Origin of the sequence: Virgisporangium ochraceum, assembly GCF_016863655.1 — a bacterium.
Lineage (GTDB): Bacteria > Actinomycetota > Actinomycetes > Mycobacteriales > Micromonosporaceae > Virgisporangium > Virgisporangium ochraceum.
Genome location: NZ_BOPH01000129.1, coordinates 1 through 57671 on the forward strand (window position 1 = coordinate 1; position 57671 = coordinate 57671).

Below are 57671 nucleotides of genomic sequence, written 5' to 3' on the forward strand. Positions count from 1 at the left end.
GGCAAGCCACGCGGACCGTCACAGACAAATGCTGACCAGGGGAGACGTTTGGTGATCGAGCAACTGGTTGGAATAGGACACATGGCTGCGGCGGGCAGTGATCATTGAGCGGGACGATTGCCACGCACTCCTCGATATGTCCGTCAGGGCGCATGGTGGTTGTAAGGGAGCGGCGAGTTCGTGCCGCCTTCGAGCGAGCCGATTGGTTGAATGCAGGGATGGCTGACACGGACCTGGACGCGTTGCTCAGTGAGCGGATGCGGCCGGACATGGCCGATGCACTGGCTGCGGCGAATAAGGAACGGCAGAACGTTGTCGAGCGCTTCCCGCTGGCGAGTTGGCGGGGGCTGCCGCTGGATCGCTATGCCCTGGGTACGGGCGCGACCGAGATGCCGTTCTGTGCACTGCTCGAGTTTCATACCCAGCACCTGGGTGGTATGCGCGGCGGGAGCGCCCGTAAGCACATTATTTACCGGCAGCGCGATGGTGAGTGGTGGTTGTCGGGCACGCTCGCGGGTTTGCCGGTTGACGAGGCGTGGCACCGCCTGCGGGCACAGTTCGTGGAGGCATTCGACGCCGTCGCGGCCGGCGACTTCGACCGACTCGACGAGCTCGACCTGCTCCGTCACGGTCAGGCGCTGGTCACCAAGGCGTTGGCGACCTATTTTCCGGACCGGTTCATGCCGATCTACTCCGCGGACCACCTTCGGCACTACATCCGGTTGTTCGGCGCCGAGCCGGAGGCCGTGCCTGCGTGGCGGTTGAACCGGCAGTTGAGGTCGCTCGTTGCGGGGCATCCCGTTGTGTCGGGCTGGGAACCGCTTGAGGTGATGCGGCTGCTGTACGACAACGTTCGGCCGGGCACATCGGCGGAGTCGGTGTGGAAGATCGCTCCGGGGGAGCGGGGCCGGATGTGGGACGACTGCCGGGCTGGCGGGTTCATCTGTGTGGGCTGGCCGGAGGTCGGTGATCTGGCCGCCTACCCCACGGAGGCGGACCTGGTGGAGCGGCTGCGCATGGAATTCCCGGATTCGGGACGCGCGTACCTGACCCGGCTCGCCCGCGATCTCCTTCGTTTCCGCGACCTGCCGCCAGGCGCTCGGGTGCTGGCCAACCGCGGTCAGTCGCAGGTGCTCGCCGTCGGCACGGTCACGGCCGACGGGTACCGGTACGCCTCGGAGCGGGAGCATCCGAACCTGGTGGGAGTGGATTGGGACGAGTCGTTCGCGCAGTCCCTGCCGGCTCCGCAGGCGGCGTGGACGTCGACCTTCGCGCCGGTCGGTCAGCAGTTGTGGGCGTCGATCAAACGCAATCGAAGCGGCAGCCCGGTGGCCGTCGAGGTGTCCGGTGCGGTGACCCGGGTCCGGGATGTCCTCGACCGCAAGGGTCAGGCGATCCTCGTCGGTCCTCCCGGTACGGGGAAGACCCGGCTGGCACTGGATGTCGCCCTGGCCATGGCGGGGGAGACGGACGCGCTGACTGCTGTGCCAGCAGTTCGGCAGGACCGAGTCCGCCGGTTGCTGGCAAGCGATACAGCGGCCGGCGGTCAGTCGGTTTGGTTGTTCGTGGCCAACCCGAAACAGTGGAGCTGGGACCGGCTCGAACAGCAGGGGATGGTCACCTTCCGCCGCGGCCGCATCGAGAACAACTACGCCCGGATGCGCCCTGGGGATCTGGTTCTCGGATATGAGGCGACGCCGGTCAAGAAGGTGATTGCCGTGAGCCGGATCGTGGCGGTCGATACCTCGGCTGACGAACCGGTGCGCCTGCAGTGGCTGCGGTCGATCGATGGTCCCACCTACGAGGAGTGGCGTAGCGATCCCATCCTGGCTTCCAGCGAGCCGGCCGTTCACCGGATGCAGGGCACCGCCTTCCGGCTGACCGCCGAGGAGGCTGCGGCGGTCTTGGGAGACGAGGCGCCGGCCGCGATCAACGACGACGTGCCGACCGTGACCATGGTGACCTTCCACCCTTCGTACGGCTACGAGGATTTCGTCGAGGCGTTCAAGCCGATTCCGACGGCAACCAGTGGACTTAGCCTGCGTCTGACGGATGGCCTGTTCACGCGGATCTGTGCCGCGGCCGACGCGCACCGCGACCGCACCTACCTGCTCATCATCGACGAGATCAACCGTGCCGATCTTCCCCGTGTGCTGGGCGAGCTGGTCACTCTCCTGGAGCCCGACAAGCGCGACGTCCCGGTGCTGTTGCCGGTGAGCGGTCGCACGTTCCGAATCCCGCCGAATATCAAGATCATCGGGACCATGAATACGGCCGACCGCAGCGTCGCGCACCTCGACGCGGCGGTGCGCCGCCGGTTCGGGTTCGTACCGGTGCTCCCGGACCCGACCGTGCTGGCCGCCGCGGTCGGCCCGGTCGACCTCGGCCGGCTGCTGGTGGCGATCAACGAGCGGATCGCCGAGCACCTGGACGCCGACCACGTCCTCGGGCACTCCTTCTTCCTCCGCGACGACTCCCCGATCACCGCCGAGACCGATGTGCACGCCGCGTTATACGACGACGTGGTCCCAATGCTGGAGGACTACGCCATCGGCGACCACGAGCTGCTTGCCGCGTTACTTGGCGACGAACTTGTCGACAGCCGCACCGGGACGGTGGCGGTCCTCGACGCCGAGGACCTGCTCGCGGTCCTGGCCAAGGAGTTCCAGGTCGGGCTGGCCGACGATGCCACAAAGGCGTGATCGACGGGCCGCGCCGGTCGACGTGACCCTGGTGGAACACCAGGTCACGGAAGTTGCGGACGGGTTGCTCAGCGATGCCGATCTGCTGCGGATCGACCGACTCGCCGAACGCAGAGTGCTCACCTGCCGTGCCACCCGGACGGGTTACGAACTCGCTGCGGGGTCATTCGTAGGCGTTGTCAGGCTCGACCGAGTGCGGCTGCAACTGCGGCCCAAGCTGTCCATCAGCGGCGAGCAGCTCATCGCCTGGCTGAGCTACGCGATCGGCGTCGATCCGCTCCGTCCGGAGCTGCGGCGCGGCTGGCATACCGCCGACGACGGTCTGGCCGATCTTGTGGTGGCGGCCCTGGTCGACGAATGCCGGGAGTTGATCCGTCGCGGGCTACGGCGTGACTATCAGCGGGAGGACCGGATCGAGCCGGTCCTCCGTGGACGCCTGGACCTGCCCGCGCAGATCTCCCGCCGCTACGGGATGGTCGACCGGCTTCACGTGCGAACGTTCGATCGGCGCAGTGACGTGTGGGAGAACCAGGTCTGCCATGCGGCGTTGACGGCCGGTACCCGGGTCGCGCGCAATGCCGATCTCGTGCGAGCCGCCGCCGCGACCGCGCACGCGTTCCCAGCACACCCAGGTGGGACCTACGCGGCCTTGCGCGATCTTCGCCGGGCCCACTACCACCGCATGAACGCCGCATACCGCGTCGCACACACCTGGGCGGCCCTCCTCCTTGGTGGCGGCGGCCCCACCGATCTGCTTCGGCCATCGGACGCCATCGCCGGCAGCCTGCTGATCGACATGGACAGGCTCTGGGAGTCGCTGGTTCGCCGCATGGTCGGTGACGCGGCCGCTGAGATGGGCGGGACGGTTGTGCCAGCGGGCGGCCAGAACGCGCTCAAGGTCACCGTGGACGACGACTACAGCACGACGTTCCGGCCGGACGTGCTCATTCGATACCTGGAGCCGACGCTGGTGGTGCTGCCGGTCGATGCCAAGTACAAGCACGCTTCCACGCGGGCGATCGACAGCAGTGACCTGCACCAGCTACTCACCTACGCCGCCGCATACCCGATGCCGCCGCCGCCCCGCGCGATTGTCGTCCACCCCGCCGACCTGGGCTGGACCCGCCGGCGGGTGGCCGTGGCCGGACCCCGCGGCCCACTCGGTGAAGTCCTCGTCGTCGGTGTGGACATCCGTCAGCATCCGTGCGATGGCCGGGACCGCATGCGTGCCGAACTCGATCGATTCCGTGACACCGCTCGTCGGGCCGGGTAACTCGGGTCCGCAGCGCCCATGGGTCGTCTATGCGGTGTGAAAGTGTGGCCGGCTCGGACCAACACCCCTGCTCGCCAGGTTTGGGCAAGTTTGGTCGAGCCGGGAGGCGTTGCCCACGCCTCGGCGAGTCCGGCCGTAGTGACGGCCGCGCTGACACTGAGGTCGTGATCGGCGACGCCTCCGCTTTCGTTTGCGAAGGCGAGGGACATTTCGACGTGTGCCTGCTCGACGCTTCGGGCGAACTCGTCGCTCGGAGTTCGATCGACGGCCAGGTGCTGGCGCATGCATGGCGATTCGGCCTGGTGCAGTTCGGCCTTCGGTGACGACTTGATCTTCCAGCAGTCTTCCTGCCAACGCTTCAACGTCCGTTGGCAGGAAGACTGCGGTAGGTCAGAATCTTGTTACTGACAGAATGGGCCCCTACCGGGGGGAGCAGAGTGGTCAAGACATCAGATGAGCGCCCAGCCGTCGTCCTGCTCAGTGGTGGCCTTGACTCCGCCACCGTCCTAGCGATCGCAAAGAATGAGGGTTATACGCCCTATGCGTTGAGTTTCCGGTACGGCCAGCGCCACACGGTGGAACTTGATGCCGCGGGCCGAGTTGCCAGTCAACTTGGCGTTCGCCGGCATGTAGTCGCCGACGTCGACCTGCGGGTCTTCGGCGGTTCCGCGCTTACCGACGACTCCATTGGCGTTCCGCATCACGCGACGGCCGATGACCTCGGTTCGGACATCCCGGTGACGTACGTCCCTGCTCGTAACACGGTTTTCCTGTCATTTGCGCTCGCGTGGGCCGAGACACTTGGGTCGAGTGATCTCTTCATCGGGGTGAACGCGCTGGACTACAGCGGCTATCCGGACTGTCGGCCCGAGTACATCGAGGCGTACGAACGGATGGCGAACCTGGCGACGAAGGCTGGCGTCGAAGGCCAGCAGAAGTTGAAGGTCCATACGCCTCTGATCAATTTGACCAAAGCACAGACGATCGAACGTGGCTTGGCGCTTGGCGTGGACTACGGCCTTACGCACAGCTGCTACGACCCGATCGCGGCAGTGGCCTGCGGCACGTGCGACTCGTGCCTGCTCCGTCGGCGGGGGTTCAGCGACCTTGGGCTCACCGACCCCGCTCCGATAGCGGCCGGTGAACAGGTATGACGTACAAGGTCAAGGAGATCTTCTATACGCTGCAGGGAGAGGGCCATCACGCAGGTCGGCCCGCGGTCTTTTGCCGATTCAGCAGTTGCAACCTGTGGACCGGGCGGGAGGCGGACCGGGCTCGCGCGATCTGCCAGTTCTGCGATACGGATTTCCTCGGTATCGACGGCCCAGGCGGAGGACGTTTTAGAACTGCGGCTGACCTGGCCTCCGCCGTCGCCTGTACCTGGCGGGGAGAACTTCATGCGAGGAGCCGACCGTACGTCGTTTGCACCGGCGGCGAGCCGCTGCTCCAGCTCGACGCTGCGGCCATCGAGGAGTTTCACAATGAGGGCTTCGAGGTCGCAATTGAAACCAATGGCACCAGGCCCGTACCACCCGGAGTCGACTGGATCTGCGTAAGTCCCAAGGTGGGCGCGGAATTCGTGTTAACTCGCGGTGACGAGTTGAAGCTCGTCTTTCCTCAGCGAGGTCTGGACCCTGAACAGTTCTCAGACTTGGATTTCTCCTCCCTTCGGCTCCAGCCCATGGATGGACCCGAGCTACTGGCCAACACCCGGGCCGCGGTCGAGTACTGTCTGGCCCACCCCCAGTGGCTACTAAGCGTGCAAGCTCATAAGCTCATTGGCATCCGGTGATGGAGATATTTTGCGATTTTACTTTTGAAGCTGCCCATCGACTTCCCGAGGTGCCGGACGGCCACAAGTGCGCTCGGCTGCACGGCCACTCGTACCGGGTAGAGGTGCATGTTCGAGGCGAGGTCGACCCGTCAACCGGCTGGATCATGGACTTCGCCGACATGAGGTCAGCCGTCAAGCCCGTCCTGGACCGGCTCGATCACTACTACCTCAACGAGGTTCCGGGACTCGAAAACCCGACGAGCGAGAATCTGGCGGTGTGGATCTGGGATCAGCTAGCGGTGGCCCTGCCGTTGTCGAAGATCGTGGTGCGCGAAACATGTACGTCTGGCTGCACCTATCAGGGGGAATAGGGTGGACGCTCGAAGACGTGCAGCAACGGCTGCGACCATCGTGCAGCCCGTCGACCCGTTGGTGTGTCGGGTGCATGATCAGCAACAGTCTCGTTGCCCGACCGAAGACGTTGGAGCATCTGCCGCAACTCGCCCAGACGCTTCCCGAACCGGTCTTATTCTCCAGAAGCTGGCGGCTGGCGCTTCGTCAGTCGCCGCTTGGTCGACGACCCCGGCCTTCGGCCACCTGGCTCCTCCGGACGCGTTGGGACTTCGGCCACAACGTCGATCGTATGTACTGTGAGTTCGTCGGAGGAACCGATGACCGCGAAGACTAGCAATGTGCTTAGCCGTCGGGCTCTACGGATCATGCAGAGCTCGCGGTCACCGCTGTACTTGTTCGGCCTGACCGCCCGAGAGATTTTGCAGGTCGCCGACATCTCCCGCGTCAGCCCCGACATGGGTGGCAAGCTGATCGGCTACCAGCGCCGCGAGGTTCGGCAGCACGTGCAAGAAATTGTCGACTACCTCGACGGCGATGACGTCCTCTTTCCCAACTCCATCATCATCGCCCTGTCGTCGTCGGTGAGGTTTGTGAGCAGTCGAGGGCCGCACGTCTCAGACGGTGTTGCGACGGCAGGGAATCTTGAGATTCCGCTACCGCGGTCGGACGAACAAAAGCCTGGGTGGATCGTTGACGGTCAGCAACGAGCTCTGGCACTGGCGAAGTGCGTCCGCGGGGATTTGGTCGTACCGGTCAACGCGTTTATCACCGACTCTGTCGACCTGCAGCGAGACCAGTTCATTCGGGTCAACAACAGCAAGCCACTACCCCGCGGTTTGGTTACGGAGTTGCTTCCCACCCTCCAGCCCTCATTGCCGCCGCGGCTATCGCTGCGACAGAGTCCGTCCGCACTGTGTGACCTTCTGAATCAAGCGGAGGACTCGCCGTTCAAGGGCCTGATCAAGCGGCCCGCAACCGGCTCCAAGGAGCGACGGACGTCAGTCATCACCGTCTCCAGCATCATCAACATGCTGGAGGAGAGCCTCGGATCGCCCACCGGCTGCCTCTTTCCGTATCGCAACCTGACCACCGGCGAGACGAACTTCGCCGGTGTGTGGGCATGCCTAGTGCTGTTCTGGGGAGCGGTGCGAGACACCTTCCCAGAGGCTTGGGGCAAGCCGGCCACCCAGAGCAGGCTTATGCATGGAGTCGGTATCCGCGCGATGGGCCGGCTCATGGACCGCATCATGGTTGTCGTCGATATCGACAATCCGGAAGCACAGCAGCAGGTAACGGAAGAATTGGCCCTCGTCGCCTCCCATTGCCGATGGACTAAGGGAAATTGGGAAAAACTCGGCATGCGCTGGAACGATCTCGAGAACTTGTCCCGCCACCTCAACGAGCTCTCGAGTTTTCTCATCCGCACGTACGTCCAAGCCCGCTCGACGTAGAGCAGGTCCCTCATCAATTATGATAAGGTACTACTTTCCCGATAGCCGGGACCGGATCAGTTCGACCTACGACTTGGTCAACGACGAGTATTCCCCGTTTCGAGTGCACGAACGCGACGATCTTTATGCCCACGAGGCGCTGGACCCGCCGCCTTATGACGGAATCCTGGTTAGCAAGGCGATCGTCGACGGATCGGTGCGTAGTGCAGGAAAGTACACCGGCGCCCAACGAGAAGGGCTCTACAAGTTGGGCGTTCGGTCGTTCTTCCGTCTCCCCCGGAACGTCGACACAATGGGTGACTGCGGAGCCTTCAACTATGCGGGCGAGTATGATCCGCCGGACACGGTCGACGAGGTTCTGGACTTCTACGAACGGTGCGGCTTCGACGCCGGAGTCAGTGTCGACCACGTCATTGTCCAATACGACGCGGCGGCGACCGAAGCCCGGGCCAATCCGGACTGGGTCCGACGGCGTCAGATCTCTTTGCAGTACGCGGAAGAGTTCCTCCGCGCTTCAAGGAGCAGGAGGAGCCGTGTCCAGCCCATCGGGGCAGCGCAGGGATGGAGCCCGGCAAGCTACGCCGACAGCGTCTACCACCTGCGTCGGATGGGATACGAGCGGGTTGCCCTCGGGGGGATGGTTCCGCTGAAGAGCCCGGAAATCATTGCCTGCCTGCGGGCGATCGCCGAGATGGACTTCGACCGCCCGGAAATCCACCTGCTGGGCGTCACCCGCGTCAAGGACATGGCCAACTTCGCCGCCCTTGGTGTGACGAGTTTCGACAGCGCCGCTCCCTTTCGACAAGCCTTTATGGATGACCGCGACAACTACCAGACCGCGCGAACCACATATGTCGCGATTCGGGTGCCGCAGGTCGACGGCAACGTCACGCTCAAACGTCGAATCCTTGCTGGCCACGTGACCCAACGAGAGGCACTTGTCGTTGAGCGGCAATGTCTGCAGGTCCTACGTGCGTACGACGGCGGCAGAACGGAATTCGACGCGGCGCTTGCGGTACTGGGTGAGTATGAGCGCATCCTTGACGTTAAGAAATCTCATCTAAGCGACTATGCGCGTACGTTAGCCGATCGACCCTGGGCTGAATGTACGTGTTCGCTCTGTCGCGAGCATGGTATCGAAATTGCGATTTTCCGAGGCACCGAGCGAACCAAGCGCCGCGGATTCCACAACCTTGCTGTCTTCGCCGAACGCGTGCGTCAAGTGGGAATTTGATCGTCACGCTGAGAAGTTGTGGCTGACCCGCACGAACTGGTTTTGCGAGTCGTTATGCGTATGCGGTATCGGCCTGTGGAATTGAGGGTTTGGTGAGTGGTCGCGGTCCTCCAGCTCGCGTGCCGAAGCCCCAGTCCCTGCGGAATACCGTATGAAGAAGTATAGACCCTTCGAGGCAACCGAGCATAAGCTCGGCACGGCCGAGAGGTCAGTTATGGAAGGGGGTCACGTCTGGACGAACGTATGGTGCCGTCTCCCGAGCAAGCTAGCTGAACTAGTCAGGGCGGGATACTTGCTGAAGTTGATTGCTGGATGGTCCGGCTGGCATCCGCTGACCGACCGGGCCGCTCGTCTCGGAACCCCGCGCGGTCCAGGCCTGTACCGGGTGAGAGCCGTTGGTGATACGGGGCTCGCTTACGTCGGTCAGACGAAGAGTCTGTCCAGACGGCTCAACCACCTGACCGTCCTCTACCAAGACGAAATTCCTTACAACGACCCGCACACGGCGGCACCGTGCTTGTGGGTGATGCGCACCGTCCATGGGGCCGAGTTCGAGTTCTCGGTGGTTGAGGTGGCGGGCGACGTCCGTGACCGCATGGCAGCGGAGTCCGTCGTGGTGTCTGAGCACCGGGCCGAGTTCGGGCGGTCGCCGACGGCCAGCTTTGGGCGGATGCCCGACGGATGGGTCAAGTCGTCCGGCAACAACAAGCGGCTAGCGCAAGCGGGCCGCCTGGTCCGCGGTTACCCGGATTCGCGCAAACGCCGCTCTGGCGATCACCCCTCAGTTCTCGACTCTGGCCGTGACCCGACCGCGCCGGACTGGGCAGCAATGCCGTGGAGCCGGTGGAGTTCCAACCTCATCACCCGACCAATCGCTGGGCAGATCCTCGGTGTCTACCGCGTCCGTCGCTCCGGTGACCACACCCTTCTGTACATCGGTCAGGGCCGCGTCAACGCTCGGCTGACCGCCCACGTCCTCAAAGGCCGTCGCGCCAGCCGCGACCATCATGCAGCATTCGCCGGAGACCTTGAAGCTTCCTGGGTAGCCCTGCCCGGCTGCACCCCCGCCCAACGGATGGAGGTCGAGTGCGACCTTATCGCGAGCCACATCCTCAGGACGAAACACGCTCCAGAGCTCCAGTTCCTGGGATGAAGTCTGCCCAGGCAAAGGGGCACGCCGGGACAGGCGGTGACCCAAGCGCCGGTAAACGAACTCGACGAGGCCGCGACGTATGTACGTATGAAGACGGCTGGACAACGGCCAGGCGTGATCGCGGTCTGGCTCTGTTCCCATTTCTCCAGAGGTCCGGACTGCGGGTTCATGAGGCCCTGGAAGTGTTGTACAGCCGCTTTACCTCGGCTAAGTCTTGAACCACAACGCCGACCTCGAGGTTGCGGGGCAGCGCCTTTGTTCGGTGACGTTGGCGCTGCTGGTCAGGGCCAGTGTGATGGTCGACCGTGAGCAGTTTGGCGTGGAGGGCGGCCCGGGAGTTGCCGACAACGGGTCGCCGATGCGCGGGCCAGCGCCAGAACGTGGCGCGGTGCCGCAATCAGCGTCCTACACGAAACCCTCTTCGAGAAGGGTGGTGCCGCCACACGTGATGTCGTGGCGCTGTCTGGATCCCCCAACGACGCGGCATCAGCTATCCGAATTTGGCTTGGCCACGTGACCGTCCCCGTCGAGGCGCAACGAGAAGCCCCCGTACATGCCCGGTACCGGGAACCAGATCGCGGGTGGGTCGAGTTCCAGCGGAGCCTCGAGTTCAGGAAGCCGCAGGGCGCTCTCGTCGACCTGCCGCGCGGCCCGCTCGCGGATCAGCGCATGGAGGTAGGACTGGAGTCGTAGGAGCACACCGGTGGGGACCTGGCATCGGTAGGCCGGCTCCAGTTCTAGCAGCAGCGCATCGTGACCCAGCCGGGCGGCGACGTCGTAAGGCCGTTCGCCCCCTGGCGTCGCGGATCGTGCGCCACGCGCCCCGCTCCACGAGCTCGCGGACCACGGCGATCGGCGCGTTTCCGTGCGCCGCCTGGTGCAGCGGCGTGTATCCGGATCTGCCGCCGGGACGGACCGTGTTGGCCAGCTGCGGATCCTCGTCGAGGGTGGCGAGTACGGCGGGCCAGCGATACTCGCTGGCATCGTCGGCGAGCCGGTTCCGTAGCTCCTTGTGCGAGTCGGTCAACGATTCGGTATTGCCGACGCCGTCCCATGATGGGGTGTCCATGGGCTCCTCGGATGTCAGGTGGCGGAGACGAATCTCGTGGGTTCCTTGAGAATGGCGGCGGCACCATCGAGGTCGGCCAGTCGGGCGGCCAGTGTGGCGATGGCGAGCCGTTCCGGTAGTGCGGCGTTGAATTTTAGTCCTTCCAACGCCTTATGGTCGGGTTCGGGTAGGCAGAGCCGTTGTGCCGCGTCGGCGGTCAGTTGCCGCCATTCCGACGGGGTCAGGTTGTCGCGGAGCCGGATCTGCCGGTCGTCGTAGCGCTGGACGGGGTCGATGACCTCGGTCAGGGTGGCGGCGAGGGTCGCGTTGGCGCGGTATCCCGCCCAGGTCCACCAGCGCAGGTCTTCGCCGCCGTCGCGGAGGATCACCGTTCCTCCGGGGTGGACGGTGCTGCTCAGTTCGTCCCGTTCGGTGGCGAGCCGGTCGGTGGCCCGGCGGGTCATCCGGACCGGCGGGTCGGCGCCGAGGAGCACTTCTCGCACTGCGCGGGTCAGTTCGTGGGAGGTGCCGACGATCGCGCCGGCGGGTGCGGTCCAGCGGGCCCGTCCACCCGAGTCGGCGGGTTCGACGAAGCAGCGGCGGCGTCGCCAGTCGATGTAGGTGACGCGCCAGCTGCGGCCGGCGAGCAGGAGCAGCCGGTCACCGCGGACCTCGTCGGTGAGCAGGCCCGGGTCGACCCTGCCGAGTTCGTCGCGGCCGGTGAGCACGGTGAACTCGGGTGCGCCGGTGAACACGGCAGTCATGTCCATGAAGTGGCGCCGGCCGAACCGCCGTTCGGCCTGTGGGCCGATGAACAGCATGCCCTGGTCGCTGTCGAGGAAGCCTTCGGAGACTAGGTGGCGCACGAGGACGTCGGCGCCGAAGGGCCGCAGCCCGTTCCACCATCCGGCGACGACGCGGTCGCCGATGCGGTGTTCCTGCAGCGCCAACGCCAGGATCTGCTGGGCGACGATGTGCCGCGGCTCCGGCGGCGCCTCGACCGGTTCGACCCAGCCGCGCCGCCACAGCAGCAGCAACGCGGCGGCTTCGGCGAGTGCGTCGCCGCTCAGAGTCAGGAACAGGCAATTGCGGGTGGTGCCTGGACGGCGGCCGGTGCGGCCGAGGCGTTGGAGGAACGACGCCACGGTGGCAGGTGCGTCGATCTGGATGACCCGGTCGAGGTCGCCGACATCGATGCCGAGCTCCAGGGTGCTGGTCGACACGATGACACAGTCCCGTGCTTCGGTAAACGCCTGCTCAGCGCGGCGTCGCTCGTCGGTGGACAGCGACGCGTGCGAGAGGAACGTGGTGACGCCTTCGGCGCGGAGGAGCTGTCCGAGGTGCTCGACGACCTGCCGGGACTCGCAGAAGACCAGCCGCTTCTCGCCGGCGTGCAGGGAGGCGATGACTGTGGCGGCGTTGGTGAGCGACCCGACGAAGTCGAGTTCGACCTCGGCGTCGACCGGGCCGGCGGCGGATGTGTCAGGGGCGACGATCGTCGCGGTTCGCGTTCCCGCGGATGAGCCCTGGAGCCAGTCGAGCAGTTGGGTGGGATTGCCCACCGTCGCCGACAGTCCGACGCGCTGGATCGGCCGCCCGATGAGGTGGGTGAGGCGTTCCAGCACGGCGAGCAGGTGCCAGCCGCGGTCGTCACCGGCGAACGCGTGGACCTCGTCGACGACGACCGCCTGCAGGCCGGCGAAGAACGCGCGATGGTCGACCGTGGTGCTGACGAGCATCGACTCCAGTGACTCAGGCGTGGTGAGCAGGATGTCAGGCCGTTCGAAGAGGATGGCGCGGCGGCGGCTGGTCGGGACGTCGCCGTGCCAGACGGCCGCCCGCCGGCCGAGCCATCCGGCGTAGGTCTCCAGCCGGGGGAGCAGGTTGTTCAGCAGCGCCTTGAGCGGACACACGTACAACACCGACGTCGCGGTCCACCGCTGTGCGGCCATCCGGGTCAACAGCGGGAAGACGGCCGCCTCGGTCTTCCCGCCGGCTGTCGGCGCGAGCAGCAGCGCGTCGTCGCCGGCGAGCACGGGCGTCACCGCGTCGGCCTGCAGGGGACGCAGGTCGGGCCAGCCGAGGCTGTTCACGATGTGGTGCAGCAGCACGGGATCGAGGTCAGCGGCCGGCATCAGCGCATCACAGCGGCAGGTCGATGTCGTCCGCCGACGCGGCCGCGTTGCGCTCCACGTCGGTCAGTTCGTCGGAGCGCAGGGTCAGCGCGTAATGCTGGCGCGGGTCGTAGTCGGGGAACTGGTCGACCCGGTCGAGGACGTCGGCGACGAGCTTCTTCAGGTAGACCCGTGGCGCGACGCCGACCTTGCCGCCCAGCCTGCCGGCGACCGCCGTCGCCAGTTCGGCCAGATAGGCGTCGTCGACCCGCGCGTCGACCGCCGGACTGCCGTAGAGGCCGCGGACCTTGCGGCCGAGTGCGGTGAGCGACTCGACGGTGAAGCCCGGCAGCCGGATCTGCACCGCCCGGGGGTTGTCCCAGCGGGCGTCGGGGCCGAAGTCGGTCGCCAGCCGTTGGGCGAGCGGGGCGAGCCGCTGGGCACCCTGCGGGCCGTCGTAGAACGCGGGCGTGCCGGTGATGACGAGGAACAGCCCCGGAAACCGTCCACTGTGGACCTCGTCGACCAGCTGGCGCAACGCGTTGAGAGCCTTGTCCCGCGCGTCAGACCGCATCCGTTGCAAGGTCTCGACCTCGTCGAGCACCAGCAGCAGCCCGGGATGGCCGCTGTCACGTAGCACGGTCAGCAGCCCTTGGAGGAAGCTCAACGCGCCGAAGTGGTCGAGGTCGCCCTTGACCCCGGCGGTGCGCCGCACCGCCGCTGCCACGTGTGGCTGCCCGCCGAGCCATGCGGCCAACCCGTCGGCGGTGGCAGGGTCCCCTGTGGACACCGCCGACCGGTACGCACGCAGTGCCGCCGCGAACGCCGACGTGTCGCGGGCGACGCCGGCGAGGCGCTTCTCCATCAGGTCCCCGACGGCCCGGTCGAGCGCCTCGGCGTCGTCTTCGGCGACCTGACCGGTGGCGAGGACGTCCTCCTCCAGCGCGAAGGTCCACCCGTCGAGGACGGGACGCAGCGCGCTGGGCGGGAACTGCTCGGTGGACAGGCGTTCCACGAGGCGCCGGTACACCGTCTCCATCCGGTGCAGCGGCGTTTCCGTCTCGGAGATCTGGACCTCGGCCGCCGCGAGACCGCGCCGCTTCGCGCGTTCGGCGAGCCACCGGGTGAGGAACGTCTTGCCGGCGCCGTACTCGCCGCGCACGGCTTTGAAGACGCTGCCGCCGCCGGACACCCGGTCGAGGTCCTCGTCGAAGGCGGTGACGAACCGGTCGAGACCGACGGCCAGCGCGTCGAGGCCGTTCATCGGCACGGCTCCGCGGCGCAGCGCGTCGATGATGTCGCGCCGCCGCCGGGCCGACACGTCAGCGGTCATCGGCCAACCCGAACTGTTCGACCAGTAGATCCCGGTCGAGTTTCACGGTGTGCCCGTCCGGGTCGAGTTCGAGGACCGGGTATCCCTCGACCTGCAGCAGTTTCTGCAAGGCGGTGACGGTGAACCGGATGCGGTGCGCCGGCACCTCCGCTGCGGCGGCGAGGGTTTCCAGCGTCGCCCGTCCACCGCGGGTCAGCAACGCGGCGACGAGCGCGGCCACCCGGGCGTCGGGAAGCGGGGCACGGGTGCCGCGCCGCTGCCGGTACAGGTCGCTCGCGAGCAGACGGTCCACAAGGGACGGTGGCGGTGCCGTCGGTGCGGCGGCCGGTTCGGCGACCAGGTCGAAAAGGGTGTCGCCCGTGGGCTGCGTGGCCTTGTTCGCAGGGCGCCGTCCGGCAGGCGGCGCTGGGGCTGCAGCGGCGGTGACCGGTTCCCGCCACCAGTCCGGGCTCGCCACCGGTGCGCCCGACCAGCCGGGCAGCACCTTCTCGTCGTGGGCGGAGAACACCAGTAGCGGGATGACGGCCTCGGCCGCGGATGCCCCGCCGTGGTAGCCGGACTTGCGGGGTCCGTACCGGATGTCCTCCCGCCACGGCAGGACCACCGTCCCACCTCCGGCCGCGACCCGGCTGCCTGTCACGAGAACCTCGCCGTCACCCGGCGGTGGTGTGGCAGGCCGCCACCGGTTCTCACTCGACGGGCTGGGCAGCGTCACCGCGTCCGGGCCGCGGTCGATGACGTGCCCGTGGTCGGAGACCACGATGACGACCCGGCCGGTCGCCAGCGCGAGCAGGTCACGTACCGCGGTGACCGTCTCGGTGCTCCACACGACGGTGCCGGGCTCGCTGCGGTCGAGGGCGTCGTCGATGGTGTTCACCACTGCGGCGACCAGCGGCGTGGTCTCGTCGGCGAGCGCGGCGACCACGTCGGGCGCGAGGGCAGCGCCGGCGCCGGCGCGCAGGTCACCCTTGTGCAGCAGCACGGCGGACGGGAACCGGGCGGTGAGCGCGGCGATCTCCTGCTTCTGCTGGCCGACCGCGATCCGGCCGCTGAACAGGCTGCACCGGCTCACGTCGGTAACGGTCGGTAGGGCTGCCAGGACGCCGGTGCGTGGGCCGCCGTCAGGCGTGAGTTCCAGCCATGTTCCGCCGGAGGTGACGGACTCGGCCAGTTCGGTCGCCGCCGCCACGCTCATGCCGTCCATGACGAGCAGCAGCACCCGGTGGCCGCGCTTCATCACCGGCCGGACGAGCCGTTCGAGCAGATCCTCCACCCGCAGCAGCGTCCCCGGCGGCTCGTCGGCCTTGGTGGAGGCGGCGAGCAGCGTGGCGAACTGCTCGTCGTGGCGGCAGCGGCGCGTGTCGACGGCACGGTGCAGCAACCGGTACGCCTCAGCCACGGTCGGGTCGGTGTCGCCGGCGAAGATGTCCAGCCGGGCACGGTCGACCCAGCCGTCGACGCGCACCTGGCGGTGCAGCGCGTCGTGCAGGGTCCGCGGCTTCGGATCGTCCTCTGTGGACAGCCACCGCAGCAGCCGCAGCGCCATCCGCGCGGTGCCGATCCGGCCAGTGTCCGACGCCCGGTGACCCTCGACCAGGGCGAGGGCTTCCTGCGCGCGGGCGACCTGGTCCGCGCCGGGCCGGGAACCCGAGACCGCCAACCGCACGGCGGCGGCGAAGTCACGCATGCGGTGCGTGAATCCGCTGGGCAGGATGGAACTGCCGCCGAGCAGGCCGGTCATGTCCAGGTCGGCCGCGAGCGTCTCGGCGCGGGCGTGCAACCGGCTCGCCTCGCCGCGGCTGGCGGGGTCGTCGGCGATGCGGTCGATCCACGCCTCGGCTGCCGTGCGGAACGCCTTCGCCTCCGGATCGGCCAGTCGCCGCCCGCCGAACTTGGCCTCCAGGCGAACCCGGGCCACGGCGATCTCGGTCTGCTGCGCCCGCCGCGGGGCCGGGTCCGGCCAGAGCAGCCCGACGAGCAGGCCGAGCGGGATGACGTCGGTGCCGTGGCCGGCCCGCACCGCGGCCAGGATCGGTACTGCGGCCGGCCCGGCGACGTCTGACAGGTAGCTGCCCAGACCGTCGGCGATCGGGTCCGGCAGGCCGGTGAACCGCAGCAGCGCCGCGGCGCCGGTGGTCCACTGCAGCAGGCCGGCACTGTCGATCTGGTCGGGCCGGATGCCGAGCAGCGCGGTGACCAGGCTACGCAGCGCGTGGTCGCGGGTGATGACGGTCCCGGCCGGTCGCGGCCAGCCGCTGGCCGGGGCCAGGTCGGTCAACGCGTCGCAGACCCAGCGGCCGGTGCGGACCAGGGTCGGGTCCAGCGCCGCGCCACCGAACAGCTGCCGGACGACCTCCCACGGGTCGACGCTGCGCACGGTGCACTGGCTCACGTGCGCGAGGATGCCGTCGCCGAGCTCGGCATCGGACAGATCCGTCAGCAGCACGATCCGCTCGTCCTCGGCGCGGTCATGCAAAGCCGCCCGGGCCGCCAGGGGAGTGGCGCACGGCACGATCCGGACCTTCACCGAGCCGATCGACACGACCGGCTCACCGTCCCACACCGGTGTCGCCCGCAGCGCCAGCGCGACCGACTCGTCGTCGGACCGGTCGAGCCACGCCTCGACCTTGCGCCGGATCGCCGCGGGCTGCGCCACCGCTACTGAGCTCGCCACGTGACCATGATGCGGGCACCGTCGGCCATGAGTTCACGCAGCTTCGCCGACAGCACCTCCAGGTCCTCGGCGGTCGCGACCACCTGCTCGTAGTCCGGCCGGGGCGGTGGTGGAGGAGGCGGGGGAGGAGGCGGTGGCGGCTTGACCAGCAGCTTGGCCGCCTCGGCCGACGCGACCTGCAACGCGTCGACCAGGTCCCCGGCACTCTGCTCGTGCCGGGCGTACTCACGTAGCTTGTCGAGGATGTTCCGGGCGCGGTCGTCGTCCATGGACGCGATCGCATCCAGCAGCGGCCACTGCGCCCCGTCGATCGCGGCCTTCACCCGGGCCGCCTGCTTGAACGACGCCGCGGCCACCTCCGGATCGACGCCGCCGAGATCGGCGCCGGCGACCAGTTGCACCAGCACCACGTCGTCGCGCTCGCTGGCGATGTCGGCTAGCAGCCGCGCCGTTCGCCGCGCGGTCGCGAGCCGGCCGGTGGTCGCCTGCGGTTCGAGTCCTAGCAGGTCGGTCCGTGCCTCCAGCGCTGGCACCAGGTGCGTCGCCGAGCTGACGCATTCACCTGCGACGGTCCGAATCGTGCCGGCGAGTATTGGCAGATTCGCGGGGCTACGCCACTCTGGCAGCGGCTTGCCGAACAGGGGCCGTCCCCGCTTGACAGCGGCGTCCCACTCCTCCGGGGTCGGCATCGGCGGCGGCCGCAGCTCCCAATGCCCCTGCACCGCCTGGACCGAGTTCACCGGGACCTTGACCGATCCGTCGTACCAGGCGAGCTGATGTTCCAACCCAAACACGATCATGATCAGGTTCTGCAGGTCGCGGTCGAAGCCGCGCGGGTCGGGCTGGTCCATCTGCTCGCGCAGGAACGCGACCGGGTACCGGTCGGTCAGACCGCGTTGCGCCGCTCGTTGCGTGAAATGCCGGCTCCACCAGCACGTGCCGGTGGTCAGCACGTACCGGTTGTCGGCCAGTTCCCCGAGCTGGAGGTGGTTGCAGATGCGCTGCACCGTGCGCCGGTCGGCCTGCTCCACCACCACCCCACGGGTCGGGTCGGCTGCGGCCCGCTGGGCGTAGGTGAGGACCTTCGCCATCTCGCCGCGGGTGACCGCCTTCTCATCGTCGGGCAGTGCCGGCTTGCCGGGGTAGGACCAGGCGAGCAGCACGCCGGTCAGGTGCCGCAGCGCGGCATCCAGGGTGCCACCGATCGGGTCGCCTAGGTGGAGTCCGTCGGCGAGGGCGTGGAGCACACCCTTCGTGTCGTCGACCACGTCGGTGGACTCGGCACCGGCCTTCGCCGCGCCGTACGCCTGCTTCAGCGCGGTCAGCAGCGAGTCGCGGAGCTGGTGCTGGCGTTGCTGCAGGTAGACTCGGCCCTGCTTGCGGTCGGCCACCGACCAGTCGGCGGCCAGGGACTGCAGGCGGTCGCCGCCACCGTCGGCGCCGAGCAGGTAGTTCACCTTCGCCAGCAGCCGCACCCGGCCGATCATGTCGGCGCTGAGGAAGTACGGCTGCCAGAACACCGTGCGCGACCCGCGCGGGAACAGTTCGATGCGCGCGAAGTCGCTGCCGCGGTCGTAGGTTCCCACGTCGAACGGGTAGTCGATGTTGATCCGCCAGGTCTCCGCGTCAGCGAGCAGGGTCGACTCGGGCAGGTTGACGTCGTCGCGGACGTTGCCGAACCGCACGTGCACGGTGTGCTTGCGGCCCCGCCACTCCCGCAGGTAGCTGATCTCTCCCAGCGTCCCGTCGACACCGGAGAGCCCCATCTCGCTGCACACCAGGTCGCGCACCAGCTGCTGCAGTACGCCGTCGCCCGTCTCATTGCTCGGCACGAGATCGAGCAGCTTGTCGTAGTCGACGGCAGACAACTTCAACGACACCACCGGGTCCGGATCCCTGGTGATGTGCAGTTCGCCGGCGTCGGCCTGCAACTTCTGCAGCCGCCCGAGCACGATCTGGTTCTCGTAACCCGGAATCGGCGACGCGATCGACCCGAAGTTCAGCGCGTGCAGCTTCGACGCCGTGAGATTGTGCAGCGCCGGCACCTCCGGCACCAACGCACCGAGCAGCAGCGTCTTGACCAGCTTGTCGTCGAGCTGGAACGGCTCGTGCCCGGCCGCCTGCTCGGCGGTGATGCCGTGGTGAGCAAGCAGCAACGGACGCAGCTTGCCCCGATAGGTTTCCCTGGCGGACTGGAACAGCTGCTTCAGCTTCGGCCGGTCGGGCAGCTCACCGGTGAGCACCAGCGGCTCGAACAGCTCGGCGACCCCGATCAGGTCGTTGACCCGCAGCGTGTCGCGTCGGTCGACCAGAAGCTCGGTCATGATGCGCAGCGCCGTCCGCTCGCGCTGCAACGCCTGTGACAGGGCGACGAGCGAGGCGACCAGCGCCGGCGAAAATGGGTACAGGCTGCGGAACGCCGCCGCGTCCGAGCCGATCCCCGCGTCGCCGTACTGCGCGCCAAGCAGGAGGATGTCCCACACCGCCCGGTTGCCGCGCACCGCGGCGAAGGCCCGGTCGATCGTGGCCTTCGCCGCGCCGTCGTTCGGTCGGAGCAGACGCTCGGCGGTGATCTCCGGCAGGTTCGTGTCGGCCAGCACGATGTTGCCGAGCCGGCCCTGAACGCTGGTCATCATGTCGGCCAGCGCCTGCCGCTCGGTGCCGCCGACCTGCGGGCCGAGGAACTCCTCCAGGTTGCGCTGCCGGGCCACGAACGAGGCGATCGGCAGCGGCCGGTACGCGTCGGCTGACTCGACCAGCTTGTTCAGCTTCGCGCCCTCGGTGTTGACGAACGTGTGGTCGGTGATGTGCGTCGACAGCCACAGGATGAACTCGTCGAGGAACAGCACCAGCGCGTCGTAGCCCAGGTCCTTGGCGTGCCGGGTCACCACCGCCAAGCCCGCGTCGAGGTCGAGGTACTCGCCGCTGCGCACCGCCCCGGTGAAGAACGCGGTCGTGAGCGCGCTGACCAGCCCGTCGCGCTCCTTTGTCCCCGGTGGCTGTGCGGCCGCCGCCGCGTACGTCTCTGCCGTCCACCCGGCTCGGCGCGCCATCATCGCCGCCAGGCCCACGGTCGCCGCCGGTGCCGCCCCGGCGTCGTCGCCGGGTGGACCGCCCGCGTCGGTGAGTGCGGCGAAGAACGCCTCGTCACCCATCCGGTCACGCAGCCGCGCCGCGTCACCCAGAAGAGCATCAGACCGGTGGACGGCGGGAAGCGGCGCCTCCGGGTGCAACGCCATGATCTGGTTGAGGTAGCCCTCAAGGACCGCCTGCTCGACCGAGCGCGCGTCGAGCATGTGGAAGGTCAACGTGAGGATCTTCTTGCCGCGTAGCATCGGGTCGATTTTCGTGACCGGGTCGGCGATGTTCTTCAACGCCCGCGCGTCAGGGTTGTGCCGCAGCAGTTCCCGCAGCACCGCCATGAAGTGCGATTTACCGGAGCCGAACGATCCGTGGAGGAACGCCGCCTGCGACCGGCCGGTCTGAACCGCGTGCCCCACCAGCGACAGCGCTTCCTCGAAGTTGGCCCGCAGGGCGTCGGTGACCACGTACCGCTTGAGGTCGGCGCCCTCGGCGGCGCGGACCACGAAATCCCCTTCACCGACCGACGGCGGGATGTCGATGAGGTCCCGCAGCAGCGGCTGTTGCGACAAGGCGATCACACCGTCCCGTGTTGTCCGGTTACGACGACCGAGGTTAGTTCAACGGTCGCAGGTCGGGGTGTATGGACAGGCCGGAACGGTGCTCTCGACGGACAGAAATGGACCATCGGCCAGCGAACCGTGAACGTTCAGGAACAACCGGGGTCGAACGCCGAGGGGATTGATCGTCATCCACCGATAGCTTGCGGGCACCTCGCGACCGAGGTCTTCCTGGGGAGGAACCACATGAGCACGACACAGGAGATCCAGCAGGCGCTCCAGCAGACCGGTGCCGGTGTCAGCCAGGCCCTCGCCGCCGCCAACGCGGCCAAGGCCAAGGCGGAGCAGGCCATCGCCCAGTCCGTCGCATTGGGCGGGCGGGACGTGATCGCCGAGTTCACGGCGTTGAAGAACGCGATCAACGAGTTGATCGCGAGCCTGAACGGCAGTCGGGAGAAGGTGATCCAGGTGGCTGCCCGGGCGCGACCCGCCGGCGGCGGCGGTGGTTGAAGCGCGGAAGGCGGCCCGGCAGGCGACGATCCACCGGGAGGACCGCCGGATGGTTCGTCTCGGCGGTCACGGCGACGAACTGGCCAGCGCGATGAGAATCTCGATGCGGCCCGAGACGAGACCCCTCGCCGACCACCACCGCGTGAGCTGGTGAACGTCGAGTTGGCCGGCCTGGTGCTCGCGGGTGGAAACGTGGTCGCCTTGGCGACACAGTTCATCGTTCCGGTGGCGGTGAACTTCACTGCGAATATGTCTATGGCGGTCATCGGGGGGATGTCGGCACTGGCAGTGTTCTGGCGCAGGCATAGACAGGAGAGGCAACGGGATGAGGATCGACCCGAAGATTGAGCCGCTGGTCCGTCAGGCGTTCACAGCGGCGATCCGTGTCAAGCCTGAGGAGTTCGCCCAGGCACTGGAAGCTTTCGATGCCGCGAATGGCGGGGAGGCGATGGCGCTGACCGGTGCGATCACCCTGGCGGTGCTGCATCACGAGTACGAGGGCGGGCCGACGGACGTCGATCTGGCGGAGGTCGCCTCCGATGTCGTGCGGACGGCACCGTGGTCCGCGCTCGACGAGCAGGACGTTCACGGGACGCTTCGAGGTTTGGTTTTGGGTGGACCTGCGGTCGGTGTGGATCCACGGACGGCCTTCATTTCCCTGCTCGTGACGGCTGCTTATATGTTGGCGTCGAGCACCGAGCCGCCCAAGCGCTGGTGGACCTACCTGGATGAGGTCGAGGCCCTTCTCGAGCGGCAATAGGAGGGCCGCGACGGAATCAACCGCGTCGTGGCCTCACGTGGTGGAGGCTGACAGGAGAGTTGAGCCGCTGGTCCGCGCGGTCCTCAACGGGGCGGTGAAGACAGATCATAAGCAGTTCACTGCGGCGATTCAGCGGTCCCGGGTCGAAAGGCGGCACAGTCCGATCGGCCGGGCATTCAGAATGCATCGACGCCGCGGATGCGGTTCAGCTCCGTGCGGTCGTGGCCGAGCATGGACAGTTCGGTGTCGATCAGGCTGGTGAAGAACTCGGCCGGCGTGCCGGGGAAGCCGGGCTTCGGCTCGTTGTGCCACTGATGCAGCCACGGCTCCAGTTCGACCAGGCCGGCGAGCAACGGCAGCAGCCGGTCGGGCGACCAGCCGGCCTGGGTCTTGCGGTCGATATAGACGGTCGCGAGGGCCTGCGCCTGGCCGAGATGATCCCAACCCGCCCAACCGAGCAGGTCGGTTGGGTCACCGTCGCGCCCGGCGCCCGGGTAGGAGACGAAGCGCTCCTTCGGAACATCGAGCTTGCCACGGTTCCTCCAGTAGCTGTTCTTGACGAAGTCGGCCGAGGCATACTTTGGCGGCACCGGAATGTCGAGCTTCTCGCCTGCGTCCTCCCGACGTTGCAACGCCCAGGTCTGCTCCCACTGCAGGCGCTTGCGGAGCCCGGACGGCTTGTACCGCAGGGCCGGCAAGTACGGGACGTTTTCCTCGGCGATTAGCTTGCCGAGCGTCTTCGTGAGGTCGTGCTGGTCGTGGCCCACCCACAGGTCGAGCACCGAACGGAAGCCGGTGTCGTGACGCACGCGGTCGGCCATCTGCGCGACCGACATCGGCGTAGTCGCCCCGCCCCACAGCGACTCGTCTTCGAGCCGGTCGAGCAGCCAATCTCGAAGTGCCCTGCTCTGCATGGCGTCCCAGCCCTCAGCGGACCAGCGACGCTTGCACTCCGGCCGCTCGATCAGCTCGATGTTGCGGTCCGACTCGATGACGGCGATGCGCCGCTCAACCATGGCGCGGTACTCGTCGGGCCAGTGCGCCGGCAACTCCGTGATCGGCGTGGAGTTGTGCCGGGCGAACCACTGCGTCTCGGTTTCGCCGTTCTTGACCTTGCGCGCGAGCACGATCTCGAAGGCACGCTCGCCGAGTTGAAGTTCCGGCGGGTCGGGGACGGTAAGGTCCTCGTCAAGGAGGCCGTACAGGCGGTAGACCTCCCAGTCGAGTTCCTCCTGGTGCGCGATCATCTGCGTGCGAACCGAGTGCCACCTAGTTTGACTAGCGATCAACCTGGCTCGCGTGGGAACACTCGCTTCGGCAGTCGCAGTTGGGGTCACAGCGGCTGAGGACTGGGCGAGCCGGTCGATAATCGTGCTCCGGCGAAGTGGTAGCTCTGCCGGTACAGGGAATTGTTGTAACCGAGTTCCATTGAATTGGTAAAAGCGTTCCCAGTCGTCGCTTGTGAAGCCTCCGCCTTCCCCGCGAATCCCCTTGTCATGACACACTTGCTTAAGCCAAAAGCATGCAGTCGAGCTATTTAATAAGCCAACTAGCTCAAGGTGGTCATTTTCAGTCGAATCCTTGGGGAGCTTGACCACTGGTGCGGTGCGGTTGAGTGCCTTCCCGCCTCGGTCGAGCACGAAATGGTTGTGAGTTGCGACTTCACCGAATGTGATGGAGTACGGGTTGCGGTAGCGGTCACGAATCCACCTGTACCAACCCCACCACGGTTCACCGCTGCCCGATCGAGTTTCACCGGCGAATCCGACGACTGATCGCAACGTGCGTCGCAGATACCACAGATGGCGCGCCCAGGTCGTTTGTTCGTCCAGTGGCAGTAAGCGGTGCTCGGCGTCGTAAGGCGTGAGGGCATACTCTGACGACGTGATCGCCCAGTCTCGAACGGCGTCACCGGTCACGAGCTCGCGGTACACGGAATCGGAAATGCCGCGGCGAAGAAAGTGGGACCTTGGCGCAAAATACGCATCGTCCTGGCCTGGGAAGCTTGCGAATCCGATTGCTCCTTCGATTCTAGTGTTAAAGCGTTTCGTGGATCGATCGATTGACTCTCGGAGATCGGCGCGGCCGCCGCCGCTCAGGCTCCATGGATGCCGAGCTAATTGATCGCGGGGCCAGTCGATTGAGCTGACCCACGGTGATTCCGACCCAGGCCTGTCGATCTGTCCGACTATAGCGGCCCAAACAAGGCCAAGTGACGGCTCAGCTGGCTGAGTCGGCTCCCCGCGCACGCTAAGCACTGATCGAATCGTGTTGCTGTAGCGTTGGCTAACGACCCGGTTCCGTCCAATAAGCACCACGGTCGGCGTTCCATGGCCGGGAATGAACGCACCTGATGTGTCAACAACCTCCGCTAATTCAACGCTGCCAGCGAAGAATTCGTTGATCAGTTTCTTGCCGAACTCGCGTTTCATGAACGAGTTGGCGGTGATTTGGCCGACCCAGCCGGCGCCGACCCCGTCGGCGTCTCCACGCTTCGCGAGCCCGAAGATCCGCTGGGCGAACGGAACTGTCAGGGCGTACTTGCCAGAACAAGCCGAGTAGAGGCTTCGGTACCTCTCGTTCTGCGCTTTGTCCTTAACGGTGATATATGGCGGATTGCCGACCACCACCGTGTACGTGCTCGGTCGTAGGTACTCCTTGAGTAGGTCGAAATCCTCGGCCGCGTAGGCGAACTCGACCTCGCCGTCGCGGATCGACAGCAAATCGGTCTGCTCAATCCCCTTGCCTTCGTCCTTGCTCCACGGCAGCAGCGAGTCCCCGGTCGCCACTCGGACGTCGAATGCGGGTGCCTTCTCCAACGACGTCAGTCCGCATTCGCGCAGAGCCGCTACCATCAACCGGAACCGCGCGATCGCCACCGCGAACGGGTTGATGTCCACGCCCGTCACCTGGTGCAGCGCTTTCTGTACCAGTTCTCGCACGTCGTCGGCCGGGTGCCGGTCCTTCCACAGCCGTACCAAACGTCGAAACGCGCCCAACAGGAAGTGTCCCGATCCGCAGGTCGGGTCGATGACGCTCATCTGCGCCAGTCCGAATTCCTTCAGCGCCGGCTCGAACGTCCGGTCGAGGATGAACTCCTCGACGAACTCGGGTGTCTGCAGCAGCGCGTAGGTCGACCGGGCGTGGGCGGACAGGTCCTGGTACAGGTCGCCGAGGAACCGGGTCTCCAGCTTCTCCGACACGAGTGACACAAGTCCCGGGCCGCGGCGGAAGAAGTCCGACAGTGCCTCGGCCGCGTCGCCGGAGATGGCGAAGCGCCACACCGGGTTGTGGTGGTCGAACAGTTTGCCGGTGGCCGGCAGCCGGCGCAGGTAGGTGAACGCCTCGCGGAGCCAGTGCATGTCGTTGTTGCGCGCGGTCTCCTCGCGCATCAGATACGCCTGCCGGTTGTGGACGGCGCGCTCGGCGGGTGCGGCGTCGGCGGGGCCGCCGATCCACAGTGGAGAGACGAGCCGGTTGTCCTCGCAGAAGCGCACGAACACGCAGCCGAGCACCCAGGCGACGGCGGCCTGGTCGAGCACGTCCTCCAGCCAGGTTTCGAAGGTGGCGGCGGTGCGTTCGGCGCGGCGGGCTTCGCCCCACTCGGCGCGCAGCTCGCCGTACAACTTCTCGTCCTGCGGCACGGTCTCCCGCAGACTGTCGACGAGCGTGCGGACCTGTGCCTGTAACGGCTTCAGGGGAATCATCGGGCGGTCGTCTCCACGGTGGGCGTGATCCAGGCCGGCGGCAGCCACAGCGACTGGCTGGCCGGGGAGGTGAGCGGAAGTTGGGCGCTGTCGAGCTTGGCCGGATCCGGTTGACGGGCCGGCACGAGCAGGAGGCGGGCGGCTGGGCGGGGTCGGGTCGGGTCGGCGAGCTCCTGCAGGATCCGCAGTTGCCCGTACCGGGCCAGCGGTGCGGCCTCGGTGATGAGCACCGGCGTCTCGACTGCCAGCGCCTCGGCTACGGCCGGCACGACGTGGTGGCGCACCAGGTCGGCTAGGCCGCGGAAATCGGCGCTGGTGGGGTCGCCGCTGTCGGCGGCGACGATGACCTCCCACGGGAAGCCGAGGGCGCGGAGCTGGGTGAGCATGATGGCGGTGGCGTCGACCTCGGTGAGCCGGTGCCGGGTCAGCAGCGCGCGGCGCGCCGGCTGGAGGCGGGTCAACGGTGCGAGCAGGGCGAGGTAGCCGCGTCCGCGCAGGGCCGTCGTCAGCTTGGCGTCCACTTCGGACACGGCCTCGGGACCACCGAGCGGGCCGAGAACGCTGGCCATGCGGGTGCTGGTGGGAGGGCGCAGGCTCGGCGGTGCGTAGACGCCCTGGGTCGGTTCCCACGCGAGCGGGGCGCCGGCGGCCTTCAGGAGGTCGGTGAGGTCGGGGCGCGGCGGAACCGGCTTCGCCCGCGGGAACCGTGCGCGTACCCGCGCCTGGATCTGGTCGGGAGGGAGCCGTTGGCCTGTGATGCTGCCCATGGCCAGCTCCAGGGCACGCTGTGCGGGCATGCCGACGGGGTAGAACTGCCCCTGCGCGTTGACGTCCGCCTTGTCGCCGCTGGCTTCGGCAGCGAGACGGAGCAGGCGCTGATCGTCCACTGTGGGCATGTCATCCGGGGCAGCGATGCCGCGCAGGGTTTCCAGTGCCCGCTGCCGGGTGGGAAGCGGGTCCTGCCGGGCGAGATCGGCGGCGGCGCGGCCGAGTCGTACGGCGTAGGCGAGCCGCTGCGCGGCGGTCGTCTCGGCCTCGGGGTCGTCGGGTTCGCGGCCGACCAGCGCGGCGCCGGAGTCGCGTAGCCGGTACATCGCGACCCGGGCGTCGCCGCCGCGCGCGAGTTCGGCCTCCACTGCGGCGTGGATCAGACCGACGGCTTGCGCGGTGCGCTTCGGTTCTTCGGAGTACGAGCCACGGGCGGCGAGGAACGCTTCCGCGAGTTCGGTCGCCGACATCACCGTGCCGCGGTTGTCGAGCAGGGCGACCAGTTCGTCGCGCACCTGGTGCAGCGCCTCGTTGCCGAGCCACTCCTTGGCCCACTTGCGCAGCAGCGTCGACACCTGCGGCTGGCCGAGCCCGGTCGCCGCGGCGCCCTCGGTCTGCGAGGGCCAGCGGAGGAACCGCCCGTCGTTGCCCGGCTCCTGCCCGAGCAGCACGGCCAACGTGCGGCGCTCGCGCGACCCGCGGCCGGTCGCTGGCGGGAGCAGCGTGGCGCAGACCGCCTCGATGCCGCGTGGAATCGCCCGTTCCGGTGCCGGGCTGGGCGCGGGGACCGGGATCTGGCCACGCAGCGTGCGGATCTGGGCGAGGATCTCCTTGCGGGTCGCGTCGGGCACTCCCTTGGCCCGGGTCAGCGCGGATGGTTCAGATCCGAGCAGTTCACCGACCGTGTGGATGCCGAGGCGGTCCAGCGCCGAGCGTGCACGGGCGGTGAGGCCGGTCGCGGTGAGCGGAGAGTCCCGGTCGAGCGAGGCAGGTGACGGCCCGGTCGGAGGCTGGTCCGGGCCGGGCTTCGGCAGGTCCTTGAACATGGCCCGCCACGCGTCGGCCATGTCGTCGACGGTGCCGAACCGGGCTGTCGCGTCGCGGGCCAGCGCCCGTTCGAAGAACGCAATGAGACGGTCGGCGAGCACCGGGTCGAAGTCAGCCGGGTCGAGGGTGACCTCGTCGCTGATGGCCGCCGGGTTGGCGTCGTTGCCCCAGCGGGGCAGCGTCCCGGTCGCCATCTCGTAGAGGGTGACGGCGGCGGCGAACCGTTCGGCGGCGGCGTCGTAGCGCGTCCGCCGGGGCGGGCCGAGGAACGGGTCGAGGTACGGCACCGTGCCGGCGGTCAACTGGTCGGCGGCGGTGCGGGCCAGCGAGAAGTCGAACACGCACAGGTGCGGCTCGCGGTCCTTCGGCCGCGGACGCGCGGCGAGGTTCGCCGGCTTGATGTCGCGGTGCCACACCCCCTGCCCATCGAGGAAGACGACGATGTCGAGCAGGTCGCGGCCGTAGCGCTCCAGCAGGTCGATGACGAGCCGGCCGCCCTGCAGCTCCTCGGCGAGCGTGTGCGGGCCGGCGCTTTCCAGCAGCAGCGCGGTCCGGTGCCCGACGGTCACCGGACCTTCGACGAGCGACGCCACCTGCCAGTGCCGCTGGAGTTGGCTCAGCGTCTCGGCTTCGGCCTGCAGCCGTGGCGCGTGCTGCTCGTCGCGGGCGACCTTGAGCACCAGCTCCTTGCGGTCGCCTGTCCGGGTGACCAGCAGCGCGGTCGCGGTGGCGCCGGACCCCAACCGGCGCACGACCGTGAGACCGCCCTCGAGCACGTCGCCCTTGCGCGCCTCCAGCGGATCGATCACCGGTTCGGGCTCGGGTGCGGTCAGCTCGTCCCAGACGTTCCCGAGCGCCTCCCGAAACGCCGCGACGCTGTTTAGCCGTCGAGTCGGATCGCCCCGGGTCGCGTCGTAGACCAGATCCACCAACCGGCTCGGCATCCCATCGACGGCGGCGGCCAGGTTGAGACCGCTATCGGCGACCGCCCTCACCAGCTCCTCGGCCGTCGCAGCCGGCGGCGAACCGGTGAAGATCCGGTACGCGATCGCGCCTAAGGAGAATACGTCGAGCTGGCTGCCGGGCAGGTCCGACCGGATCGCCGCCTCGGGCGCCTGGTACTGGCGTACCTCGTCGTCGAAGAACAGTTCCAGACCGGCACCGCTGTCGCCGGACGACGCGAGCCGGGTGAGCTGAGTGCTGCCGGGCAGCCGGCCACCGGTCTGCCAGTCGCTGACCACCAGGCGCGGCGTGGCCGTCTCCGGGGCGGAGACCACCACCGCCCGCGGGTGCAGCGCCCGGTGCGCCAGCCGCCGCGAATGGGCGTAGTCGATGATCTCGGCCAGATCCTGGACCAGGCGGAGCCGCTGGGCGAGGGTCAGCCTGTCCTCGCGCTGGGTGAGCCACTGGTCGAGCCGGACGCCGCCGGTGTCGTGGTCGAACACGACCGCCGGACCCCACGGGTGCTCCACCAGGTCGTGAGCGCGGGCGATGCCCGGGTGGTGGATGCCCTGCAGCAGCCGGAACTCCCGCTCGGCCGCCCGCCGGATGACGGGCAGGTCTTCCGACGAGGCCCGGCTGGTCAGATAGAACCGCACTCGGCGTACCAGCGCCGTGTCCATGGCGTGCCCGGCGAGGAAGTCCTGCCAGCCGATCCCTTCGGCGTACGCGCGCGGGTGCAGCAGGAGCTGGCCGATCTTCCGGTCGGCAACCGACGGGCGGATCTTCGCACCTCGCACCAGGTCGACGATCTGCCGGCCACGGGCCGGGTCGATCAAGTGCGCCGGGTTGTGGGGACGTCCGTTCAGAAACTCCTTCAGACTGTCTAGGCCGGACGGGTGCCGGTCGAGGCCGTAGACGTGCTGGCGCCCGATCGCGTCGAGCCGCGACTGGGTCGTCGTGGCGTGCATGAACACCGCCGCGCCGACGAACGGCGTCAGGTGCTCCTTACCCTGCTGGCGGGCGTAAAAGTTGATCACGCTGGCGAGGCGGCGGGCCTTGCGGTTGGCGAGGACGTAAGGGTTGTCCTCCGGCATCAGCCGCCCGCCCGGCACTCGCCGGACCCACTGGGTGCCGTCACCGCTGATCTCGCCCTGCCAGTGCTTGAGCTCCAGGACGAACAGGCCGCGCGGCGTGAGCACCAGGGCGTCGACCTCGTTGATCGACCCGTCGGTGCCGACGAACTCGACGTTCGCCCAGACGTGGAACGGGTCGGCGTCGTCGAGGTAGCTCGCCAGGATCCGCAGGCCGTCCTGCTCGTGGGCGTACGGGCTGGGATTGATCTGTTCCCAACGCGGCGAATCCGACCGCACCCCGATGCCCCCTGACCTCGTCCCGCCTGCCCGGGTCATTCTGCGCTATGCCGGTCGCTGTACGTTACCCGCCGGCCGCGCGTGATCCGAGGTTCGACTGGACGGAGAGGAATTCGACCGATCGGATGACGCAGTGGGCGCCGCGTGGTCGGCGTTGCCACGCGAGTATGAGATGAACACGTGCACAGGTTCCGTACCCGGGGAATTACCGCGACCGTCCCTAAACTCGCCCACCCCGTCCGGGACTACAGCCGCCGTCATCCGGTTCGGATCGTCACTGTCGACAGTCCTGTCATCGATCTCGGTGAGCCCACGCGATGGTCAGCCGGGAGTATCTCCGGCCACCTGGCGGCATGTCGCACGACGGCAGTGCTTACCCAACTCCGTCCACCGGAATGTCTCTGCCGGGTATGACCGGGAGGCTGCGCTGGAGGGGAACGAGAGCGGCTGCCGCTTCGGCAGCCTGGCGGCCGATGGTGCCGATGAGGTGCACGTACGTGTCGCTAGTGATCTTGATTGAGCTGTGCCGTAGACGTTTGCTCACTACAGCGATGTCGATGCCGGCAGCGATCTGCAGACTCGCGGCCACGTGCCGCAGGCCGTGAAGGGTGATCTTCGGCAGCCCATGGCGGGCTATGAGAGTTTGGAAGTACTTGCTTACATAGTCCGGGTGCAGCCCTCGTCCGTCAGCGGCTGTGAAGACGAGCCCGCTCTCGCGCCAGCCCGGGCCGGTAACCAGCCGCTGCGCTATCTGGGTACGGCGATGGCGATGCAGCACGGCGGCGGTGCGTGCGTCGATGTCGACCCTGCTATCGACGTTATCCGTCTTGGGCACGGCGGCGACCACGGTGTGCGCGGCAGTCGTGCGCTGCGCCGCTACCTCGATGAGCTGTGCGCGGAGGTCGACGTCGCGCCACCGCAAGCCACAGAGCTCGCCGCGGCGCAGCCCGGCGAACGCGGCGAGGTGAAACAGCGCATACAGCGGCTCGTTGACGATCGCGTCGAGGAACCGGCCGAGCTCGTGGGGTTGCCACACCGCCACCTTCGGCCGGCGGGCCTGGGCAACGTCGGCGAGGGCGGCGACGTTCCGCGGAGCAAGTCCCGCCCGATACGCGGCACTCAGAGCACTGCGTAGCGTCGCCCGCACCCGCTGGGCAGTTGCCGGCCCAAACGGCCTCGGCACCGCAACACAGCGACGGGGTGAGCGGATTGGCGGGCCTCCGCCCTTCCGCGCGGGCGTCATCTGGCCCACGACCTTGCAGGCATCGGCGGCGTTAGCGGTGATCGCGTCGGCGCGTCGACGGTCGTGTTCGTCCCGCACGGCGATGAGCATCTGCGTGACGTCCTGCGGCCGCAGGGCGGCGAGCGGCAGGTGGCCCAGGTGCGGAATCAGATAGTTCTCCACATGGCCGCGGTAGGCCACTGCGGTGGTCGGCCGGATCGAGCGGGAGTCGATCTTCCGGCGGAGCCAGTCGGTCAGCCAGTCAGCCACGGTCGCGGCTTTCCCGCGGGTCAACGCGCCGCCTTCGAGGGAGATAACAGTGGCCCGGGCCGCTGCCGCATCTAACGCGGTCGCGAACCCTCCCTTGGTGCACTGCCGTCGTCCGCCAGGACCAGGCGGCAACTCCACCAAATAGGACCACAGATGCGTGTAGCACGGCTCGTCACGCGGCGGACAGGCCGTCGTGCACCGCTGGAAGACTCCGATCCGGTGTTCACTCGATCTGCGATACATCCGAGATCACCAGCCGCTTGTCGATGGCTACGCCTGTACCGACAACCTGAATGGAGCAGGACGCGTCACGGCTCAACGACACGGGAGCCGGACGTCGATCCTTTCGGACTAATCGCCCATGGCTCAAGGTATGACGCCGGACGTGCGAGGCAATCCAGCTGTGCACTACGGCGGTCTCTTGACGTTGGTCGTTCCGGGCCGATTGGGGCCGCCTGACCCCGGTGCGTCAGATCCCGTGTGGGGGACCGAGGGCTTGCAGCGCTGCTACGAGGTCGGGCGGCACGGTGAAATGGGTCGCTCGGACTCCGTAGTCGTAGCCGGTCTGGAGCGGGTACTCCACTTCCTCAGGAAGTCGACCTTCTTCGATGAGGGCGGCCGTGATGCGGTTTGTGGGACGCGTCAGGCCGCGCAGTGTCCGGTCCGGTGTAAAGTCGGCGATCGCGTACACCTGTGCCCGCTCCAATCGACCGTCCTGATGCGCTGCTGTACGGATCAGGGCCGCCCGTATTGGGTAGAGAGCGTCGAGCTCGGTCATCAACTGAGCAGCCGCCCGCGTTGACCAGCCTCGAACGTCGCGTGGAACCCGCTCGACCTGGTCGTCGATCATGGGTCGCGGCTCGGGTTGTCTCCGCGGCCGGGGCTGCGCCGGAAGGTTTCGTCGCAGGAATGAGGTGTCGGCTGCGTCGGTTCCGGCGTCGTATTGAACCTGTTCGTCGTCCTGAGTCTCGTTCTCGTCTGGTGGCGGGGGCGTTTGTACCGGCTGGTACCGCAGTTGGACCAGCCGATCCTCAAGAAAGAGGCTGATGGTTTGCAGGAGGGTGCCTCTGGCATCGGCCGCGCGCCGGCGTTCCTGCTCAGGCACGGACAGCAGCCAGGTCTCGAGTGCGCCGGGAAGACCGAACGATAGTCGGAAGGCGTCAGGGTCCGCCGCGGGGGTGATGGTCCAGTCCCCGCGAGTTCCCTGGCGTCCGAATCGGATGTCCACCGGGATGTCCGAACCGTGTTCGGCGACAAAAGTCTCGAAGTCTTCCAAGCTGTCCGGGTGCATGGCCAGGATGAACGGAGCTGCGGGGAAGCCCAGGATGAGCCCCTCACCGATGGCGGAGTCCTGCAGTTCAGCGGTCACCCGAGCGGCCCAGGACACCAGTACGTCTTCGGACAGACCCCCATTCGTGCTGTCGGTGACTGCGCGGGGTGTAGATACTTCGGCTTCAACACTTCCGAAGGCAGTTCGGAGTGCCAGTCGTGCCTGTCGAACAGGGAAGGAAGGGAGATTGATCGCGGCAGCTTCGGCGAGGATCAGCTGTGCGGCCCTCTCCACGGTGGCGATGAGGGGTTGGAACGCAGGTCCGGACAGGTCGACGAGTGAGATCTGCTGGGCGAGTGCGTAGCTTTGCGCTTCCCTCTTGAATCCGGCCGCCGAGAACAGAGCATAGCGGTATTGGTATCGGCGGAGCGGTTGCCGGTAGGACGCCGACAGCGCGGTCGAGTAGTGCTGGTTGACGTCGTCGATGACACCGTGGGCGTTGCGTACCTCTGCCAGACCGACTTTGGAGCCACGGTTCTTCGCCTCGACGAACAGCCGGACCGGCAGGGAGAACGGTGTAGGCATCAGCAGGTCGCCCAACACGTCAGCTTGGTGATCGGCACCCCTGCCTCGAACGAGCAGACCATGTCCCGCCTGACGCAACGCCTGCTCGTCAGCGTCGGACTGCTGCAGGAGTCGGTATCCGTTCGAGCTGAGCAAGAAGGCGATCGCCTCTTCGAGAAGGAATCCGGCCAGGGCATCGGCGGAGATCAGCGCCATGGCCTGATGCTCGCACGTTAACTCTCACCGTTGCCGGTGCGACCCAATTTGCGCTGCGTGTCACTGCCGCATGCTAGGCCGCGCACGGCCCGACATGAGGCAGGATCAGTCGAAGATCATCGTGACGCTGGATGACGGCCCAGATGTCGCAAAGATTCTAAATGGCCAAAACCGGCTTGATCACCTTTGCAAGATGTTGGGAACCCGCGTCACTGTCGAAGGCGAGCAGTTCGTCGGCGAACCGTTTCGCCAGATCGGGCGCGACACGAGCCATCACGACGAAGCAGCTATCCCAGCCACCCACGATCAACGCCCGACACAACAGCGAACGTTGTGCGTGAGCGGGAGATGCCGCTGCGAGCACGGCGAGCGCAGACGCTTGAAGGCCAGGATCCTCGAGCGACTGAGCGAGCTTCTCTGCGGCCGTGAGATTTCCTGCCTGCGCCGCAGCCTCAGCTAGCCGCTTCTGGATGTGCGGCCGCCACGATCCGATGACACCGTCCAGGACGCGGGTCGCCCGTTCGACATCGTCCTGCTGGATCATCAGCCCGAGAATCTCGGCGATGTCCGATGCGGTGGAACTCAAGGAAATTCGCAGAGTGCCACGTTCGCCGAGTAGCGCCTCCGCAAGATCGAGCCGCCCTGCCTTCGCCGCTGCGACGCCCACGATAACAATAAGCTGGTCCCGCATCAGCGGGTCGACACGTGCTGCAGCAGCCGCTCGCTCGAGGAGCTGCTCGGCCATGCCGGGCAGGCTGCTCGCCGCTGCTGCCGCAGCGAGCCGCCCGAGGGCATTCACCCTCGCGTACCCCGTTTCCAGGGTGGTCGCCAGATCCTCGGCCTCTGCGATGACCTTTCCGACTATGTCGGCGTTTCCGTCCGCCGTCGCGGTCTCCGCGATCTGCACGAGGGTCGCCATCCGAAGGTCGGGGGAGCGGATCATGCCGGCGACGCGGCGGGCGACCTCGAGGTCATCCAGCCGGCACAGCACAGTCGGAAGCCAGGACAGTGCCTGGTCACGGTCGCGCGATTCGATGATCGCGTCCGCGATCGTGTGAGCAAGCACGACCAGTTCGTTTGCCTGCTCGGGCTCGCCCGCGGCAAGGCGTTCGTCTGCGAGTTTGTGTCAGCGCGCGGACTCTGTACGGGACGACGGGGAGCGACAACGCGATTTCGCGAGCGCGGCTGGCGAGACCTGCGCGTCCAGCGGCGAGTGCTACCGCGGTGATCACGCCCGGATCTCCGGAAGGTTGTTCGATAGTGCGGGCGAGCCGCAGCGCTGCCGCCAGGTTGCCTGCGGCAACCAGCGCCTCGATCCCGGCGATCCGCAGCGACGTACCCGGTCCGACCGAGTCAAGCAGGCCGACAATGGATTCAAGGCGTTCAGCCAGCGCAGCCGCCCGGTCATGATCGCCCAGAAACAGCATGGCGTTGATAGCCGCGACCAGCGATGCGGTCCTGGCCTCGGCGGTGTCGATGGACTGGGCGATCTGCTCTGCCTGATCGGCGCACCTGGCTGCCTCGTCGAAGGCACCGTTGCAGGCGAGGCTCACGGCGACTCCAGCCAAAGCCTGCGCCCGCCGGAACGGGTCGTGAATCATGCCAGCGAGCTCGCACAAGCGCTCCGGGCTGGCATCGCCCGATCGGCGAAGAGCATCCTCGAGCACCTGGTCGTGTAAATCAGATTGGTCGAGCTCCTCCAGCAGGCGTCCAAACCACACCGTGTCGATGGTGGCTACCAGCCCGGCGACCCAGGCGAGTTGGGCGGCACCCTCACGCGGCTCAGCAACGGACCGCGCCGCCTGTTCGGCCTCGCTGACCAGGGCAACCGCGTGACCGACTCCGTTTACCGTGATCACTGCTTCCGCGCACCAGCAGAGCACCCGAGCACGCTCCGCGTGTCCGAGTTGCCGTGCGATGGCGACGGCGTGTTCGATCATCTCGGCGGTGCGTCGGGCGTCGCCGAGATCCGCGAACCCTATCGCGACCAGCGCGCACTTGTCGGCGCGATCCTGCGCGTCGTCGACCGTCGAGCCTAGGTCAGCTGCTTGCTGCATCCACGCAGCTGCCCTTTCCCTGTCGCCGTGCCGAGCTGCGGTGTGCGCGAGCACTTGCAGCTGCTGTATCTGGGCGGACGGACCGGATGAGTGGCTGAGTAGCCGCACCGCGCGGTCGGCATCACCGGACTTCACTGCGGCGATGCCTGCCACCTCGAATTCTTGCTGCCGCATCCCGGGGTACAGCATGGCTGCGGCGCATCTCTCGGCCTGGTCGGCGAACCGCGCCGCCGCAGCACGATCGTTGAGCCGAGCCGCCGCGACCGCGAGCTGGCCGTACACCCCGGCCTGCTGCAAGTCGGGACTAGCGACCACCTGGCCGGCCGCCGAGTCAACCAGCCTGCGCGCCCGCGCTAGCTCGCCGGCCGTAACCGCATGCGCTGCGACGGCGAGCAGCGCTTCTACCTGGCGCCGTCCAGCCGGGATCGAGCCGGCCAGGCGTTCGGCCTCGTCGAACTCGGCACGCTCAGCCGCGATGCCCGCCAACGTGGCGAATACCACGGCGCGGTCGTCCATGCCTGTCAGTGAATGAGCAAGTGCTTCAGCCCGCGCGATCTGGCCCAAGCGCGCCCGAGCCTCCACGAGCGACCACGGAACGTGGTTGTTCCGTCGACGGATCCACTCCCGCAGCCAGGCCAGCTGAGCGACGTCGGGTAGGTGATCGTCGCCAGAACGGTGCAACGCGTGCTGGGTATCACGGATCTCGACGAGGGCAATGTCGTCCCCTCCCGTAACGACCCGCAGCCAGCGGTGTCGATCGGTGTCGGCGGCCAACGCGTACATCGCCTGAAGATCCCCGGCGCTCTTCAACATCCGGAAATAGCCGCGAATCAAGTAGCCAGCTGGTGTTTCCAAGGACCATCGCAGCTGTCGGTACCTATCCGCCCACGTGTGGAGGCGGCCCTGAAAGTCCGCGATCGTTGGCGACCCGAGTCGGTCGAGAGCCTGCACGTGCAGGGTCTCGTGGGTGAACAGGTATACCCGGCCGTCGGCACGCCGGTCTGTACGACCGGCCACGGTACGGCCGAACACGCCGCGCAGGAGCCGCTCGATCTCGTACGCCGGCCGACCGGTCAGCGCCTGAAGATCATCGCGGGTAAGCCCGCCGCCACTGGCAGCGACCAGGCCGATCACCTGGAATCCGAGCCCATGATGACGATCGGGGTCGACCGCGAGGATTTCGTCCAGTTCACGGTCGGCAAGCTCGGTGACCTGACGAGCGTGCAGCGAGGCCGACAGAGGGCGTATCCGGGCGGTGCGTAGTGGGTGATCGGGGTCTACATCGGCCGGTATCGGCGGGTCCGGGCGCCCCGCGACAATAATTTTGAGGCCGTTCAGGCGCTTGGGGAGTAGCGAGGCGATGCTTGCCTGACCCGACCCCGGCGATGATCCGCAGTCCTCGTCAAGACCGTCGACGAGCAACACCAGCCGGCACCCGGCCGAGGCGGCCTTTTCCACGGCATCCGCAAGGAGACGCCGGCGTTGCCGGTCTCGTTGGGCAACCGAGGTTAGCGGCGGCTGATCGCCGGTGATCGCCCTCAGCTGGTCCAGCAGACCTTCGGTGAAGGCCGCGCTGTCTGCCTAGCTCGCCAACCGCGCTGTGACGAAGAACGACACCACCCACACATCCGGCGGAGGGTTCAGGACGAACCGAGACATCAGCGCCGACTTGCCTGCCCGGGCCGGCGCCTGCCACCACACGTACGCCTCATCAACGGCGCACCAAGCAGCGAGTTCGTCGAGCTCCTCATCACGGTCGAGGAGTTCAATCGGCGCCAGATCGGCGAGCTGCTCACTGTAGCCCGACCGGTGCCACCAGTCCGGACGTTGCCGTCGGACCGCCGCCCCGTCCCGCTCGACGCGAGCCTTCACGAAGAGCTGTCTTCCTCGTTTCAGTTCCGCGTCGGTCGCGCCGAGTGCACTCAGAAGACGCTCGGCCTGGATGTCGTCCGCGGGCCATCCAATGCCACGCAGGATCTCCCCGATCCGGCTTGGCGATGAGAGCTGCATCCGACCGGCGAGCGTCCGCAAGCTAGGCAGCCCGTTCTCACGATGGATCCGCACGCACAGGTTCAGCCAGTTGCGCCACGGCCCCTGCGCCGGCCACCGCGACTGGTCCACCGGTTGACCCCGCCCGCTGATCGCCATGCCCTCCTGAGCCTTCTGCTGTGCGCTCAGCGTACGGGCGGTGTGCTCCTAATCGTTGCTCCGGTCCTGGCCCGAGGCCCACGACCGAGCACGTTACGGCAGCGGACAGACCGCGACCCGGAATCAGGGCGAACCTGGAGCCGCAACCGATCCTATGCACGAAAGGCCGACCACCATGCAGATCTGGACCACCGTGACCACCGTCCTCGGCGACCTGTTCACGCTCGCCAGCGCCGCCCTCGGCCTGGTCGCGGCGGTAAGAGCAAGCCACCGTTCGTGGCGCCGACGCCGTGCACCTCGCCAGCGACGGAGGGGTGGCGTTGAGTAGATCACCTGGCCCGCCGGGCTGGAACCGAGCTCCCAACCGCGACGGCCGTCCCAGGCTGCGTTGGGCGGTCGTCGGACGGCGACGTGACGATGGTGGCCGGGGTCGGCGGGCCGGCCAGTGGCAGGGTGGGTATTCCAGGGTGATCGACGGTTCTGATGCGGTCCGACACGGTACAACAGGCCGTGGCGCGCGTTTGCGCTGACTACTTCCACGATCGGGCAGGAAACGTCCTGAACTGAAACCAACCAACCCGCACCGATATAGCCTGATTCGTACTTCCAATTCACTGGTTGAATCCTCAAACCGTAACGCGCTCCGCCTCCAGAATTGGGAATCTCAAAAACCGCAACATGCTGTGGGCGACACAAGCGGGTCGACATCAGCGCCAGCCCCGCTGCGACCGACGCGTTCGGCTGATATGCGGCCACTCCAATTCAATGCCGCTGGCGGCCAAGTTTCTGGAGTTGGGAGGCGGCCATGACCTCGCTGCTCGCGGCCACGGATCGTCGAGTTCCGGCTCGGATGGAGATGGAGTCAGCCGCCTCTCTCGGAACCCTGGCAGATCGCGAGGCGGGTGCAAATTGAAAATGGCCGAAACGACGGATCAGAGACCGTACTCGCTGGCTGGGACGCTGAGGGAGTAGACGCGCTCGAAGATGCGTCGATGCTCGGCGAGTTCGTCGGGCCGTTCCAGGTAGCGGGCTCCGGTGTGTGTCTCGACGTATACAAGGTCGGGATCATCCGGGTCGACGAACTCGAGGATCGTGAAGCCGCCGGAGCGCACCGTGGAGTGAATCCCGCTGCTCGACGGTAGGTATCGGATGTCGATGTGGACGTGGTGGGCGAGTTCGACGAGAAGTTCGATCTGCTCGCGAATAGCCTCTGGGGTGCCGAAGGGCCGGGTCAGCGCGTTCTCGGCGAGCACCGCGGTCAGCCGCATCGGTGGGATCCGCTGGGTCAGTGCCGCTTGACGCTCCTGGCGATGCTTCACGAAGTCATGGACGGCCGTCTGGGCGGCGCTGGGGTGGACTGCGAGGTAGTGCGCTCGGGCGCAGTCGGCGGTCTGGAGAAGGTCGGGCACCTGTCCCAGTTCGTAGATGTAGAGATGGTGAGCGGTGGCCTCAAGCCCGGCGTAGAGCCCGGCACGGGTGGACATGGGTTGGTCGAAGTCTTCCCACCAGCCTGGCTCTCGACTGCCGACCGCCCAGCGGGTGAGCATGTCGGTGGTGGCGATGTCGGCCTCGTAGAGCCAGCACAGACCGCGTACGTCGCCGACCTTCACCACCACCTGACCGCTTTCGATGCGCCAGAGCTTGACCGGCGACGCCAGTCCGGCTTCGCGGACATCGGCCAGGGTCTTGCCCGCAGCCTCGCGGAGTTGCCGGAGTTGTCGTCCCAGTTGCCGTCGGAGGACGGTGGTCATGCGGTGGCCTCGGCGACGGCGGCGACCGCGGGCGGGTGGTGGACGACGTGGTCAGCGCGCTCACGTGACGGCCGGACGAAGGCGGCGGCCGCTGTCCGCGAAGCAGCGATGATCGGGACGTACGGCGGTTGCTCGCGGGTCACATGCGCGGCCACGTGGTCATCCCTCGTATGCGGCGCGGAAGAACTCCGTAGCGGACGAACACGCCCTCGGCTCGGTCGCGCTCCTGACAGGGCCGGCCCGAAGCGCAAGGGACGCAACTGATCAAATGGCGATAGATGACCTCATGCGCCTGCTCGAGCTGATCGGCCAGGGCGCCCGCGATGTATAAGGCGCTCATAGCGCCGGTCTCAGCGCCGCTGTGCGGACCAGGGTCGTGCAACCGACCAATGCCCCGTCGTCGGAAGCGATTCCGGCTCGGCCAGCTGGGATCCGGACCCTGCCGCTCTGCAGATGGACGGACGGGCGCTCGGCGATTCGCACAGTTACGTCACCGTGGCAGGGGAAGCGGTCAGCCTCCTTCATGGTGACGGCGCCGCCTACGTTGATCGCAGGGACCATGGCGACCCTCCAGATTTGCTAGGTCGGTCGTAATTGCATCGGCGGTAGATGAGCATCGTCGGCGGGCGCCTTCCCATGCGGGGCGGCACCGCCACTTGCTGTCGACGCGACACGGACAGATCGGTCGGTGTGGTCGATATGCCGGGACTCAGGTGCCGTCGGTGCGCGACGGTCCGCTGCCCGTCCGCGCGTGGCCGTGTCCAAGAGGTGCGGGCGCGAACCTCATGAGGACGAAGTCCTGGGTCCCGTCCCCGCCGAGCGTGTCGACGCCGGTGATGCCGTAGCGCAGCAGCCCGAAGTCGATGTCGTCCTGTGCTGCGTTCCTGGCGACGAGCGAGTCGGGAAAGATGTCGACGTCCCAGTCACCGCCGCCGTTGCGTTCGACGCGTTCGAGCAACTCGCGGAGCTGCGCGACCGTCAGCAACGGCCGCACGCGCTTCGCGGTGCCGGGCAAAGTTGATCCGGCGTTGGACACCGAGATTCCTTTCGTCAGTACGTGATTGGTCCGGCCGTTAGGCCGCGGTACGGGTCAGCGGTCGGAGCCACACGAGTTCCGCGTCGTGGAGTCGAGCGGCCCGCTCCGGATTCGTGCTCAGCGTGACGTCGGACGGCGGTCCGTCTCGCCAGTCGACGGTGACAGCCGACCCGTCGGGCAACGTCATTCCCCACGCGACCAGCGGTCCGTGAGGTGTGGCGTCGGCGTCGCCGATTGCGTGGAGTGCGAACGGACGGGGTGTAAGCCGGCCGATGTCCGTCCGCAGCCCGGGCACCATGCGCTCGCCCGCTTGCCGAGAAGAAACCCGGCGACCACGCCGACGACCGTCATGACCAGGACGACCACGAGCCAGAGCATCGGACCTCCCGCGAGTCCATGAGCACGGAACTCTTGCGGATCAACGATGCGGGAGACACGGGCCCTGGGAGAATCCCGAGTTGCAGTCCGTTCCGATGTACCGACTTCAGGTCCGACCAGGCTCTGACCTGCGGCTATCGAGGTCGTCAACGGCGTCGAGTGCGCGATCCCACCGATACGGCCGGCGTCCCGTGCCCTTCGCGACGGGCTCGTAGATCCCGGGTCCGATAAGGACCACCGCACCCGCGGCCCGGAGTTCGTTGACGCTGCGGGCGAAGGCGGGATGGCCGGCCTGGCTGCTGTTGAGCGCGGGCGCGATCACGAGCGGCGCGCGGGTGCCGACCGCCTCGGTCAGCAGACCGAGGGCGAGGTTGTCCGAGAACCCCGCGGCCAGCTTGTTGATCGTGTTGAAGGTGGCCGGGCAGACGAGGGTCGCGTCCGCCGGCGGCAGGCTGGGTGTGTCAGGGTCGCGGCGGTAGGCGTGGAATACCGGACGTGCGGAGAGCGCCTCGAGCGCCGGCTGGTCGATGAAGTCAAGACCGGCCGGGGTGGCCACCACGACGACGTCCCATCCGCGGGCATGGGCGAGCCGGATGCCGTTGCCCGCTTGTCCCGCCCGGGGCCCGCCGCAGACGATGAGGTGGAGAACCCGCCGGGGCGGCGTCGCACTCATGCGGTGGCGCCGGCGTGGCAGCGCGCGGCCAGTTCCCGAAGCGGCAGGGGAGCGGCTCCGGGACCTGCTGCGAGCAGGTCGGTGACCAGGCCTGCGGCGGCCGGGCGGCAGCGGACCTCGTCAGCGGCGATGCTCTCTGCTTCGAGCAGCACGGTGGTGGCCGTGTGGCGGTCGCGTCTCAGCGCGTGCGCGCGAGCGATGTCGACGAGGAATGCGGCGTGCCGCTCGCGGGGGAGCATCGCCAGCCCGTGCGGCGTCGCGTCGGCGGCGGCGTCGATCGCAGCGTCGCCGTCCTGGAGGTCAACGAGAGCGGCGACGCGGTGGAGGACGACGTTGGTCGGTCCGAACGCAGTCCAGCGTTCGTTGCGGTCCGCGCCGAGGCGGGAGGCGATGCGGGCGCCTTCGCGGTGCCAGTCGGAGGCGAGGGTCGAGTCTTCGGCGCGGGCGGCGATGACGCCGCCGAGGAGGAACAGCATCCCGTACAACGACAGGTAGGCGGGGCCCGCCGTCCCGAGGCCCGGCTCCAGCCGATCGACATCCGCGCGCAGCAGGTCCAGCGCCTGCCGGGGCTGCCCGTTGACCGCTAGGCCCTGCGCGACTCGACGGGCGGCGTCGCTGATCAGCAGCGGATCACCGGTCTGTTCGGCTAGCGCCAGCCCACGTTCGGCCGCCAGCCACGCGAGATCTCCCTCGCGGACCTTCCACAGCGACGACGCCGTGACCTGGTACACCATCGACAGGAGGCCTGCCGCGGTGTGGCGTTGGTCAAGGTCGGTGGACCGGTGCAGGTCCTGAGCCACGCGCAGCAGGTCCGGGAGACGGGCGCCCAGGGCGGTGTAGCTGCCCCGCTGGAAAGAGGTCCAGGCGCTGTCGACCCGTGCGCGGAGGTCGACAGCCGAAGCGGGTTCCTTTAGTGGTTCCCGTGCCAGCACCGTGGAGATCGCGACGTAACGCTGGAGCGAGCCGCGGATCGCAGGAACGTCGACCATGGGAATGACGGTGGAGTCAGCCTTGGGCGCATCGGTCCGCCGGGGAACGAACAGCCCGAGTTGGGAATCGCTGAGGGCCCCCAGAGCGCGTCGAAGTCCGGCACGCCGTTCGGCACTGGGCCACCGGTGTTCGCCGCGTTCGAGCTTCCCGACCCACCGGGCGTCGACGTACTGGGCGGTGAGTGACCGTCCCGGATAGAGGAGGTCGAGCGCCGCGTTGACGGCGTGGGCCAGCTCGGCGCGAGACATGCGTTGCCTCGGCCGCTGCGGTGAAGGGAACCGGAGCCGGGCGTCACGGAGCTTCGTGTTGGCGGTGACCGGGACGTCCCTGCGCCGTGGCATGACGAGCCTCCATTCTCGTCCGACGGTCCTCAGAATGCGCGCGTCGGGTCACGTCTGGCCAGCGGAGGCTACCTGTAGCTTTGCGGCGGCCGATCGAGGGGACGGTGAACCAGGGCACGTCTGCGGTGCGATGCTGAACGTGCATGCCTGAGCCACGAGAACCGCGAGGCCCGGGAGGTGATACATGAAAGATCGGGGAAGCGTGCCGAACCGGCTGCTCGCCGACGCCCGCAGGCGAATGCGGCCCCCACACGGGCGGGGCGGCGCGCCCTTGTCCCGGACCGAGCTCGCCGACGCCGTTAACGCGGCACTCGACCACCTCTACCCGGCCAGGCAGGCGGCGGCCCACTACGTCGACCACAGCTGGGTCGGCAAGCTCGAGCGCGGGGAACACCGGTGGCCGAGCGCGGAACGCCGAGCCGCATTGCGGCGGGTGCTCAACGTCGACAACGACGAGGCGCTGGGCCTGACTCCATCTCGTCGGCGCGACGATCGAGCGGGCGAAGTGTCGGAGGATCCGGTCGCGATCACTGACTCGGAGGTGGACGACGAACTCGCCGGTGAGGTGCCCGACACAGTCGAAGCATGGCTTCATGAACTGGACGACCTCACGTCGTTGAACCGACCTCACACGTCCGATTCCGTCCGCGGCCGGGTCCGCCGACACCTGACGGTTCTTGAGCGCCTGCGCCGTGGCGCTGCCGATCGGTCTCTGGCCGGCGTCGATGCCCGCTGGTCCGAGTTCATGAGCTGGATCTCCGACAACACTGGAGATCCGAACGGCGACGTCTGGCTGAGCCGATCCCATCGCCGGGCTTCCGACGCGGGCGATCAACCGCTCATCGCTTACACGCTCATGCGCCAGAGCCAGCGCGCCCTCGACCACGGCGACGCCCGTAGAGCGATCGAGCTGTCCCGACAATCGCTGACCCTGGCCGCGGTTCCTCCCCGGACGCGCGTCCTCTGCCTGTCGCGCATGGCAGAAGGGCTGGCGTGCGCCGGCGACGACGACGCGTTCCTCGCGATGTCGGCGGCCCGCCGGGAACTCGGCAGCGCGATGATCGACGCGCCCGACACGTTCGCCCAGCACTGCGACCTGCGGTACGTCACCGCCGTCGACGCTCGCTGCCGGCAACTCCTTGGCGATCCGGCCACCGCAGCGGAGATTCTTGAAACCCTTCTCACCGTTGGAGGAGCGACCTCGCCGATCGACACCGGCGTCTGGCACGCATACCTCGGGGAGTGCTACCTGCCGGTCGCCCCGGAGCGAGCGGCACAACACGGCGAACAAGCCCTTCAACTCGCACGGACTGCCGGCTCCTACCGCGTGGTCCGTGCGACCCAACCTCTGGTGCTCGGCCTGCGCCGGCACGGCGCGCTCACCGGCGTTCGACCATTCCTCGATGCGTACCGGGTAGCGCTAACGGGCCGGTGACAAGATGATCCGGTGGACCTGATACCGACCACCACGACGACCGACGTCAGCTCCCGGACCCCGACCGTCGCAGTCCTGCCGATCGGCAGCTACGAGCAGCACGGGTCATTCCTACCGTTGGCGACCGACACCATCGTCGCCGCGGCGATCGCGGCCTCGATCGCCGAGAAGTACAACGTCCTATCGCTGCCCCCGATCACGATCTCGTGCTCGCATGAGCACTCCGCCTGGCCCGGCACCGTCAGCATCAGCCACCAGACCCTTTCGGCGATGATCGACGACATCCGGTCCTCGCTGGCGCGGAGCGGCGTTACGCGGTTGGCACTGGTGAACGGCCACGGAGGCAACTACGTGCTGAGCAACATCGTGCAGACCGCGAACGCCGCGGAGCCGGACTCGATGACCCTGTTCCCGACGCGGACCGACTGGGAGACGGCGAGGGACGCTGCCCAGCTGGAGACCGATGGCCACCACGACATGCACGCCGGCGAGCTGGAAGTGTCAGTCCTCCTCCATGTGTGTCCAGACGCGGTGGGCGAGGACTTCGTGGCAGGCGACCATGGCGCCGACGACCGCCCCATGCTGCTGGTGCACGGAATGGGCGCCTACACGAACACCGGAGTGATCGGCCGACCCTCGGCCGGCACCGCGGACAAAGGCCGAGCGCTCCTGGCAAGCCTGTCGGCCGCGTTCGCTGTGCATCTCTCGGCGTTGTCGGGCGGGCAGCGATCAGGCTAGGGGCCGTCCGTTCCGCTTGAGGGCAGGTGCGTTGCGGACCAGTGCTGAAGATTCGTGGCGAACTCCGTCACCACCTGGGCGAGGCCGACGCCTGCGGCGGTGATCTCGTACCGAGCACCCTCGCCGGCCTCGGGGTGCGCGACGAGTCCCTGCTCCTGAAGCCGTCTCAACGAGTCGCGCAGCGACTTCGCGTGCGGTGTCGGAGTGATCGCCCGCATGAGGTCGTTGAACCGCATGGGCCGCCGTCTGAGCTCCTCGATGATGTCGAAGGCCCACCGGTGCCCGTACCTGCGGGCCGCGTCGTGGAACAGGCGGGCGTCGACGGCCGACGGCGGAGCCAGCGTGGAGCTGTCGTCTGTGCGCATGCGGAGTCCCTCCTCGGTGTGCCCAGCGCGAGGCTCGTGAACAGCGACGGGCGGCCACCCGCGACCGGTCGAGCAGACCCGCCAGCGATTAACACTGGTTGATATCTACTGGTGGTGATCCTAGACTGACGGTAGGTTGCTCTGTCAACCGCTGTTTATCGCTGTGGACAACGGTCGACGTGGGGGGAGGGGCGGATGACCGACGACGGGCCCGCGGTCCCGCCCACGACCCTGGCCAGACGGCTGACCGTCCTGCTCGACACCGTCCGTCCGCCGGGCCGCGACAAGCGTTACAGCGACAAGGAGGTCGCGGCCGCGATCAACGCCCGGGCGGAGGCGCGCGGAGAGGGCGCGACTGTCACGAACGTCTACATCTGGCAGCTGCGGACCGGCCGTCGCGACAACCCGCGGCTCGAGGTCATCCAGGCGCTTGCCGAGGTCTTCGATGTTCAGCCCGCGTACTTCTTCGACACCGCCGAGGCGGCGGAGATCGAACGCGACCTGCTTGCGCTGAAGGGCATGCGCGACCTGCGCGTAAGAGCGGTCGTCGCCCGTCTCGGCGAGATGTCCGACGCGAAACTCAGCGCGATCCGCGACATCGTCGAGCGCGTGTACAACGCCCCCGAGCCCGATGCGGGCCGGCACTCGAACGGGCCGGCTGAACCACCGTCCTGATGATCGTCGCCGTGTGGCGCTCGGTCCGCTCGAACCTGGAAGCCCGCGAAGGAGTGAGAATGAGTTCGGCGGAGGTTCTTCGTCGGTGTCACGAGCGGCTCGCCGAGTTGGAGGCCGCCGGACTGCGGATCCCCGATCCGTTCGACGCCGTTGAGCTGGCCGACCGTGCCGGAGGTTGCCTCGGCCACCGGATCCGGCTCTGCGGTATCGCCATGCCGGCCGGTGCTCCGTTCGGCTTGACTCTCTTCACCACTGACGGCGGGCACATCATCGCCTACGAGCAGAGCACCAACCGGCTGCACCGCGACCACATCATCAGCCACGAGCTCGGCCACATCCTCCTCGGTCACGAGCCAATGCCGATCGACGAACCGGACGCCGCCAGGCTGGTCTTCCCGAGGTTGTCGCCGGAGCTCGTCAACCGGGTCCTGAACCGTAACGGCACCTACGGCGGACGGGAGGAGCAGGAGGCCGAGACGATGGCGACCATCCTCATGGAACGGGTCAGCCAGGTCCCCGACGTGTCCGAGGTGCCCGGGCAGAGCATCGAAGACGCGGCCATCGCCGCCCGGCTGAGCAACCTCTTCGAGCGGCCGCTATGAGCGGACCGAGCTACGCGACATGCGCCGTCATCAGCTTTGTCGGCCTCGCGTTCACGCTCTACCTCAACCGCCGCCGGTGGACACCCGGCCGGGCCGGAACCGCGTTCGCGTTCACGTTCGTCGGGGTCGGAATGACGTTGTCGGTGCCGACCGTCGGCGCTGCCCTCGACCGGGCGACAGGGGTGAACGAGCTGTGGCGGTTGATCGCGCACCTCTGTGTCATGGGCCTCGTCGCGTGCGCGGAGGCGCAGCTCGTCATGCTGGCGTACCCGCCGGAGCTGGCACGCAAGCGGATCGCACTGCGGATCTGGGTGTCGGTCGCGGCCGGGGCAACCCTGGTGGCCTTCCACGCCGTGGCGAACAGCCGTACGGACTCCGTGACGTTCAACGTCGAGGACGCCCGGATGCCGGCGGTCAGCGCGTACCTGCTCGTCTATCTGGCGGCGTTCGTCTGGTACACGGTCGACATCGTGCGCCTTGCGTGGCGGTTCGCCCGCGCCACTCCGCGGCCATGGTCCCGTCGCGGCATGCGGCTCGCGGCCGTGGGGGCCGGGTTCGGCTTCCTATACTGCGTCAACAAGGCCGCCTTCATCGTCGGTTACTGGGCGGGGTTCAGGCCGACGGGAGAGAAGAACATCAGCGCCGTCCTCATCCTGTTCAGCTGTATCTTCTGCGCGGTCGGGTTCACGATGCCGGCATGGGGGCCGGCGATCGACGGGGCGCGGCGTTGGGTCGGCCGCAGGCAGGCCTACCGGCGGCTGTACCCGTTGTGGCGTGATCTCGTCCGGTCCAGTCCGAATCTGGTCCTGGACCACCGGCTCGACCACGGACGGGCTCCGTTGCGCGGGGTGGACTTCGCGTTGACGCGCCGCGTCGTGGAGATCTGCGACGCACGACTCGCCCTGCGGCCGTGGATCAGCTCTGACGCGGTCCCATTGCAGGGAAACCCGGCCGAGGAGGAAGCTGCCCGGATCGCGCGCGGTGTCGACGCTCAGAGGGATGACCGCAGGGCGACCGATCCCGACACGACGCCGATAGCCGATCCGCCCGGCGGCTACGACGGGCAGGTCGCCTGGTTGGTGGCGGTCGCGTCGGCGTACCGACGGATCGGCCGTGATCGTAGGACCGCTGCGACGGCGGTCACGTCCGCCGTGACGCGCGGAGGACCTTGAGCACCATTGCGGGCGTGAGGAGGCGTGACGCGGGCGCGATCAGGTGCTGCACCGACGTGAATACACGGCGTACCTCGGTCGAGCGCAGGGCGGCCTGCTGGACGCGCATCGAGTAGCGGTTGAGGAGGTCGATGCCTGGAGGCTTGGCGCCGGTCGTCTCCGGATACAGGAAGTCCGCACCCGTGGCGAACCGCCACGGCACGGACACGATCTTCGCCGCAGCGGAGAAGTAGCGCTTTGCCATCGCTGGGCTCGCCGCGCCGGAGCGGTCGATCGCGGCGCCGAGTGCCTGGGCCTGCAAAAGCGCGGCGGTCATGCCCTGTCCGTAGATGGGGTTGAAGGTCGCGAACGCGTCACCGACCACGGCGAACCCGGCTGGGACGCGCTTCAGGCGCTCGAAGTGGCGGCGGCGGCTGGACGGGAACCGCTGGATCTCGATGTCGGTCAACGGTTCCGCTTTGGCCAGCAGGTCGGCGACCGGCGGATGCGGCAGCGAGCGGGCGTACTCGGCGAAGTCGTCCGGATCCGCTGAGGGCCCTTCGCCGTGCCATCCGCCGAGTGCCATCAGCCACCGGTCGCCTTCGAGGGGTAGGACCAGGCCGACCCTCTTTTCGTGCGGTGGTGTCGCGACGATGTACAGGGCGCCGCCTTCGGTCAGGTCGCCAGGGTTGCGCCGCAGAGTCCGGCTGGCGTAACTCACGCCAATCTTGACCTCCGACGCGGTCGGCGTGGGGAACCCGAGCGCCTCGAGCCACCGGTCCGATCGGGTGCCGCGTCCGGTGCAGTCGACGACCAGGTCTGACGGCAGCGTCTCACCCGAGGCCAGGACGACGCCGGTGATCCGGCCGCCGCCGCAGGCGAGGCCGCTAACCACCGTCTCGTCGCGGATCTCCACGTTCGGTGCCGCGGCGAGTCGTTGCCGCATGGTCAGTTCCAGCAGGGGACGGCTGACGCACAGCAGCCGCACGCCGGTGGACACGAACGGCCAGCGCTCGCCGAACCGGTAGAACGTCAGGTTCGTTCCGGCTTCGAAAACGGTGGCGCCGTCGGCCTCCAGGCCCTTCTCGAAGCCGGGGAACAGCTCCTCCAACGCATTCAGCCCCGCCACGAGCATGGTGTGGGGATGGGCGCCCTGGGGAACGCCCGGTCTCGCGGTCGCGTCCACGGGAAGCAGGTCACGTTCGAGGACGACGACCTGGTCGAACCGGTCGGCCAGCACACGTGCGGTCGCGAGACCTCCGACGCTCGCGCCGATCACCACGGCCGTCGTTTCCACCATCGACTGCAACCTCCGAAGTTCGTAGAGACGGTCGCCAATCTACTTGCCTTGCGGTAAGTGGGGTTCCGTGGTGTACGCATAGACCACAACCGTTGTTTGTGCGTGCGGGGAGGTCGGTGGATGCGGGCGGAGACGCCGCGGTGGTGGGAGGCCGGCGGCAGGACGACGTCGGCGCTGATCGCCGGCCTTCTCGTGCTTTCGGGTTGCGGTGCACCCCGGCGGGACCGGTCACCGGAACCGCCGGCGGTGTCACTCGCACCCGCCGCGACCCCGACGCCCGACCCGAGCACCAGCGCCGTGACCGCCGCGTTGGCGGCCTACCGGTCGATGTGGACCTCGTACATCGAGGCCGGACGTACCACCGACCCGCAGGACGATGCCGTGATCGGCCGGTACGCCGACGGCGACGCCCTGGCTGCGCTGCAAGCCGGCCTGGACGTCAACAGGCGCGACGGCGTGATCGTCAAGGGCGACGTGACCATGAGCCCGAAGACGACGGCGATGACGCCAGGGAAGGTAGAGGTGCTCGACTGCCTCGACACCTCGGCGTCCACGCGCGTGAAGGCAACGCCCGGCGGAGCACCGTTCACCGACTCTCCCGGTGGCAAGCGGCGGGTGACCGCGTCCGTCAGAGATCTCGCCGGAACCTGGAAGGTCATCAGCTTCGTGCCGTACGAGGTCGGATCATGCTGAGGCGCCTCGTCACCACCGCGGTGCTGGCGGTGGCGTCCGGACTCGTGTGGACCGGGAGCGCCATAGCGGATCCGGTCGCTCCCGCGACCTGCGACGAGAAGCCCGTGCCAGGATGCGTCGTCGAGGCACAGACACCCGGCCGCGATCGGGAAACCAGCAACAACACCCAGGCGGACTGCCACGACCGCAACGGCGCCGTCGTTGCCTGCTTCAAGGAGGGACGCGGCTCCATCGGGTCGGACGGGTGCTACTACGACCGCATCGATGGCGGGCCGCCACCACCGGGAGCCCAGGGTCCAGGAGCCTGGTACCAGCGCAGTTGCTCGGCCGATGATCTCAACGGTCCGCTCGGCGTCCCGCTGGTCGGTTCGCAGGTCTGGCTGCCGGACGGTGCGGTCACCGTCAGCCCGGAGGTACTGGCGCAGGAGGCCGTGTCACGGCTCGACATTCCGCTTCCGGTGATCCGGCTCAGCCCGGCACCGCCGGCTCCACAGATCGTGTTCCTGCCGACGTGGGTATGGCTGGACGAGGGCTCCTGGGGTTCGCGATCGGCGACGGCCAGTGTGCCCGGCCTGTCGGTGACCGCGACCGCGACTCCGAGGCGACTGGTCATCTCGCCTGGCGACGGGGCCACGGTGACGTGCACCGGCCGTGGCGTCGCCTGGACCTCCGGCACCGATCCGGAGAAGGCGTCCGACTGCGGTCACACCTACACCAGTCTGCCGTCCGGCGGTGCGTACACCCTGCGGGCGACGGTGACCTGGACGGTGTCGTGGACCGGCGGGGGCGCAGCCGGCACTGTTCCGGACCTGACGACCACCGCCGCTGTCGACGTAGAGGTCCGCGAGGCAGGAGCACTCAACGCCGGCGGCCTCCGGCCATGACCGCTGCGGAGGTCGACCAGCGGCGCGCGGTCCAGGCTGCACCTGTCGGTTTGCGGCGCGGGCGGAGCCTGCCGCACATCCTGATGGGGAGTGTGCTGGTGCTCGTCTGCGCGCTCGCGTTCGCGGTGACCGGTCTGCGGGTGGACCCGAAGGCGGCCGTGCTGGCGCTGGCCGGTGCGATTCCGGCGGGCCATGTCCTGACCGATGCCGACCTGACGGTCGTCCGGGTCGCCGCGGACGCGTCGGTGTCGACGGTGCCGGAGTCGGAGCGGGCGTCGGTGGTCGGCCGGTCGGTCCGGTTGCCGTTGGCGGCGCGGAGCCTGCTGTCGGCCGAGGCGCTCGGCCCGGCGGCATGGCCGCCGGCGGGGCAGTCGGTGGTTGCGGTTCCGGTCAAGGCCGGACGGTCACCTTTCGGTCTGGTCGCCGGGGTGCAGGTGCTGGTGGTCGTCGTGCCGGCGGTGTCGAACTCGACAGGGCAGGCTGCCGGGCCGGTGTTGCAGGCGCGGGGCGCGGTGGTGGCGGTCGAGGCTCCCGACACGACAGGGACGACGGTGGTGTCGCTGCTGATGGAGTCGGCGGACGCCGTGCGGGTGGTCGGTGCTGTCGGTGATGTCGCGCTCGTGGTTCAGGGGTGACGAGGTGCTGGTCGCCATCGGTTCGGTGAAGGGGGCGCCGTACGTGACGAGTCTGGCGGTGGCACTCGCCGTCCGGTGGCCTACGCCCGGTGCGCTGGTGGTGGAGGCCGATCCGGCCGGTGGTGATCTGGCTTTCCGGTTCGGTGCCCGCCGGGAGCCGGGACTGAGTGAGCTGGCCGCCGACACGCGCGCCGGAAGGCGCGGAGGTGATCTGGCGGCCTATGCGCGGCCGATTCCGTTGGGCATCAGCGTTGTCTTCGCGCCTGCGGACCAGCATCACGGTCCGGCGATCGACGCTGCGGGTCAGGCGACGCAGGCGATCCGCATGGTGGCCCACAACTGTGTGGATCTGTTGCGGGCGGCGGCCGCCCGGCGGGCGGTGATCGTCGACCTGGGCCGGCTGGGATGGGACTCGCCGTCCTGGTCGCTGGCGGCGGCAGCCGATGTGTTCCTGGTGGCGATGCGGTCAGGGGTGGAGGCGGTCGACGCGGTGCAGGTGCGGCGGGACAGGCTGCGGTCGGTGCCGGGTCTCCGGTCGGCTCCGCGGCTGGTGGTGGCCGGCCGTCCACTGTGTACGGAAGGCGAGATCGCGGGGGTGACTGGCATGGCGGTGGTGGGGACCGTTCCCGACGACCGCCGCGCCGCTGACGTTCTGGCGGGTAGGGCGGAGCCGGGGTGGGGCTGGACGAGGCTGCCGTTCCTCCGTGCGGCGCGGGCTCTGGCCGTGTCGTTGCAGGTGCATGCGCCGCACCACGTTCCCGCCGCCGTTCCTTCGTTCGTCGGCCCGGCCGGTCGGCCGTGGCAGGCTCCGGTGTACCGGCCGTGACCGCCGTCGACACCGTGCCGGACCCCGCTCTGGTGTCGGCGCTGCGTGCCGAGATCGACCGCCGGTTGGTTGCCGACGGGGAGGCCGGCCGCCGTGTCCCGGTCGCGCTGGCGGTCACCGACGCGTTGGACGCATACGCGCGGCACGCTCTGAGGGCCGGGCGACAGCCGTTGGACCCAGCGGCGGAGGACGGCGTGCGGCGTGCGCTCCTCAACATCTATCAAGGGGTGGCAGGCCTGCAAGCGCTCCTCGATGACCCGACAATCGAGACGATCAACATCAACGGGTTCGACAACGTATGGGTGCAGCGCCGCGACGGAACCAAGGTCCGCGTGCCCCCGGTCGCGACGTCCGACGCCGAGTTGGAGGCGCTGCTACGGGACCAAGGGGTGGCGGCGGCCCGGCGCGGCGGGCACGAACGCCGGTTCGACCGGGCCGAGCCGGAGTTGTCGGTCCAGCTGGCGAACGGCGCCCGTCTCCATGCCTTGATGGACGTGACCGACCGGGTGTCGGCGTCGATCCGCCTCTTCCCACCCGGTGCGGACCGCTTGGCGGACCTCGTGGGCAAGCGCGAGCTGACGCCGTACATGGCCATGCTGTTCGAGGTGTTGGTCCGGGCACGCCGCAACATCGTCGTGTCCGGCGGCCCGGCGGTCGGCAAGACCACGCTGCTCGGCGCATTGGCGAACGCGATCCCGGTGCAGCGGCGGGTGATCGTCGTCGAGGACGTCTCGGAGCTGCGGTTCGCCCACCGGGAACACCGTGACCTGACGAGGATCCAGACCCGGCTGGCGAACACCGAAGGTGCGGGGGAGTTCGACATGTCGCGGGCGGTGCGGTCGAGCCTGCGAATGAGCCCGGACGTGGTGATCGTCGGGGAGGTCCGCGGAGCCGAGGTCGTGTTCATGGCCAAAGCAATGAGCATCGGGATCGACGGGTCGATGTGTACCGTGCACGCCAGCGACTCGGCGCAGGCACTGTTGCGGATGGTCGCCTACGCGATGGAACCACCTGCCCTGTATCCGCGAGGCGCAGCGGTGGCGTTGCTGGCCTCGGCGGTGCACTTCGTCATTCACCTCGACGTGACTCCGGACGGGGTTCGGGTCGTGTCGTCGGTGCGCGAGGTGACCGGGACCGACGGGGAGCACATCGTCACCAACGAGATCTACCGGCCTGGCCGTGACAACCGGGCCCGGCCGGCGGTTCCGCTGCGGGCAGAGACCGTGGACCGGCTCGCGGCGGTCGGTTTCGACGCGACGACTCTGCTGCAGGACCGGTGGTGACCGTGCCGCTCCTTCTGGGTGCCGGATTCGGCCTCGGGATTGCAATCATCGTCGCAGGGCTGCGCCGAGACTCCCGTCCACTGTGGACAGGCCGTGGCGGACGGTGGCTCGCCGCGATGCGTGGGCTCGGGCCGATTCGGGTTGCTGCCGGTCTTGTCTCCGCCGCGGTGGTGTGGGTCGCCACCGGGTGGCTCGTCGGTGGCGTCCTCACCTGCCTGGCCGAGTGGGCACTGCCGGGCCTGATCATCGGTGCGGAACAGGCCCGGCAGAACCGGCTACGACGGGTGGAGGGCATCGCGACGTGGGTCGAGTCGCTGGTCGCCACCCTCGGCGGCGCCGCCGGCCTCGAGCAGGCGATCATCACGACCGCGCCGACCGCCCCGGCGCCGATCCGGCCGCAGGTCACCGCGATGGCCGACGCGTTGCGCGTCGGTGCCCGCCTACCCGAGGTCCTGCGCGGCTTCTCCAGCGAGGTCGGTGACCCGTTTGCCGACACGGTTGCCGCGTCGCTGCTGCTGGCCTCGACCCAGGGCGCCGGCCGGCTCGCGGATCCGTTGACCCTGTTGGCGTCCGCCGCCCGGGAGGAAGTCGCCGCACAGCGGCGGGTGGAGCGGGGACGAGCGAAGGCCGCCACCGACGCCCGCCTGATCATCGCGACCACGCTGGCGATGGCGGTCGGCCTCGTGGTGTTCAACCGCGGTTACCTCCGCCCGTACGACACCGTCACCGGGCAGATCGTCCTGGCTGTTGTGGGCGTCCTCTTCGCGATCGGGTTCCGGTGGCTGTCACGACTCGCTCGGCCCCAGGAGCTACCGAGGGTTCTCGAGGTGTCGGTCGAAGCGGGTCGGCGATGATGGCGGACCTGGTCGCCGGTGGTGGTGTCGGCGCCGGCCTGGCGCTGATCGTGTACGGGCTCCGGCCACCGCGGCGTCACCTGGCCGAGGTCCTCACCGCGTTGCGCAACCCGCCGGTGCGGCAACCGACGGGACGGCACCGCGCGTACGCGATGGTCGCGCTGCCCGCGCGGAGGTTCGGCCTGCCACGCGCACGCGTCCGGCAGGACCTCGCCGTCGTCGGCAAGGACGCCGTGCAGCACCTGGCCGAACAGACCGCGGCGACACTGTTCGGCGCTCTGGTCATCCCGGCGACCCTGGCGCTGCTCGGCTTCGGCGGCCAGGTTCCTCTGTGGCTCGGCATCGTCGGCGCGGCAGCCGGATTCCGGTGGACCGACGCGGCTCTGCACTCGGCGGCGGAGAAGCGGCGGGAGGAGCTACGGCACTCGTTGGCGATGCTGCTGAGTCTGTTGACCATCAGCCTCGCCCGCGGTGCCGGAGTGGAGCAGGCCGTCGACGAGGCGTCGGGCATCTGTACCGGATGGGCCGCCGACCGGCTCCGGCAGGTGTTGGCGACGGCGCGGCTGCTGCGGCAACCACCGTGGCAGGCCCTCGGGGAGCTCGGTGATCAGACGGGGGTCACCGAACTGTCCGAGCTCGCCGCGGCGATGGCCCTGGCCGGTACCGAAGGCGCGCGGGTCCGTGCGTCCTTGTCAGCGCGGGCGGCGGCCATGCGGCAGGCCGCGACCGCCGCGATGGAAACCCAGGCGGAGCGGGCCTCGTCGCGGATGGCGGTGCCGTTGCTCGTCCTCGGCATCGCCTACCTGATCTTCCTGCTGTACCCACCACTGGTGGGGATCGCCGAGACGTTGTAGGTGTCCTGTAGTCGCCCGAGCGGGGGAGGCAGTTGTGTCGAACCGTATCAGTGCGGTGGTCACGGTCCGGGTCATCGAGATGGTCCGGAAGGTCCGCCGTACGCCGGACGCGGGGATGGAGACCGCTGACAAGATTCTGTGGGCGGCGGTGGTCACCATCGTCGTCGGGGTCGTCGGTGGGATCTTCCGTGACAAGCTCCGTGACTTCGCCAACGGTCTCACCGTCACCCTCAACTGGTGACGGCGGTGCGGACGCTGATCCGGCTCCGCTGGGGCGTGCGCGTCGTTCTCACACTCGGGGTCGCCGCGTCGGTGACGGCCAACGTCCTGCACGCTGAGCAGCACCCGATCAGTCAGGCGATCGCCGCCTGGCCACCGGTCGCGCTGCTGCTGACGGTGGAGCTCATCTCACGAGTTCCGGTGCACCGCCGGGCTCTGGCGGTGGTGCGAATCCTGGCGACGGTGGCGATTGCCGGGATCGCGGCGTGGGTCTCGTACTGGCACATGGCCGGTGTTGCGGCCAGGTACGGCGAGACCGGTGCCTCGCCATACCTGCTGCCGCTGTCCGTCGACGGGCTGATCGTCGTCGCCAGTGTGTGCCTCGTCGAGCTGGCCGGCCGCATCACCGTGATGAGTGCCGCGCCGGCATCAACCGAACGGGATCCATCCAGTGTGGACAGTCGGTCTCAGGCGTCCATGTACCTGCCGGTGAGCGAGGAGGACGCAGCCATGTACGCCGTCTGGCAGCGCGGTCTGGCCGACGGGCGGGAGCCGTCCGGCGCGGAACTGGCCCGAAGCGTCGGCCGGTCCAACGACACCAGCGGCATCGGACGCAAGGCCGCCCGCCGCTACCGGCAGAGCACCGTCTCTCGACACAACGGCTTCCATCCGCAGGAGGTGGCGACATGAGGAGGGTCGGACGCCGCCTCGCGGCAGACCGGGGGTCGACCACCGTCGAGATGGTCGGCTACACCGCCCTCATGTTCGCCGCACTTCTGGTCGGGGTGCAGGCGGTCGTCTGGGGACTGGGGGAGCTTGCCTGCCGGTACGCCGCCAGCCACGCTCTGCAGGTCACGCGGGTTCAGGGAGGGACCGTTGCGGCCGGAGAGGCCGACGCCGCAACGGTTCTGGCCGCGGTGGGCGGAAACCTGGTGTCCGGTCCGCAGATCACCGCCACCCGGAATGCGACGACGGCGACCGTCACCGTCAGCGGCTATGCGGTCCAGGTCGTCCCGTTCCTCAAGATCCCAGTCGGATCGACGGCGAGCGGACCGGTGGAGTCGCTGGGATGACTGTCCACAGACGACGTTGCCGGCCGCGACGCACCGACCGCGGGTCGGTGTCGGTCGAGATGGCGGTGCTCGTCCTGCCGATCGCGGCCGTCATGGCGGTGTTCGTGATCTTCTGTACCCGCGTCGCCGCAGTGCGACTGGACCTCAACTCGGCCGCGTCCGCTGCTGCCCGGGCCGCGTCGCTCGCCCGGACCGAGGCGGCTGCGTACACCGCCGCCTCGGAAGCCGCCCGCGCCAACCTGGCCGGTCATCGACACACCTGCGATCCGCTGGTGGTGACCGTCGATGGCGGGGACTTCCGCCGGGGCGGGCGGGTGGCAGTCACGCTGTCCTGTCGCATGGCTACGGCCGAGCTCACCGGCCTCGGCCTACCAGGCTCCCTCACCTGCACGGCGACCGCCTACGCGGTCATCGACACCCACCGCGTCACCGGGCGCGGAACATGAGTCGGCTGCGAAGCGACCGAGGGTCGGGAACCGCATGGGCTCTCGGTGTGGTGGTCGTGCTGGCGCTGCTGGCCGGCGCCGTCCTCGACGGCGGAAACGCCATGGCCGCCCGGGTGCAGGCTCTCGACGTCGCGCAGCAGGCCGCCCGGGCCGGTGCCAACCAACTCGACCTCGCGGTGCTGCGGACGCAGGGCCTCCTGCGGCTCGATCCGGTCGCCGCGCGAGCTGCGGCTGCCGCGTTCCTCGCAGACGCCAATGTGTCCGGCACCGCGACAGCGACCACCGAACAGGTGACCGTCACCGTGACCCGATCGCATCCCACGCTGATCCTGCAAGCGATCGGCGTCGACGCGATCGCTCTGTCCGCCACAGCGACCGCCGTGCCCGAAACCGGCCCCTGACCGCGATGGAGGAATGGTGAGCACCCTCGTCGCCCTGGTCAGCCGCCTCGCCAGGACCGGTCTGCTGATCGCGCTACTCGTCGGGGTGCCGTACGGGTTGCTGAGTCAAGTCGGGTCGCCCCTGCCAGATCACCTGCCCGACACCGACAGGATCGGCCGGGTCCTCGTCGAACCGGCGTCCGACGAGATGGTGCTTCAGCTGCTGGGTGTGGCGTTGTGGATCGTGTGGGTCGCGTTCGTGGCCAGCGTCGTGGTCGAGGTCGTCGCCGCCCTCCGCGGGGTGCCGTCGCCGCGGCTGCGTCCCATCGCCCCGATGCAGACCTTCGTCGGATGGCTGGTCGCCGGCCTGCTCATCGCCTCGCCCGTCCTGGCAGTGGTTGTCCAGACCGCGTCCATTCCGCGTGTCACCGCGACAGCCGATGACCGCGACGGCCTGACCCGGGTTGCCGTAACAGCGCCAGAGCCG

Annotated in this window: 49 protein-coding genes (1 of these 49 running past the window's edge); 29 read left to right on the forward strand and 20 right to left on the reverse strand. The window is 68.2% G+C overall.

Going from position 1 to position 57671, the window contains the following annotated elements:
* Positions 1-218 precede the first annotated feature (218 nt).
* The 9 genes from Voc01_RS44660 (at position 219) to Voc01_RS44700 (ending at position 9941) form a co-directional block, all read left to right on the forward strand.
* Positions 219-2702 carry an AAA family ATPase gene (locus Voc01_RS44660; RefSeq protein WP_203933839.1) on the forward strand — a complete coding sequence of 828 codons (2484 nt, stop codon included), beginning with the start codon at positions 219-221 and terminating at the stop codon, positions 2700-2702.
* Between the two features lie 31 nt (positions 2703-2733).
* On the forward strand, positions 2734-3975 hold the full coding sequence (locus Voc01_RS44665; protein ID WP_203933840.1) for an McrC family protein: 1242 nt from the start codon (positions 2734-2736) through the stop codon (positions 3973-3975).
* A 164-nt stretch (positions 3976-4139) separates the two neighbouring features.
* Entirely contained in the window at positions 4140-4298 is a 159-nt protein-coding gene (locus tag Voc01_RS44670; protein ID WP_203933841.1) for a hypothetical protein, read from the forward strand.
* 114 nt (positions 4299-4412) lie between these two features.
* A complete protein-coding gene (queC, locus tag Voc01_RS44675) occupies positions 4413-5129 on the forward strand; it encodes a 7-cyano-7-deazaguanine synthase QueC (RefSeq protein WP_203933842.1) in 717 nt (238 codons plus the stop codon).
* On the forward strand, positions 5126-5767 hold the full coding sequence (queE, locus tag Voc01_RS44680; RefSeq protein ID WP_203933843.1) for a 7-carboxy-7-deazaguanine synthase: 642 nt from the start codon (positions 5126-5128) through the stop codon (positions 5765-5767). Before queC ends, queE begins: the two co-directional genes overlap by 4 nt.
* A complete protein-coding gene (queD, locus tag Voc01_RS44685) occupies positions 5767-6120 on the forward strand; it encodes a 6-carboxytetrahydropterin synthase QueD (protein ID WP_203933844.1) in 354 nt (117 codons plus the stop codon). The genes queE and queD overlap by 1 nt, the downstream gene beginning before the upstream one ends.
* A gap of 300 nt (positions 6121-6420) precedes the next feature.
* On the forward strand, positions 6421-7554 hold the full coding sequence (gene dbpB / locus Voc01_RS44690; RefSeq protein ID WP_203933845.1) for a DGQHR domain-containing protein DpdB: 1134 nt from the start codon (positions 6421-6423) through the stop codon (positions 7552-7554).
* 19 nt (positions 7555-7573) lie between these two features.
* Positions 7574-8788 carry a tRNA-guanine transglycosylase DpdA gene (dpdA, locus tag Voc01_RS44695; RefSeq protein ID WP_275423818.1) on the forward strand — a complete coding sequence of 405 codons (1215 nt, stop codon included), beginning with the start codon at positions 7574-7576 and terminating at the stop codon, positions 8786-8788.
* A 292-nt stretch (positions 8789-9080) separates the two neighbouring features.
* Positions 9081-9941 carry a GIY-YIG nuclease family protein gene (locus Voc01_RS44700; RefSeq protein WP_203933846.1) on the forward strand — a complete coding sequence of 287 codons (861 nt, stop codon included), beginning with the start codon at positions 9081-9083 and terminating at the stop codon, positions 9939-9941.
* 486 nt (positions 9942-10427) lie between these two features.
* Here Voc01_RS44700 and Voc01_RS44705 read toward each other — a convergent pair whose 3' ends face one another.
* From Voc01_RS44705 to Voc01_RS44730, 6 genes are read right to left on the reverse strand one after another with little or no spacing between them, the layout of a single operon-like run.
* Complete coding sequence (locus Voc01_RS44705; RefSeq protein WP_203933947.1) at positions 10428-10640, reverse strand: hypothetical protein; 213 nt, start codon at positions 10638-10640, stop codon at positions 10428-10430.
* Entirely contained in the window at positions 10552-11010 is a 459-nt protein-coding gene (locus Voc01_RS54870; protein ID WP_203933847.1) for an ankyrin repeat domain-containing protein, read from the reverse strand. Before Voc01_RS54870 ends, Voc01_RS44705 begins: the two co-directional genes overlap by 89 nt.
* Before the next feature lie 14 nt (positions 11011-11024).
* The gene (locus tag Voc01_RS44715) at positions 11025-13124 is read right to left on the reverse strand and encodes a DEAD/DEAH box helicase (RefSeq protein ID WP_239160935.1); all 2100 of its coding nucleotides are present in this window, start codon (positions 13122-13124) and stop codon (positions 11025-11027) included.
* Positions 13125-13131: 7 nt separating this feature from the next.
* The gene (brxD, locus tag Voc01_RS44720) at positions 13132-14436 is read right to left on the reverse strand and encodes a BREX system ATP-binding protein BrxD (RefSeq protein WP_203933848.1); all 1305 of its coding nucleotides are present in this window, start codon (positions 14434-14436) and stop codon (positions 13132-13134) included.
* Entirely contained in the window at positions 14426-17110 is a 2685-nt protein-coding gene (pglZ, locus tag Voc01_RS44725) for a BREX-2 system phosphatase PglZ (RefSeq protein ID WP_203933849.1), read from the reverse strand. The genes brxD and pglZ overlap by 11 nt, the downstream gene beginning before the upstream one ends.
* The gene (locus Voc01_RS44730) at positions 17095-20763 is read right to left on the reverse strand and encodes a DUF6079 family protein (protein ID WP_239160936.1); all 3669 of its coding nucleotides are present in this window, start codon (positions 20761-20763) and stop codon (positions 17095-17097) included. Before Voc01_RS44730 ends, pglZ begins: the two co-directional genes overlap by 16 nt.
* Before the next feature lie 234 nt (positions 20764-20997).
* Here Voc01_RS44730 and Voc01_RS44735 point away from each other — a divergent pair, with 234 nt between their 5' ends.
* Both Voc01_RS44735 and Voc01_RS44740 read left to right on the forward strand, forming a co-directional pair.
* Complete coding sequence (locus Voc01_RS44735; RefSeq protein ID WP_203933850.1) at positions 20998-21261, forward strand: hypothetical protein; 264 nt, start codon at positions 20998-21000, stop codon at positions 21259-21261.
* A gap of 325 nt (positions 21262-21586) precedes the next feature.
* Entirely contained in the window at positions 21587-22021 is a 435-nt protein-coding gene (locus tag Voc01_RS44740; RefSeq protein ID WP_203933851.1) for a hypothetical protein, read from the forward strand.
* Between the two features lie 176 nt (positions 22022-22197).
* Here Voc01_RS44740 and pglX read toward each other — a convergent pair whose 3' ends face one another.
* From pglX to Voc01_RS44800, 12 genes are all read right to left on the reverse strand, one after another.
* A complete protein-coding gene (pglX, locus tag Voc01_RS44745) occupies positions 22198-25728 on the reverse strand; it encodes a BREX-2 system adenine-specific DNA-methyltransferase PglX (protein ID WP_203933852.1) in 3531 nt (1176 codons plus the stop codon).
* A complete protein-coding gene (pglW, locus tag Voc01_RS44750; protein ID WP_203933853.1) occupies positions 25725-29855 on the reverse strand; it encodes a BREX system serine/threonine kinase PglW in 4131 nt (1376 codons plus the stop codon). The genes pglX and pglW overlap by 4 nt, the downstream gene beginning before the upstream one ends.
* Before the next feature lie 373 nt (positions 29856-30228).
* Positions 30229-31347 (reverse strand): tyrosine-type recombinase/integrase, encoded by a 1119-nt coding sequence (locus Voc01_RS44755; RefSeq protein ID WP_203933854.1) that lies wholly within the window; start codon positions 31345-31347, stop codon positions 30229-30231.
* A gap of 469 nt (positions 31348-31816) precedes the next feature.
* On the reverse strand, positions 31817-33397 hold the full coding sequence (locus tag Voc01_RS44760; protein ID WP_203933855.1) for a PDDEXK family nuclease: 1581 nt from the start codon (positions 33395-33397) through the stop codon (positions 31817-31819).
* 157 nt (positions 33398-33554) lie between these two features.
* Positions 33555-34463 (reverse strand): hypothetical protein, encoded by a 909-nt coding sequence (locus Voc01_RS44765; protein WP_203933856.1) that lies wholly within the window; start codon positions 34461-34463, stop codon positions 33555-33557.
* Complete coding sequence (locus Voc01_RS44770) at positions 34414-36879, reverse strand: hypothetical protein (protein WP_203933857.1); 2466 nt, start codon at positions 36877-36879, stop codon at positions 34414-34416. Before Voc01_RS44770 ends, Voc01_RS44765 begins: the two co-directional genes overlap by 50 nt.
* A gap of 156 nt (positions 36880-37035) precedes the next feature.
* Positions 37036-37575, reverse strand: a complete 540-nt coding sequence (locus tag Voc01_RS44775; RefSeq protein WP_203933858.1) for a hypothetical protein — start codon at positions 37573-37575, stop codon at positions 37036-37038.
* A gap of 959 nt (positions 37576-38534) precedes the next feature.
* Positions 38535-39353 carry a helix-turn-helix domain-containing protein gene (locus tag Voc01_RS44780; protein WP_203933859.1) on the reverse strand — a complete coding sequence of 273 codons (819 nt, stop codon included), beginning with the start codon at positions 39351-39353 and terminating at the stop codon, positions 38535-38537.
* On the reverse strand, positions 39350-39508 hold the full coding sequence (locus Voc01_RS44785) for a hypothetical protein (protein ID WP_203933860.1): 159 nt from the start codon (positions 39506-39508) through the stop codon (positions 39350-39352). Before Voc01_RS44785 ends, Voc01_RS44780 begins: the two co-directional genes overlap by 4 nt.
* Positions 39509-40062: 554 nt before the next feature.
* Complete coding sequence (locus Voc01_RS44790; RefSeq protein WP_203933861.1) at positions 40063-40389, reverse strand: hypothetical protein; 327 nt, start codon at positions 40387-40389, stop codon at positions 40063-40065.
* 484 nt (positions 40390-40873) lie between these two features.
* Positions 40874-41440, reverse strand: a complete 567-nt coding sequence (locus Voc01_RS44795; RefSeq protein ID WP_203933862.1) for a flavoprotein — start codon at positions 41438-41440, stop codon at positions 40874-40876.
* On the reverse strand, positions 41437-42771 hold the full coding sequence (locus tag Voc01_RS44800; RefSeq protein ID WP_203933863.1) for a transcriptional regulator: 1335 nt from the start codon (positions 42769-42771) through the stop codon (positions 41437-41439). The genes Voc01_RS44795 and Voc01_RS44800 overlap by 4 nt, the downstream gene beginning before the upstream one ends.
* 184 nt (positions 42772-42955) lie before the next feature.
* Here Voc01_RS44800 and Voc01_RS44805 point away from each other — a divergent pair, with 184 nt between their 5' ends.
* Both Voc01_RS44805 and Voc01_RS44810 read left to right on the forward strand, forming a co-directional pair.
* Positions 42956-44206, forward strand: coding sequence for an NsdA family TPR-like regulatory protein (locus tag Voc01_RS44805; protein WP_203933864.1), 1251 nt, complete (start codon positions 42956-42958; stop codon positions 44204-44206).
* A gap of 12 nt (positions 44207-44218) precedes the next feature.
* Positions 44219-44944 carry a creatininase family protein gene (locus Voc01_RS44810; RefSeq protein ID WP_203933865.1) on the forward strand — a complete coding sequence of 242 codons (726 nt, stop codon included), beginning with the start codon at positions 44219-44221 and terminating at the stop codon, positions 44942-44944.
* Here the strand turns inward: Voc01_RS44810 and Voc01_RS44815 are convergent.
* Positions 44941-45309, reverse strand: a complete 369-nt coding sequence (locus tag Voc01_RS44815; RefSeq protein WP_203933866.1) for a winged helix-turn-helix transcriptional regulator — start codon at positions 45307-45309, stop codon at positions 44941-44943. The genes Voc01_RS44810 and Voc01_RS44815 overlap by 4 nt on opposite strands.
* A 195-nt stretch (positions 45310-45504) precedes the next feature.
* On the opposite strand from Voc01_RS44815, the gene Voc01_RS44820 reads away from it, so the two are divergent.
* The 3 genes from Voc01_RS44820 to Voc01_RS44830 are packed head-to-tail and all read left to right on the forward strand — an operon-like array spanning position 45505 to position 47758.
* Positions 45505-45984 carry a helix-turn-helix domain-containing protein gene (locus tag Voc01_RS44820; RefSeq protein WP_203933867.1) on the forward strand — a complete coding sequence of 160 codons (480 nt, stop codon included), beginning with the start codon at positions 45505-45507 and terminating at the stop codon, positions 45982-45984.
* A 59-nt stretch (positions 45985-46043) separates the two neighbouring features.
* A complete protein-coding gene (locus tag Voc01_RS44825) occupies positions 46044-46586 on the forward strand; it encodes a hypothetical protein (protein WP_203933868.1) in 543 nt (180 codons plus the stop codon).
* On the forward strand, positions 46583-47758 hold the full coding sequence (locus Voc01_RS44830) for an MAB_1171c family putative transporter (RefSeq protein WP_203933869.1): 1176 nt from the start codon (positions 46583-46585) through the stop codon (positions 47756-47758). Before Voc01_RS44825 ends, Voc01_RS44830 begins: the two co-directional genes overlap by 4 nt.
* On the opposite strand, the gene Voc01_RS44835 is transcribed toward Voc01_RS44830, so the two are convergent.
* The gene (locus Voc01_RS44835) at positions 47727-49037 is read right to left on the reverse strand and encodes an NAD(P)/FAD-dependent oxidoreductase (RefSeq protein ID WP_203933870.1); all 1311 of its coding nucleotides are present in this window, start codon (positions 49035-49037) and stop codon (positions 47727-47729) included. The two genes, Voc01_RS44830 and Voc01_RS44835, sit on opposite strands and share 32 nt — an antisense overlap.
* Before the next feature lie 120 nt (positions 49038-49157).
* Here Voc01_RS44835 and Voc01_RS44840 point away from each other — a divergent pair, with 120 nt between their 5' ends.
* The 13 genes from Voc01_RS44840 to Voc01_RS44900 form a co-directional block, all read left to right on the forward strand.
* A complete protein-coding gene (locus tag Voc01_RS44840) occupies positions 49158-49730 on the forward strand; it encodes a hypothetical protein (RefSeq protein ID WP_203933871.1) in 573 nt (190 codons plus the stop codon).
* Positions 49724-50614 carry a hypothetical protein gene (locus Voc01_RS44845; RefSeq protein ID WP_203933872.1) on the forward strand — a complete coding sequence of 297 codons (891 nt, stop codon included), beginning with the start codon at positions 49724-49726 and terminating at the stop codon, positions 50612-50614. Before Voc01_RS44840 ends, Voc01_RS44845 begins: the two co-directional genes overlap by 7 nt.
* Positions 50611-51249: an SAF domain-containing protein gene (locus tag Voc01_RS44850; protein ID WP_203933873.1), complete on the forward strand. Its 639-nt coding sequence runs from the start codon at positions 50611-50613 to the stop codon at positions 51247-51249. The genes Voc01_RS44845 and Voc01_RS44850 overlap by 4 nt, the downstream gene beginning before the upstream one ends.
* Before the next feature lie 4 nt (positions 51250-51253).
* Positions 51254-52075, forward strand: a complete 822-nt coding sequence (locus tag Voc01_RS44855; protein WP_203933874.1) for a CpaE/TadZ family protein — start codon at positions 51254-51256, stop codon at positions 52073-52075.
* The gene (locus Voc01_RS44860; protein ID WP_203933875.1) at positions 52072-53358 is read left to right on the forward strand and encodes a TadA family conjugal transfer-associated ATPase; all 1287 of its coding nucleotides are present in this window, start codon (positions 52072-52074) and stop codon (positions 53356-53358) included. The genes Voc01_RS44855 and Voc01_RS44860 overlap by 4 nt, the downstream gene beginning before the upstream one ends.
* A gap of 167 nt (positions 53359-53525) precedes the next feature.
* Positions 53526-54212: a type II secretion system F family protein gene (locus Voc01_RS44865; RefSeq protein WP_203933876.1), complete on the forward strand. Its 687-nt coding sequence runs from the start codon at positions 53526-53528 to the stop codon at positions 54210-54212.
* The gene (locus Voc01_RS44870; RefSeq protein ID WP_239160937.1) at positions 54209-55066 is read left to right on the forward strand and encodes a type II secretion system F family protein; all 858 of its coding nucleotides are present in this window, start codon (positions 54209-54211) and stop codon (positions 55064-55066) included. The genes Voc01_RS44865 and Voc01_RS44870 overlap by 4 nt, the downstream gene beginning before the upstream one ends.
* A 34-nt stretch (positions 55067-55100) precedes the next feature.
* On the forward strand, positions 55101-55307 hold the full coding sequence (locus Voc01_RS44875; RefSeq protein WP_203933877.1) for a hypothetical protein: 207 nt from the start codon (positions 55101-55103) through the stop codon (positions 55305-55307).
* On the forward strand, positions 55304-55975 hold the full coding sequence (locus Voc01_RS54875) for a DUF2637 domain-containing protein (RefSeq protein WP_239160938.1): 672 nt from the start codon (positions 55304-55306) through the stop codon (positions 55973-55975). The genes Voc01_RS44875 and Voc01_RS54875 overlap by 4 nt, the downstream gene beginning before the upstream one ends.
* Entirely contained in the window at positions 55972-56358 is a 387-nt protein-coding gene (locus tag Voc01_RS44885) for a TadE family protein (protein ID WP_203933878.1), read from the forward strand. Before Voc01_RS54875 ends, Voc01_RS44885 begins: the two co-directional genes overlap by 4 nt.
* Positions 56359-56405: 47 nt before the next feature.
* The gene (locus Voc01_RS44890) at positions 56406-56804 is read left to right on the forward strand and encodes a TadE family protein (RefSeq protein WP_239160939.1); all 399 of its coding nucleotides are present in this window, start codon (positions 56406-56408) and stop codon (positions 56802-56804) included.
* Positions 56801-57205: a pilus assembly protein TadG-related protein gene (locus Voc01_RS44895; protein WP_203933880.1), complete on the forward strand. Its 405-nt coding sequence runs from the start codon at positions 56801-56803 to the stop codon at positions 57203-57205. The genes Voc01_RS44890 and Voc01_RS44895 overlap by 4 nt, the downstream gene beginning before the upstream one ends.
* A gap of 16 nt (positions 57206-57221) precedes the next feature.
* Positions 57222-57671, forward strand: the start of a protein-coding gene (locus tag Voc01_RS44900) for an AfsR/SARP family transcriptional regulator (protein WP_203933881.1). Its footprint extends 2142 nt past the window's final position; 450 of the gene's 2592 nt are visible here — the first part of the coding sequence; its start codon is at positions 57222-57224; the stop codon falls past the right edge of the window.

Bases quoted from the DNA above. Each gene is read 5' to 3' on its own strand.
- queD (WP_203933844.1), top strand. From the start codon at position 5,767: ATGGAGATATTTTGCGATTTTACTTTTGAAGCTGCCCATCGACTTCCC.
- Voc01_RS44760 (WP_203933855.1), bottom strand. From the start codon at position 33,397: ATGGCGCTGATCTCCGCCGATGCCCTGGCCGGATTCCTTCTCGAAGAG.
- Voc01_RS44780 (WP_203933859.1), bottom strand. From the start codon at position 39,353: ATGACCACCGTCCTCCGACGGCAACTGGGACGACAACTCCGGCAACTC.
- Voc01_RS44715 (WP_239160935.1), bottom strand. From the start codon at position 13,124: ATGCCGGCCGCTGACCTCGATCCCGTGCTGCTGCACCACATCGTGAAC.
- Voc01_RS44895 (WP_203933880.1), top strand. From the start codon at position 56,801: ATGAGTCGGCTGCGAAGCGACCGAGGGTCGGGAACCGCATGGGCTCTC.
- Voc01_RS44800 (WP_203933863.1), bottom strand. From the start codon at position 42,771: ATGCCACGGCGCAGGGACGTCCCGGTCACCGCCAACACGAAGCTCCGT.
- Voc01_RS54870 (WP_203933847.1), bottom strand. From the start codon at position 11,010: ATGGACACCCCATCATGGGACGGCGTCGGCAATACCGAATCGTTGACC.
- dpdA (WP_275423818.1), top strand. From the start codon at position 7,574: ATGATAAGGTACTACTTTCCCGATAGCCGGGACCGGATCAGTTCGACC.
- Voc01_RS44820 (WP_203933867.1), top strand. From the start codon at position 45,505: ATGACCGACGACGGGCCCGCGGTCCCGCCCACGACCCTGGCCAGACGG.
- Voc01_RS44805 (WP_203933864.1), top strand. From the start codon at position 42,956: ATGAAAGATCGGGGAAGCGTGCCGAACCGGCTGCTCGCCGACGCCCGC.
- Voc01_RS44845 (WP_203933872.1), top strand. From the start codon at position 49,724: ATGCTGAGGCGCCTCGTCACCACCGCGGTGCTGGCGGTGGCGTCCGGA.
- Voc01_RS44735 (WP_203933850.1), top strand. From the start codon at position 20,998: ATGAGCACGACACAGGAGATCCAGCAGGCGCTCCAGCAGACCGGTGCC.
- Voc01_RS44850 (WP_203933873.1), top strand. From the start codon at position 50,611: ATGACCGCTGCGGAGGTCGACCAGCGGCGCGCGGTCCAGGCTGCACCT.
- Voc01_RS44885 (WP_203933878.1), top strand. From the start codon at position 55,972: ATGAGGAGGGTCGGACGCCGCCTCGCGGCAGACCGGGGGTCGACCACC.
- Voc01_RS44870 (WP_239160937.1), top strand. From the start codon at position 54,209: ATGATGGCGGACCTGGTCGCCGGTGGTGGTGTCGGCGCCGGCCTGGCG.
- Voc01_RS44740 (WP_203933851.1), top strand. From the start codon at position 21,587: ATGAGGATCGACCCGAAGATTGAGCCGCTGGTCCGTCAGGCGTTCACA.
- Voc01_RS44835 (WP_203933870.1), bottom strand. From the start codon at position 49,037: ATGGTGGAAACGACGGCCGTGGTGATCGGCGCGAGCGTCGGAGGTCTC.
- pglX (WP_203933852.1), bottom strand. From the start codon at position 25,728: ATGATTCCCCTGAAGCCGTTACAGGCACAGGTCCGCACGCTCGTCGAC.
- brxD (WP_203933848.1), bottom strand. From the start codon at position 14,436: ATGACCGCTGACGTGTCGGCCCGGCGGCGGCGCGACATCATCGACGCG.
- dbpB (WP_203933845.1), top strand. From the start codon at position 6,421: ATGACCGCGAAGACTAGCAATGTGCTTAGCCGTCGGGCTCTACGGATC.
- Voc01_RS44815 (WP_203933866.1), bottom strand. From the start codon at position 45,309: ATGCGCACAGACGACAGCTCCACGCTGGCTCCGCCGTCGGCCGTCGAC.
- queE (WP_203933843.1), top strand. From the start codon at position 5,126: ATGACGTACAAGGTCAAGGAGATCTTCTATACGCTGCAGGGAGAGGGC.
- Voc01_RS44795 (WP_203933862.1), bottom strand. From the start codon at position 41,440: ATGAGTGCGACGCCGCCCCGGCGGGTTCTCCACCTCATCGTCTGCGGC.
- Voc01_RS44840 (WP_203933871.1), top strand. From the start codon at position 49,158: ATGCGGGCGGAGACGCCGCGGTGGTGGGAGGCCGGCGGCAGGACGACG.
- Voc01_RS44830 (WP_203933869.1), top strand. From the start codon at position 46,583: ATGAGCGGACCGAGCTACGCGACATGCGCCGTCATCAGCTTTGTCGGC.
- Voc01_RS44660 (WP_203933839.1), top strand. From the start codon at position 219: ATGGCTGACACGGACCTGGACGCGTTGCTCAGTGAGCGGATGCGGCCG.
- Voc01_RS44825 (WP_203933868.1), top strand. From the start codon at position 46,044: ATGAGTTCGGCGGAGGTTCTTCGTCGGTGTCACGAGCGGCTCGCCGAG.